This is a genomic window from Pseudomonas danubii (assembly GCF_042980055.1).
Lineage (GTDB): Bacteria > Pseudomonadota > Gammaproteobacteria > Pseudomonadales > Pseudomonadaceae > Aquipseudomonas > Aquipseudomonas danubii.
Genome location: NZ_CP116502.1, coordinates 992564 through 1049016, shown reverse-complemented (window position 1 = coordinate 1049016; position 56453 = coordinate 992564). Strand labels below are relative to the sequence as shown.

Here is a 56453-nt window from a genome sequence, read left to right as displayed (position 1 = left end):
GGCTTTCGAACTGTGCCGAGCCGCCGCTGCCGCCGGTCTCCAGGCTCTCCTGGACCACGTAGTAGTGGATGCCGACGATCAGGTACTCGCGGTTCTGGTCCTGGCGGCTGAAGCCGGTGAGGTTGAACAGGTTGCCCACCCCCAGGCCACGGGCATTGCCGCTCAGTTCGATGCGCTCGTGCAGGCTTTGCAGGGCTTCGATGCGGGTCTGCGCGTAGTGCTCGCCGTCGCTGCTCTGCACGTAGGTGCCGGGGTAGTCGTAGAGCGGGTAGTCGCCGGCGCTGTGGGGGCGCGGCATGGCCGAGCGCACGTCGATCCGTGCGCTGGGGCGCTGGAAGTCGTAGTCGTTGAGCTCAAGGGAGCCGGGCTGGACTTCCTGGGCCAGGTGCCAGTCGAAGATGTGGTCGCGCTCGCGCTGTTGCTCGTCCCGGGGGTAGTAGGGCACCGAGGCGTAGCCGGGCACGCTGCTGTGGGCACCGTAGGCGTCAGCCAGCACCAGCACGTGGCGGTCCTTCTCGTGGCGGAAGAAGTAGTAGATGCCTTCCTGTTCCATCAGCCGGCTGACGAAGTCGAAGCTGGTCTCGCGGTACTGCACGCAGTATTCCCATTCCCGATAGGGACGGCTCAGGGCGTCTTCGAAATCGGAAAAGCCCAGGTCGCGAAACACCTGCTTGATGATCTGCGGGATGCTCAGGTTCTGGAAAATTCGGCAGTCGGAGGTGCGGCTGAGCAGCCACAGCCAGGGGCGCAGGGTCACCTGGTAGCTGGCGAACTGGCCGCTGTCGACGTTCTGGCTGCAGCGGGCCACGATGCCGTGGAAATAGCGCTGGCTGCCGTCGTCCAACTGCACGCTCAGGCCCATGGGTTTGCCCAGCAACTGGTTGAGGTCGATGTTGGCGTCGCTGGAAGTCAGCTGCAGCTGGTAATCGAACAAGCGCCCCAGCTCTTCGCCGCCGCCCATGCTGTTGAGCAGCAGGACGTCCGGTCCCAGTGGGCAATTGACCTGTGCCAGTCGTGTGGATTGCTGAAATAGCATCGTCAGTCTCGTTGAATGCGTGGTGTGCCTGAACACGGCGTCCGGCGCGCTCCCTGTAGCCGCTGCCGAAGGCTGCGACAAGGCCCGAAGGGCCTTCTCTGGCCCTCAAGGCAATGCCGCCCAGCTCGTTCGCAGCCTGCGGCAGCGGCTACAGGGAACCCGGGGTCAGGCCGGCTCGCTGAAGTCGTAGTGCAATTCGTTGTCCCGCTGGCGAATGCGCACCCCGGCCAGCGCGCGGCCTTCGAGCATGCGGGTGAGGAACTCGCGGCTCATGTCCGGCAGCAGGCTGTTGGTCAGGATGGCGTCGATCATGCGGCCACCACTCTCGGTCTCGGTGCAACGGGAAACGATCAGGTCGATGACCTCGTCGTCGAAATCGAAATCCACCTTGTGGGTGCTTTCCACGCGCTTCTTGATCCGTCCCAGTTGCAGGCGGGTGATCGCCTTGAGCATGTCGTCGCTCAGTGGGTAGTAGGGGATGGTCACCAGGCGCCCCAGCAGCGCCGGCGGGAAGATCTCCAGCAATGGCTGGCGCAGGGCCTTGGCGATCTCTTCCGGCTCGGGCAGGGTCTGCGGGTTCTTGCAGACGTTGGCGATCAGCTCGGTGCCGGCGTTGGTGGTGAGCAGGATCAGGGTGTTCTTGAAGTCGATCATGCGGCCTTCGCCGTCTTCCATGACGCCCTTGTCGAACACCTGGAAGAAGATCTCGTGCACGTCCGGGTGAGCCTTTTCCACTTCGTCCAGCAGCACCACGCTGTAGGGCTTGCGCCGCACCGCTTCGGTGAGCACGCCGCCTTCGCCGTAGCCGACGTAGCCCGGCGGGGCACCCTTGAGGGTGGACACGGTGTGGGCTTCCTGGAACTCGCTCATGTTGATGGTGATGACGTTCTGCTCACCGCCGTACATGGCTTCGGCCAGGGCCAGGGCGGTTTCGGTCTTGCCCACCCCGGAGGTGCCCGCCAGCATGAATACGCCAATCGGCTTGTTGGGGTTGTCGAGGCCGGCGCGGGAGGTCTGGATGCGCTTGGCGATCATCTGCAGGGCGTGGTCCTGGCCGATGATGCGTTTCTTCAGGTGCTGGTCGAGGTTGAGCACGGTTTCCAGTTCGTTGCGGGCCATGCGGCCCACGGGAATCCCGGTCCAGTCGGCGACCACCGAGGCCACCGCCTGGTAATCCACGGTCGGCAGGATCAACGGGGTTTCACCTTGCAGGACCGTCAGGCGCTGTTGCAGGTCCAGCAGCTTTTCCCGCAGGCCGTGGCTTGCGTCGCCAACGTCGCTGTCCACCAGGCCGACGTTTTCCCGCAGTTGGGCGCGGGTCGCCAGCAGTTCGTCCACCAGGGTCTTCTCTTGCGTCCAGCGGCTTTCCAGCTCGGCCAGGCGCTCGCGCTCGGCGGCCAGGAGGTTTTCGCTGTTGACCTGGCGGTTGCCGATGGCCACGCCGATCGCCTGTTCCCGGGCGATGATCTGCAGCTCGGTTTCCAGGGCCTCGATGCGCCGGCGGCTATCGTCCACCTCGGCCGGCACGGCGTGCAGGCTGATGGCGACGCGGGCACACGCGGTGTCCAGCAGGCTGACGGATTTGTCCGGCAACTGGCGCGCTGGGATGTAGCGATGGGACAGCTTGACCGAGGCTTCCAGGGCTTCGTCGAGGATCTGCACCTGATGGTGCTGCTCCATGGTCGAGGCCACGCCGCGCATCATCAGCAGCGCCTTGTCTTCCGACGGCTCGGCCACTTGCACCACCTGGAAGCGCCGGGTCAGGGCCGGGTCTTTCTCGATGTGCTTCTTGTACTCGGCCCAGGTGGTGGCGGCCACGGTGCGCAGGGTGCCGCGGGCCAGGGCCGGTTTCAGCAGGTTGGCCGCATCGCCGGTGCCGGCGGCGCCACCGGCGCCCACCAGGGTGTGGGCTTCGTCGATGAACAGGATGATCGGCTTGGGCGAGGCCTGGACGTCTTCGATGACCTGGCGCAGGCGCTGTTCGAACTCGCCCTTCATGCTGGCACCGGCCTGCAGCAGGCCGACATCCAGGCTGCGCAGTTCGACGTCCTTGAGCGCTGGCGGCACGTCGCCGGCGACGATGCGCAGGGCGAAACCTTCCACCACCGCGGTCTTGCCGACCCCGGCTTCGCCGGTGAGGATCGGGTTGTTCTGGCGGCGACGCATGAGGATGTCCACCAGTTGGCGAATCTCTTCGTCACGGCCGACGATGGGGTCGAGCTTGCCGCTGCGGGCCTGCTCGGTGAGGTCGACGGTGAAGCGCTTGAGGGCTTCCTGCTTGCCCAGGGCGCTGGGTGCCATGGCGCCGCTGGCTTCGCCCGGCACCGCGCCGGCAGTGAAACCGTCGCTGGCGCTCAGGGCGTTTTCCGGCGAGTCGCCGATGTACTCGTCAAAGCGCTCGCACAGGGCCTCGATCTTGATCTTGTCGAACTCCCGGGACAGCCCCAGCAGCGCGTGGCGCAGGCTTGGCGTCTTGAGGATGCCGATCACCAGGTAGCCGGTGCGCACCTGGCTTTCGCCGAACATCAGGCTGCCGTAGACCCAGCCGCGTTCCACCGCTTCCTCGACGTGGGACGACAGGTCGGTGATCGAGGTCGAGCCCCGGGGCAGGCGATCCAGGGCTTCGGTCAGGTCCTTGGCCAGGCGCGCCGGCTCCAGGTTGAACTGGCGGATGATGCGGTGCAGGTCCGAGTCCGCAAGTTGCAGCAACTGGTGCAGCCAGTGGGCCAGTTCCACATAGGGATTGCCCCGCAACTTGCAGAAGACTGTGGCGGCTTCGATGGCTTTGTAGGCAACGCTGTTGAGTTTGCCGAACAGCGCCGCGCGACTGATTTCACCCATGCTCTGTGCTCCTTGGTGTACGTGAGGTAGTGGCCAGGTCGGCGTAGTGCCGGGCCAGTATTAGATCCTTGGCATCACTGCCGGGTTGACCGAGCCAGGTGTTGAAACCCAGGCGCTGGCGGCCGTTGAGTTGCAGCTTGGGCACTTCGTCCTTGAGCAGGACCAGGTTCAGGTCCCAGTCCAGCTCGAAGCCCAGGTATTCGGCGACCCAGGCCACCAGTTCCTTGAACGGCTGGCCGTCGGGCAGCATCCCCTGGTAGTCCTCCAACTTCAGCGGACCCAGGCGAATGCGGAATTTGTGCTGGCGGTCCCAGACGTGGCTGCCCAGGCAGAAGTCCACCCCCAGCTGATGGGACTGCACCCCGACCCGGCTGCGCTCCGGCAGCTCCAGCCACTGGCCGACGTATTCCTCGATCGCCACCGGCAGGCCGAAATATTCGCTGATGATGGCGCGCAGGCCGTCCGGGTAGCGGGTCTGGGCCGCCAGGTGGCCGCTGTAGTGCAGCTTGGCGGTGTCGGGGATCAGCCCCTGCTTGAGCAGGCTGGGCATGCCCCGGCCACTCAGGGCCGCCAGGCGCGCGGACCAGTAGTCGTCCTCCGGGCGGTCGTGGCTCACCGTCGGCCGGGCTTCGGCCCAGGCCCGGTAGAACAGGCTCAGCAGGCGATGGTGGAACACATCGAGAAAGCGCTTGCTGGTGCTGTCGGCGTTGTTGCGCTGGCGTTCGCGCACGTACTCGGTGATGTGCAGTGGCAGGGGGCCGTTGGGGCCGCCGAGGCCGAAGAAGAACTGCTCCAGGCGCGTGGCCGCGCCGTCGCTGCCCGGTGTGACCGAAGCCAGGGTCGAGGGGGCGAAGGTGCAATCGGCCTGCTGGCCCAGGCGCAGCGGATCGTCCGCCAGGCGCAGGGAGTGACCGAAGCGCGGCAGTTGCGGCGACAGGCATTCGATACGCCGCAGGGCCTGGAAGAAGTCGTACTCCCAGGGCTCGGCGTGCATCGCCGTCAGCGTATTCAAAGAGTCGGACGACGTCCGGGCTTGGCTTTCCATCGCATGATCTCGCCGCGTTCGGTGGTACGGATCACCGTCTCGGTAAAACTGTTGATCGACACGTAACGTGCCAGGAAGCGCTCGAAGACCGCGCCGAGCAGGAACACCCCGGTGCCGCGAAACGCGTTTTCGTCGAATTGCAGGGTGATCTCCAGGCCCCGGCCGAAGACGATCGGCCCGGGCATCGGCAGGCGCCGGGTCACCGCCTTGCTGCTGACGTCCCGCAGGCCCTCGATCTGCAATTGCAGGGCCGCATCGTTGCTGTCGCCATACAGCCGCAACAGCTCGCGCAGGGCCGCCGCGCCCTGGCCCTGTTCGCTCAGGGACAGGTAGTTCAGCGACAGCTGGCTGATCAGGCGCCAGGCCTTGCCATCATGGGCGTGGCTGGGGCGTGGTCGGCTGGGGCCGGCCAGGCAGCGGATGGCCTGCACCGGGGCGCTGTCGGCCAGGGTGAAGTCGGTCTTGGCGTTGCCGGTGTTCATGAACAGCGGCAGGTCGCGGTTGGTGCACAGGGCGCTGACCCCGAGCTGGCGCAAGTCATGGCGGTAGGGTGCCTGCTGGCTGTCCACCAGGCTGACGAAAGACTCACTGCCGATGTAAGTGGAGCGCGGGCCGTTGCGGCGCTGGTCGCTGGACAGCACCCGGGGTTCGCGGCGGACGATGTAGTAAGCCTGGTCGCGGCCGTAGCGGGACGGGTCACGCACCGCGTAGAACGGCAGGAATGGCTGCTCCGGCCCGGTGCCGTGGCCACTGATGGCGGTCAGCGAGTGCACTTCGAAATCCATGGGCCGGGTGCGGTCGGCGATCACATGGTGTTCGTTGACCCGGTCGGACAGGTGGATGCGGTCCAGGCGCTTGGGAAACAGGTTGATCGCCGGGGTGCAGAAGGGCACGAACTGGGCGGTGCCGACGCTGCCTTCCAGGCTCTGGTCGAAGCGCTCGAAGAGTACGATCAGCTCCAGCTCCTGGCCGGCGCAGCGTTGTACCGCACGGCCCAGCTGGGCGAACTCGACGAACAGGAAGCGGTTGGGCAGGGCGAAGTATTCCTGCAGCAGGCGATAGCCCTGGAAGGCCTGGGGCACTACTGGCAGGGCCGCGTCGCGGTCGTCGAAGCCACGGGAGCGCAGGGCGTCCAGTGGCAGGCGCTCGACCCAGTCGCTGCCCGGAGCTCGGGCGAACACCGCACAGGCGTTGCCCAGCAACTGTTCGTAGAGGCGGAACGGCAGCTCGTCGTTGCCGTTCAGGTACAGCGGCAACTGCTCCAGAGCCAGGCTGTTGAACGGCAGTTCGGCGCCGGTGCGCAGGGTCAGGCGCAGCCCGGCCTTGGCCTTGGGCTCGTTGGCGGCCAGGCGTCCGAGCACCGCTGCCGGGTTGCCGAAGTATTCGGCCTGGCTGACTTGCAGCGGCCACAGCGTCACCGCGTGAGCGGTGCGGTACTCGCAGCAGGTCTGGGTGTCGCGGCTCAGGGCGGCCCGCAGGCTGGTGTCGCGCTCCAGGGTGAAGCCGCTGCTCAGGGAGCCTTCATCGGGATCGGCCTGCAACTGCACCACGGTCATCGACGGGGTCGGCGCCAGGTAGTGCGGGTAGGCGATCTCCAGCAGGTTGTGGGTGAAGGTCGGGTACTCGGCATCGAGCTTCAACTGTACCCGGGCCGTCAGATAGGCGAAGCCTTCCAGCAGGCGCTCGACATAAGGGTCGGCGCAGTCCATGCCCGACAGGGTCAGGCGGCTGGCGATCTTCGGGTATTCCTTGGCGAACTCCGCGGCGCTTTCGCGCACGTGGTGCAGTTCCTGGTTGTACAGCTCCAACAGGCGCGGATTCATGAGCGCCTCCGGGAGTCGGCTTGCACCACCCGGACATGCCCGGATTCCAGGTCCATGTCGGTTTGCAGCAGCAGGCGCAGGGGCATCGGCTGGGCCCACAGATCGCCCTCGATCTCGAAGCTCAGGGCGTTGTGGTTCATCTCGCCGGGCGCGGTGCGCGCGCGAACCCGCAAGGTGCTGCGCAGGATGCGTGGTTCAAAGGTGGCGATGGCCTGGTGGATCAGGCTTTCCAGGGCCGGAATATCGATGCTCGACGCGCTGTACCCGGCCAGGGCCGGCAAGCCGTAGTTGACCACCGACGTACCGGCGGGGGTGTGCAGGGTGGCATCGGCTTCCAGCAGGGAAGTGGTGTTGAGCAGCCATGCCAGGTCGCGCAGTACCGAGGCCTTGAGCTGGCTCAGGGACAGCACGCGCTTGTCCGGGCTTTCTTTCAGGTTGCCGGGCTCATCGTCGGTCAGACGATCCAGCAAAGAGGGTTGCAAGCGATCGCGGGCGGCGATGTCGGTTACCAAAGGGTTCGCTCCAGGATCGGATTGCGCAGGCATGACGTCACGAAAAGGGGCACAGGCGCACACCCCTGTAGCCGCTGCCGCAGGCTGCGAACGAGGACAACGTCCTCGCAACCCGGGCCACGCATGCAGCATGGCCCGGATCTTTCGCCGCCGCGGCGCGACCGCAGCGGATCAGCGCTTGGTGTTCGAGCGGATGTTCCAGCCGTACTTGATCGGGCCGCCGTCCTTGGTGCCGTCGGCTTTCTGCGGCTGGTACTCGACCATCACCTGAGCGAAGTTCAGGGTGATGTTTTCGGTCAGGCGGTCATCGCTGCCCGAGCCGCCGGTGCTCAGGGACGTGATCAGCACTTCTTCCAGGTCGATGATCATGTACTCGACCTGGCTTTCGCCGCCGGCCTTGCGCACGGTCAGGCGCACCTTGTCGATGTGCTTGCCGCTGGAGCAATGCATCATCAGGTTCGGCGAGGCCTTGTCGACGTACTTGGTCAGCGACAGGTCCTGGATGTTCACCTTGCCCGCACCGCCGCCGCCACCCACGTGCATGTTGCCGGACTGGGACATGCCCCAGCTCCAGTTCAGCACGTCGATTTCGTCTTTGTGGGCTTTGTCCATGGACTCGCCCTTGATGTCACCGATCTTGATGAAAATATCAACAGCCATGTTTTCTCCCTGTGTGGCACTTGCCACGATGTTGATTCAGCGTCTGTCGCCGCTGCGCGAGGCCCTGGGGACCTTGCGCGGCTTGTGGCGGCGACAGATTTGAGTCGGTTATGGGTCAGGCGCCCTTGGCGGACGGCAGTTTGGATACCAGGCGCAACGACACGGTCAGCCCTTCGAGCTGGTAGTGCGGGCGCAGGAAGAACTTCGAGTTGTAGTAGCCCGGGTTGCCTTCGACTTCCTCGACCACCACTTCCGCCGCGGCCAGTGGGTGCTGGGCCTTGGTGGTTTCGGTGGAGTGCGCCGGATCACCGTCGACGTAGTTGAGGATCCAGTCCTGCAACCAGCGCTGCATCTCGTCCTTCTCTTTGAAGGAGCCGATCTTGTCGCGCACGATGCACTTCAGGTAATGGGCGAAGCGGCAGGTGGCGAACAGGTACGGCAGGCGCGCGGCCAGGTTGGCGTTGGCGGTGGCGTCCGGGTCGTCGTACTCGGCGGGCTTCTGCAGCGACTGGGCGCCGATGAAGGCAGCGAAGTCGGTGTTCTTCTTGTGCAGCAGCGGCATGAAGCCGTTCTTCGCCAGTTCCGCTTCACGGCGGTCGGAGATGGCGATCTCGGTCGGGCACTTCATGTCCACGCCACCGTCGTCGGTGGGGAAGGTGTGGGCCGGGAGGTTTTCCACCTCGCCACCCGATTCCACGCCGCGAATCCGCGAGCACCAGCCGAAATGCTTGAACGAGCGGTTGATGTTCACCGCCATGGCGTAGGCGGCGTTGGCCCAGGTGTACTTGGAACTGTCGGCGCCGTCGGTGTTTTCTTCGAAGGCGAAGGCTTCCACCGGGTCGGTCTTGGCGCCGTACGGCAGGCGCGCCAGGAAGCGCGGCATGGTCAGGCCGATGTAGCGCGAGTCTTCCGACTCACGCAGCGAACGCCAGCCGGCGTATTCCGGGGTGGTGAAGATCTTGGTCAGATCGCGCGGGTTGGACAGTTCCTGCCACGAACCCATGCCCATCACGGTCGGCGAAGCCGCGGCGATGAACGGGGAGTGCATGGCGGCGCAGACTTTCGACAGCTCGCCCAAGAGCTCGACATCCGGTGGCGACTGGTCGAAGTAGTAGTCGCCCACCAGGCAGCCGTAAGGCTCGCCGCCGAACTGGCCGTATTCTTCTTCGTACATCTTCTTGAACAGCGGGCTCTGGTCCCAGGCCGTGCCCTTGAATTTCTTCAGGGTCTTGTGCAGCTCCGGCTTGGAGATGTTGAGCACGCGGATCTTCAGCTGCTCGTCGCTCTCGGTGTTGTTGACCAGGTAGTGCAGGCCACGCCAGGCGCTTTCCAGTTTCTGGAATTCCGGGTGATGGATCACCTGGTTGACCTGGGCGGTGAGCTTGGCGTCGATGGCGGCGATGATCGATTCGATCGACTTGATGGCGTCGTTGGACACCAGGTCGGTCTGCGCCAGGGCCTGTTCGGCCAGGGTCCGCACGGCGGTTTCCACGGCTTCGCGAGCGCGCTCGGTCTTGGGTTTGAATTCCTGCAGCAGCAGCGAAGCGAATTCGCTGGCCTGCTCGGTGGCGCCGGGTTGGGCCTGATTGTCACGCATCAATTCGGTCATGATCGTTGGTCCTGATTTACGCGTTCGGCTCGGAGTCCACAGGTTTTGGCGCACTCGCCAGGGCCTGGAGCAACGCCGGATCCTTGATGGCTTTCATGATGATTTCTTCAGCACCGGTCTTGCCGTCCATGTAGGTCAGCAGGTTGGCCAGTTGGGTACGGGCCTCCAGCAGCTGGTTCAGGGAGTCGACCTTGCGCGCCACCGCGGCGGGGCTGAAGTCGTCCATGCTCTCGAAGGTGATGTCCAGGCTCAGGTTGCCTTCGCCGGTCAGTTCGTTGGGCACGTGGAACGCGACCCGTGGCTGCATGGCCTTGAGGCGCGAGTCGAAGTTGTCGACGTCGATTTCCAGGAACTTGCGATCGGCCACCGCCGCCAGGGGCTCGACGGGCTTGCCGGCCAGGTCAGCCATCACGCCCATGACGAAGGGCAGCTGGACCTTTTTCTCGGCGCCGTAGAGTTCGACGTCGTACTCGATCTGCACCCGGGGCGCGCGGTTGCGCGCGATGAACTTTTGAGAACTTTGCTTCGCCACGTTGTGCTCCTGGTCGCTGTTGCGACGGTGTTGGCGTCGGTCGGTGATTGCCGCTGACGATACTGTTCGGCCGTACCGGGGTTAGTCGGATTCGGGGCCGCGCAGGTTTTCAAATTGGGACATGCCATCGGGGATCAGATTGCGCACGATGGCCGCGAAATCGGCGTTGACCAGATTCTTGGCTCGGTTGAGCAGCACCGGCAGCGGGCTCGAAGGCTCGTGACGGCTGTAGTAGGCCAGCAGCCGGTCGAGGCTGCGCAGCACGTCCTCACGGCTGTTGATCTCGCCGGAAATCCGCGTTGCGGCTGGCGCCACGGGCGCGTTGCCGGCCTCGTTCGCGGGGGCTTCGGCGGGCTCATCGGCGTGGCTTTCGCTGGTTTGCGGGGCGTGCTGGCCCAGCACCTGCAGCGCCAGGCGCAGGGGCTGCTTGAGGGCGCTGAGGTCAACGCCGCTGGCGGAACCCACTTGTTCGCTGACCTGCTTTTCGATGGATTCGGCCGCCGAGCGAGCGCTGCTCAAGGCGTGGCGAATGGCTTCCAGGTGCTCTGGGTCGCTGTCTTGCAGGGCCCCGGCCAAGTGATCGGAACCCAGGCTTTCGCCCGAGAAGTGCTGCAGGCCGGCGGCGTTCAGCGCCGCGCGCACGCTCACCGGGCCGAAGGTCCGGGAACGGGTGAGGATGGCTTCGCGCAACAGGCCGATAGTGGAGTCTGCTGCCAGGCCGGCCAGGGCATTGATCCGCACCGTGGGATCGTTGTCGTCGTCGGCGTCCAGGCGCGGGTGCAGCTCGGCCCAGTAATCACGGAGCAAACCGTTGATCAGGTCGAGGCTGGTGGCCAGGCCCGGCAGGCCTTCAAGGGCCAGGGTACTTTGCAGGAGGAAATGGGTGATGCGCAGGTCTTTGCTGCGGGCCAGCAAGTCCAGGCTCTGTTGCTGGACGCTGCGCCAGTCCGGCGGCTCGGCCGGCAGGATCGAGTCGCCCATGCTGCGCTCGGGCTGGCCTTGTGCGGCCCGCTCCAAGTGCAAGAATTCCGCGTCATATTCCAGGTCTTCGCCACAAGGCGAAGTTGCTGAAATAGCGGCGAGCAACATCGGTACATCCACCTGGTTCGATCTCCCTATCAGCCTGCAGGACAGTCAGGCAATTAATGCACTAGTTGTTTGTGAACTCGCGCACATTTCTTGGTTAACATGGACTCATTGATACTAGTGAGCCATCATCCGTGTTCAAGAAGTTGTACATTTTTGGTGTAGTAGTTGTGGCTTGTCAAGGTAAGCTATTCGCCCCGCATGACAGTGTTATGTCGACTTATTAGTTCCTTGACCGGCGAGTCAGATTGGGGCGGGACGAAAGGCTTTTGTCATCTGTGTAGTTTAAGTTGAGCGATCATGCTGTGAACGGTGCTGTTTAAAGGATTTTTTGCGGGTTTTTCATTTTTTACGGAACTTTTTCCCCGCCGCCGGTTCGCACGCGGAAGTACAGCAAGGAGGCGCAATGTCGCTGTGTTTGACTATCACTAGTTATCACAAGATTACCCCTGGCCAATGCCCTGAGAAACTAATGGATCAGGGAATGATGGCAATTGGCCGTAGTTCCGATAATGACTGGGTACTTCCTGATCCCGAGCGCTTAGTTTCAGCGCGACATTGTGTCATCCAATACAAGGATGGCCGTTATTATTTGACCGATAACAGTACTAATGGTGTGGAGTTAGTCCGTGCCGGTATTCGTATGCGCCGGGGTAGCAGTGAGCCATTGGAAGATGGCGAGGTTATTCGCATTGGCGATTATGAAATCAGTGCGCGGATCGATTTCAGTCTCAATCGTGCTCAGGTTGAGGCCTTTTCCGGGGACAGCTCCAACAGTTTCGAAGCGCTGATGGGGCGCCACTCGTCGCCTCCCACGCCGATCGAGCCGATTGCCATGGCGCCGGTGGCGCATTTTCAGGGGGCTTCGGCCCAGGACACTTTTCCTGACCTGTTCGATTTCCTGACTCCGAGCGCCACGCCTCCGGCCACTCAGCCCGATCATGTGCCCGCCGAGCAGCACGATTTTCGCCCACCGACCCCCACGACCGTGCCTCAGCCCGTAGCTGCGCCTCAGCCGGCTGCGCCCCAGGGCGCGGCGGTGATTCCGGAGGACTGGGACCTGTTCGGCGAAACACCGGCCCGACCGGCTCCGGTGGCGAGCGCAGCGCCGCCTGTTGCTCCGGACCCCTTTGCCAGCGTCGCTGAGTTCAGTGCAGTACCACCGCAGCCGCAGCCGCAGCCGCAGCCGCAGCCGCAACCGCAACCGATCGAGGTCGCAGCCGTGGTGCCCGTTGCCCCTGTCGCCCCTGCGGCTCCCGTTGCGCCAGCGCCAGCGGCCGAGCCGGAGCCACAAACCGACCTGTTGCAAGCCTTCCTGCGGGGCGCCGGGCTGGACCAGCTGCGCATCGACCCGCAGCAGGCCCAGGCGCAGATGGAAAGCCTGGGGCGCAGCTACCGCTTGATGGTGGAAGGCCTGATCGATGTGTTGCGTGCCCGCAGCAGCCTCAAGGGCGAGTTCCGCATGCAGCAGACCATGATCCGCCCGGTGGAAAACAACCCGCTGAAATTCGCCCCTAACGTGGACGAAGCCATGCTCCTGCTGCTGCGCCACAGCAACCAGGCGTTCATGGCCCCGGACCAGGCGGTGCAGGAAAGCTTCGACGATTTGCGGGCTCACCAGCTGGCCGTCATGGCCGGCGTGGAAGCCGCGATCAAGCACCTGCTGGGGCGCTTCGAACCCACTGAGCTGGAAGCCCGCATGGCCCGCCCCGGTGGCCTGGGCAACCTGTTCAGCGGTTCGCGGCAGGCGCAGAACTGGCAGCAGTTCACGGCGCTCTACAAGCAGATTTCCCAAGAGGCCCAGGACGATTTCCAGGACCTTTTCGGTCGTGAATTCAGTCGCGCCTACGAAGAGCATACCCACCGGCTGCGCCGTTCCTGAGCGCGCCTGGAACCCCCCGAACACACGGATACACGGACAGCTGACACGTCATTGAGGACGCAGGATGATTCAACGATTACTGACATTGGTCGCCATGCTGGTACTGGCGGCTTGTGCCAAGGACGCACCAACGCCCGCCGAGCCGGCCAAGGAAGAACCTGGCGCCACCACCGTGGAGCTGCGTTTCCAGGCCGTGGCCGGGCTCAACCCGGGTCCTGACGGCCAGAGCACGCCGGTGCGGGTGCGGATCTTCGAACTCAAGAACCCGGCCACCTTCATGCGCGCCGACTACTTCGCCCTGGCGGAGCGGGCCCCGGCCACCCTGGGCCCGGACCTCATCGACCAGGATGAAGTGCTGGTCAAGCCCGGCGACCAGTTCACCCTCAAGCGCACCCTGGACCCGGCCACCCGTCAGGTCGGCCTGTTGGTGGGCTATCGCGAAGTGGACCAGGCCCTGTGGCGAGTCGGGGTCAACACGGCGCAGCGCCTGAACAATCAGTATCAGATCGTCCTCGATGTCCGCGCGATCAGCGCCGAGCTCGTGGCCCCCCCATCCAGCCCTGCCCAATAGGCAATCGGAGCAACCATGTCCTGGAACAATCGCGTGGTCTGGTCGGAAGGCATGTTCATTGGAACCCAGCACTTCCAGCAGCATGACCGTTACCTGGAAAACCTCATCGATGCCCGCAGCCGTCCGCTGTCGGCAGGGGCCTGGGGATTCTCCGAGCTGCGTATCGATCAGGGCCTGCTGGCCCAGGGCAAGCTGGCCATTGTCAGCGCCCGCGGCCTGTTGCCCGATGGCACACCGTTCAACATTCCCCATGACGACCTGGCGCCCAGCCCGCTGAGCATCGACGACAGCCTGCGCGATGGCCTGGTTTACCTGGCGCTGCCGCTCAAGCGCGCCGGCGCCCGGGATACCGTGGACGAAGGCGAGGAGCTGGGCGCTGCCCGTTACCTGAGCCAGGTGCGCGAGGTGCGGGACGACAACGCCCCCTTTGAAAACCGTGCGCCGGTGGCGGTGGGCTCCCGGGCCTTGCGCCTGCTGACCGCGGCGGACGGCCTCAGCGACTACGCCGCCATCGGCGTGGTGCGGGTCAAGGAAAAGCGCGCCGACCGCGCCCTGGTGCTGGATGACAGCTACATCCCGCCGCTGCTGGATGTGGCCGCGTCCAAGCCCTTGAGCGCCTTTCGCAGCGAGCTGCTGGGCCTGCTGCACCAGCGAGGCGAAGCCCTGGCCGGACGGGTGGTGGCTTCGGGGGCCGGAGGCGCTTCGGAAATCGCCGACTTCATGCTGCTGCAACTGGTCAACCGCGCCCAGCCGCTGGTCAGCCACCTGAACCAGATCAGCCCGCTGCACCCCGAGCGCTTGTACAGCGAACTGGTGAGCCTGGCCGGCGAATTCTCGACCTTCTCCAACAGCGCTCGACGCCCTGCTGAGTACCCGCAGTACCAGCACGATGAGCTGGCCCTGAGCTTTGCCCCGGTGATGCAGGCCCTGCGCGAGGCCCTGTCGATGCTGATCGACAGCAAGGCGACGCCGATCCCGATCGTCGAGAAAGCCTATGGCGTGCACGTGGCCATGCTGGCGGACCGCACCTTGCTGGAGAGCGCCAGCTTCATCCTGGTGGTGCGCGCCGACGTACCCGGCGAGACCCTGCGCGGGCGCTTTGCCCAGCAGAGCAAAGTGGGCTCGGTGGAGCACATCCGCGATCTGGTCAACCTGCAGTTGCCGGGCATCGGCCTGCTGCCGCTGCCGGTGGCGCCACGGCAGTTGCCGTATCACGCCGGCTCCACCTACTACGAGCTCGACCGTGGCAGCGAGCACTGGAAGCAGCTGGTTCATTCCGGCGGCTTCGCGTTCCACGTCGCCGGGGAATTCCCGGGCTTGAACCTGGCCTTCTGGGCCATTCGAGGATAAGTCGCGATGCATCCTTTCGACGATTCGGCAGGGCAGCCGTCCCCGGCCAATGACCGCACCCAATTCATGCCGCGCCCCGGTGGCCGTGCTCCCGAGCCCGGGCGTCCGGCTCCGGCGCCAGCGCCGTCCCTGGCCATGCCGGCGGCGCCGCTGCCGGCCGGCCAGGCCCAGGGCCTGAACCCCCTGGAGAGTGCTGCCGGCCCGCTGCTGGCCTTGCTCACCCGGCTGCGCAACACCCTGGCCCATCCGGCGCCGGCCAGCCTGCGGGCGCAACTGCTGGCCTACCTGCGCCAGTTCGAGGAGCGGGCCGAGGCCGCCGGCGTGCCGCGCAACGATGTGCTGCTGGCCCGCTATGCGCTGTGCACCGCCCTGGATGAAGCAGTGCTCAGCACCCCCTGGGGCAGCACCAGCGACTGGGGCAAGCAGAGCCTGCTGATCACCGTGCACAACGAAGCCTGGGGCGGCGAGAAGGTCTTCCAGTTGCTGGAGCACTGCCTGCAAAGCCCCCGCGAGCGCCTGTACCTGCTGGAGCTGCTGTACCTGTGCATGTGCCTGGGTTTCGAAGGCCGCTACCGGGTGATGATCGACGGTCGCAGCCAGCTCGAAGCCCTGCGCGAGCGCACTGCGGCGATCATCCGCAGTGCCCGCGGCGAGCATGAGCGCGAGCTCTCGCCCCATTGGCGCGGGGTCAGCGTGGCCCGTGATCGCCTGGCCCAGTTCATGCCGCCCTGGGTCGGTATCGCCATCGGTGTGGCCCTGCTCCTGGCGCTGCTGTTCGGCCTGCGCCTGAAGCTGGCGGCGGACGCTGAGCCGGTGTTCAAGAACATCCATGCCCTGGGCGAGATCCCGGTGCAGACCCTGGACCGCCCAGTGATCCAGCCCAAGATTGTCGAGCGCCCGCGCCTGGCGGGCTTTCTTGCCGAGGACATCAAGGCCGGGCGGGTGGCGGTGGAAGACGCCGTCGACCGTTCGGTGGTGACCATTCGCGGCGACGAGCTGTTCGCCTCGGCCAGCGCCAGCATCCTCGATGACTACCAGCCGCTGATGCTGCGCATCGCCGACGCCGTGCGCAAGGTCAAGGGCCAGGTGCGGATCACCGGCCACAGCGACAACCGACCGATCGCCACCTTGCGCTTCCCGTCCAACTGGAAGCTGTCCCAGGCCCGCGCCGAATCGGTGTTGCAGATTCTCGCAGCGAAGACCGGGCAGCCGGAGCGCTTCAGCGCCGAAGGCCGCAGCGATACCGAGCCGTTGGCAACCAATGCCACCGCTGAAGGGCGGGCGCGCAATCGTCGGGTAGAAATCAGCGTATTGGCGGAGGGAGTCGAGTGAAGGCGTTTTTCAGTTTTGTGACGCGCTGGGTGATTCCACTGCTGGGGCTGATCGCCCTGAGCCTGATCATCTGGTTCATTGGCCCGTTGCTGGAGTTCCTGGTGCCGGAAGGGCGGCGTTGGGCGCTGATCATTTTCATTTTCGCGGTGTGGATCGGCTACCGGGTGTTTCGCATCATCCAGGCCCGCCGGCACGCGGCCAAAGTCCTGCAAAGCCTGGCCGCCGATACCCCGCCGGACCCGGACAGCGTGGCCACCGCCGAGGAACTGGCGGCCCTGCGCCAGCGCATGGACGAAGCCCTGGCGCTGTTGAAGAAGGCCAAGCTCGGCGGTGACGAGCGGCGCAACCTCTACGAGCTGCCGTGGTACGTGATCATCGGGCCACCGGGCTCGGGCAAGACCACCGCGCTGGTCAACTCCGGCCTGCATTTTCCCCTGGCCGCGCAGCTGGGCGCCGGTGCCGTGCGCGGCGTCGGCGGCACCCGCAACTGCGACTGGTGGTTCACCGATCAGGCCGTGCTGCTGGACACCGCCGGGCGCTACACCACCCAGGACAGCCATGCCGCGGTGGACAAGGCGGCCTGGCTGGGCTTTCTCGACCTGCTGAAAACCCAGCGTTCGCGGCGGCCCATCGATGGCGCCTTCGTCGCCATCAGCCTCTCCGACCTGCTGCTCAGCAGCGAAGCCGAGCGGGCGGCGCATGCTGCGGCGATTCGCCTGCGTATCCAGGAGCTGTACACCCAGCTGGGAGTGCGCTTCCCCATCTACCTGATGCTCACCAAGCTGGATCTGGTGCCGGGTTTCATGGAGTTCTTCGATTCCCTGAGCAAGGAAGAGCGGGCCCAGGTCTGGGGCATGACCTTCGCCCTGGATGACGGCAAGAGCGGCGACAGCCCCCTGGCCCAGTTGCCGGCGGAGCTGGCGGCCCTCGAGCAGCGCCTCAACGAACGCCTGGTGGAGCGCCTGCAACAGGAACGCGATCCGGCCCGGCGCGACCTGATCTACGGCTTCCCGCAGCAATTCGCGGCGCTCAAGGAGTCCTTGCAGGGCTTCCTCGAAGGCGTGTTCAAACCCAACGCCTTCGAAGAGCGCGTTCTGCTGCGTGGGGTGTATTTCACCAGCGGCACCCAGGAAGGCAGCCCCATCGACCGCCTGATCGGCGCCATGGCCCAGAGCATGAACCTGGACCGCCAGCACCTGGCGCGGCAGACCGGCACCGGGCGCAGCTACTTCATCGAGAAACTGTTCAGCGCCGTGGCCTTTGCCGAGCGCGGGCTGGTGGGGGTCAACCCCAAGGTCGAGCGGCGGCGTAAATGGATCGCTCGGGGCGCCCTGGCGGCCACCGTGGCCCTGGTGCTGGTGGTCAGTACCTTGTGGATCGTCAGCTATCGGGCCAACCAGGCCTATATCGCCCAGGTCGACCAGCGCGTCGGCCCAGTGCGTCAGGACGTGCAAAGCCTCAGCCCGGCCCAGCGCGATGTGCTGGCGGTGCTGCCGCTGCTCAACGCCACGCGCAACCTGGCCGGCGATGCCCCGGGCTGGGCCGAAGGCCTGGGTCTGTATCAGGGCGACATGCTCGAAGCCGAGGCCGCCAGCGTCTATCGCAAGCTGCTGGTGGCGGTGTTCGCCCCGCGCTTGATGACCCGCATCGAAGAGCAGCTGCACAGCGGCGGCAACTCGGACTTCCTCTACGAGGGCCTCAAGGCCTACCTGATGCTGGCGGACAGCGAGCACTACGATCCGGACTTCATCAAGGCCTGGATCACCCTGGACTGGGACCGCACCCTGGCCCGCGACCTGCCGCCCGAGCAGCGCCAGGCCCTGACCGGCCACCTGCAGGCGCTGTTCGAAAAACATCCACCCAATGCGCGCCTGGACCAGCGCCTGATCGACGACCTGCGCCGCCAGCTGCAACAGCTGCCGGTGGCCCAGCGGGTGTATGACCGGGTCAAGCGCGCCAAGCTGCCGGACGGTGTGCCGGACTTCCGCCTCAGCGAGGCCGGTGGCCGTGACGCGGCGCTGGTGTTCACCCGCAAGAGCGGCAAGCCGTTGAGCGAACCCCTGAGCGGGCTGTTCACCGCCAAGGGCTACCGCGAAGGCTTCCTCCTGGCCAGTCTCAACCAGGCCGGCACCCTGGCCGAAGAGCAGTGGGTACTGGGCCGCGATCAGGCCGACCAGCAGAACGTCGCCAGCCTTGCCGCCGACGTGCGTCGCCTGTACTTCCAGGACTACCTGCGCCAGTGGGACGCCTTGCTGGCGGACATCGACTTCGTGCCGATCACCAGCGTGGCCCAGGCCGCGGACGTGCTGCGGATTCTTTCCGGTCCCACCTCGCCGCTGAAGAAGCTGCTGGTGGCGGTGGCCAAGGAAACCGACCTGCAACAGGAAGAGCGCCTGTTGGCGGCCCAGGGCCAGAAGGTCGAGGGCGGTGTGGATCAACTCAAGCAGCGCCTGGGTTCCCTGCTGGGCCAGGAACAGGCGGGCAATCCGGCGGCCGTGGCCAGTAGCGAAGACCCGGTCAGTGCGCATTTTGCCGAGCTCAACAGCCTGGTGAGCAAGGGCGAAGGCGAGCCGGCGGCCATCGACGGCCTGCTGGCGGACATGAATGCCCTGTACGTGCAGGTCAGTGCCATGGTCGGGGCCAGCGGCGATGCCTTGCTGGGCGAGGCCAAGAACCAGGCCAGTGCCGCGGCGGCGCGGGTCAGCCTGACCGCCGAGCGCCAGCCGCCGGTGGTCCAGGGGCTGGTGAAATCGGTGGTCAGTTCCACCACCAACACCATGATGGGCGGGGTGCGCAACCAACTGAATGCGGCCTGGGTCAGCGAGGTGGTGAACGTTTATCGCCAGTCCCTGAGCGGGCGTTATCCGATGTCGCCGGGCAGCTCGCGGGACGCGACCCTGGAAGACTTCGGGCAGTTCTTCGGCACCGGCGGGGTGATGGACAACTACTTCCGCAAGTACCTGCAGCCTTACGTCAACACCTCGACCACCACCTGGAGCTGGCAGCCGGGCGCGGCGCAGAAGCTGGGCATTTCCCCCGGTGTGCTGCAAACCTTCCAGCGCGCCTCGAACATCCGCGATGCGTTCTTCCGCTCCAGTGGCGGGACCCAACCGGCGGTGCGTTTCGAACTCAAGCCGGTGGCCATGGACGCCAACATCAGCCAGTTCCTCCTCGACCTGGATGGCCAGCAACTGAGCTACGACCACGGCCCGAGCCGGCCGGTGGCCATGCAATGGCCGAACCCGGGGAGCATCGGCGTGGTGCGCCTGTCGATCATGCCGCCATCGGCCACTGGGCGCTCCGGGATCACCCTGGACGGCCCCTGGGCCTGGTTCCGTTTGCTGGAGCAATCGGACCTGACCGCCACCAATTCGCCGGACCGCTTCAACCTGCGGCTGCGGGTGGATGGCGCGAGCATTTCCTACGAGCTGCGGGCCAGCAGCGCCTTCAACCCGTTCAAGAGCCGGGTGCTCAGCGGCTTCAGCCTGCCGGAGCGGCTATGACGGTGGTCGGTCTGTACGGCAAGTTGGCCAGCCGCGGCGATTTTGTCAGCCGTGGCTTGCCGCAGAGTTTCATCGGCCCTTGGGACAGTTGGCTGGCGGCGGGGTTGCTGGCCAGCCAGAACGCCCTGGGCGAGCAGTGGCTGAACGCCTACCTGGTCAGCCCGCTGTGGCGTTTTGCCCTGGCCCCGGGAGTCTGTGGGCCCCAGGCGGCGGTGGGCGTGGTGATGCCGAGCATCGACCGGGTCGGGCGTTACTTCCCCCTGACCGTGGCCGCCTTGCTGGAGCCTGAAAGCGATGTGGCCTCCCTGGTGAGTGGCCCGGAGCTGTGGTTCGAACAGGTGGAAGAGCTGCTGCTGGCGACCCTGGACCAGGACGCCAGTTTCGAAGCCCTGGAGGACGGGTTGCAGGCCCTGGGAGCGCCGAGCCCGGCGACTCGCGCCGAATGCAGCCATTTCGCCGGCCTGCAGCGGTTTTATGTCAGCGATCCACAGTCCCGTGGCGCGATCCTCGCGACCCAGGGCAGTGAAGGGTCGAGCGCCTGGTGGGGCCGGGGTTCGCCGTCCATCAGCCCGATGCTCCTGCGTTGCCAGGGGCTGCCGCCGGCCAGCGATTTTGCGCAATTTTTGCTCGGACAAGAAGGTGCCGTCTAAATGGGTTCAGCGCCACAACTGTCCTACCAGTCCGCCAGCTACAGCCATGTCGGCATGGTGCGGAAAATCAATGAAGACGCCTGGCTCGAAGCCCCGGAAGCCGGCCTCTGGCTGGTGGCCGACGGCATGGGCGGGCACGCTGCCGGGGATTACGTCAGCAGCCTGATCGTCGATAGCCTGCGCGGGATTCCGGCAGTAGACAGCCTCGACCATTACGTCGCCGCGCTGCGTAATGGCCTGGCGGCGGTGAATGCCGCCGTGCGCGAGGAAACCGCCAATCGCGGGGTGACCATGATGGGCAGCACCGTGGTCCTGCTGGCGGTGCGCGGTGCTCGGGCGGTGTGCCTGTGGGCCGGCGACAGCCGCCTGTACCGGCTGCGGGACGAGCAGCTGGAAAGCATTTCCAGGGATCACAGCTACGTCCAGGACCTGCAGGACAGCGGCCTGCTCAGCGAAGCCGAGGCGCGGGTGCACCCCCGGGCCAATATCGTCACCCGGGCCATTGGCGTCGAAGCCCAGCTGGAGCTGTCCCAGGTCGACCTGCAGGTGGAGGACGGCGACACCTTCCTGCTGTGCAGCGACGGCTTGAACAAGACCGCCGAAGACTTCGAACTGCGCGATGTGCTCAGCCACAGCGAGCCCAACGACGTGGTGCGTAGCCTGATTCACCTGGGCCTGACCCGGGGCGCGCCGGACAACATCACCGCCATCGTGATCAAGGCCGCAGGACAGTGACCATGGATATTCTGATTCCCGGCTTTGACATCCAGGGCGAGATTGGCGAAGGCGCCATGGCCACCGTGTACCTGGCGACCCAGCGTTCGCTTGAGCGCAAGGTGGCGCTCAAGGTGATGGCCGCGGCGCTGGCCGCCGACCCGAGCTTCTGCGAGCGCTTTTTGCGCGAGGGCAAGACCCTGGCGCGCCTGTCCCATCCGCACACCGTGACCATCCACGACATCGGCAATGTCGGCGAGCTGTACTACATGGCCATGGAGTACCTGCCCAACGGCACCCTGAAAGAGCGCATTGCCGCCGGGCTGACCCCGGAGCAGGGCCTGGCCTACATCCGCCAGATCGCTTCGGCCCTGGGTTACGCCCACGCCCAGGGGCTGGTGCACCGTGATGTGAAGCCGGCCAACATCCTGTTCCGCGCCGACGGCACGGCGGTGCTTTCGGACTTCGGCATCGCCAAGTCCCTGGATGACCGCACCCAATTCACCCAGGCCGGTTTTGCCGTGGGCACGCCGAGCTACATGAGCCCGGAACAGGCCCGGGGCCAGGACATCGACGGGCGCGCCGACCTCTATGCCCTGGGCGTGGTGCTGTACGAGATTCTCGTCGGCGAGCTGCCGTATAACGGCACCGACGCCCTGTCCACGGCCCTGGCCCACCTCACCGAGCCGTTGCCGGAGCTGCCGCTGCACCACGGGCGCTACCAGCACATCCTGCGCAAGCTGCTGGCCAAGGACCCGGCGGAACGTTATCCGGACGCGGCAGCCTTGCTGACGGCCCTGGACAACCTGCCGCCGGAGGCGACCGAGGTCGAGGCGACGCTGATCCAGCCGTTGCCGCTGCCGCCTCAGGCTGCACCCCAGCCTGTACCTCAGGGCAACGACCTCGCCGGGTTGACCCCGGTGTCGATCGAGATTCCCCGGCAGGCGCCAGCGCCACAACCGGCGCCGCGCCGCGAGCCGCCCGAGGAGCCAGCGCCGCCGCCGCGCACCTCCAATCTGCCACCAGCCGGCAGTGGGGCTTCCGAACAGCACCGTGGCCCGGTGCTGGCCCTGGCCGGCGTCGCCGTGGCCGTCGCCCTGGCGGTGGCTGGCGCTGGTTATTGGTGGCTGTCCGGCGACAGCCCGGCGCCTGCGCCCAAGACCGCTTCGACGGTCAGCACCCCGCCTGCCGTGGTGGCGCCGCCGGTGGAGCAGCCACTGGCAGCGGATGTCGATGGCGGCCAGCGGCCGTTGCTGATGCCGGGCAAGAAGACCCTGTTCCAGCGGGTGCTGAGCAAGCCGGGGGCGAGCTTTTCCAGCGAGCCGGGCGCCACGCCGGACAAGTCGGTGCCGGCGTTCTCGGTGCTGTATGTGTACCAGCGCAAGAACCTCGACGGCCGCTCCTGGCTGCGCCTGGGCGCCGCCAGTGACGGGCGCAGCGCCGGCTGGCTGCCGGCCGAGCAGGTCAGCGACTGGAAGCAGAGCCTGGTGCTGAAATTTACCGAGCGTTCCGGTCGTGCACCGGTGATGTTCGTGCGTCAGGCCAGCGAACTGGAGCGTTTGCTGGCGGACCCGGCAGCGGCCAAGAACCTGCTGCTCAGGGCGCAGAAGAATCCCCAGGACGAGCAGCAGGTGCTGGCCCTGGAACCCAATGCCAGCGCAGTGCCCCAGGAGCAGTTCTACCTGCTGCCGATCTTCGACGCCAAAGAGAGCTTCGACGAGAACGGTCAGCCGGTGCAGTTGCTCAATGTCGCCTCGATCGACCCGGGCAACAGCCCGCAGAGCATCAGCGACAGCAGTGGCCAGCGCCTGCCGGCGAACAGCCCGCCGGCCGCCGCCGATGCCTTCCGCACGGCAGTGGTGCTGGTGGTGGACACCTCGGTGTCGATGCAGCCGTACATCGATCAGGTGCGCGACGTGGTCCACGAGCTGCAGAGCAAGATCGCCGAGCGTGGCGAGCTGGACAGTGTCAGCTTCGGCCTGGTGGGGTTTCGCAACAACACCAGCAAGACCCCGGGCCTGGAGTACGTGACCAAGACCCTGGTGACCCTGGATCAGGGCCGCGACCCGCAGCGCTTCCAGGAGCTGGTGAGCCAGGTCAAGGCCACCAGTGTCTCCAGCCACTCGTTCAACGAAGACGCCTTTGCCGGGGTGATGCAGGCAGTGGAAGGCATGGACTGGAAGGGCTACGGCGGTCGCCTGATCCTGCTGGTCAGTGATGCCGGGGCCCTGCGCAAGAACGATCCCTACAGCCGCACCCAGATGAACGAGGCGGAAGTGCGCCAGGCGGCTTTGGGCAAGCAGATCAAGATCTACGCCCTGCACCTGCGCACCGATGCCGGCAAGAAAAACCACGCCCAGGCGGAAACCCAGTACCGGGTGCTGACTGCCGACGCCAACCCGAAGATCGGCGACCTGTACATTCCGGTGCCCGGCGGCGATGTGCGCAAGTTCGGCGAGCAGGTCGACGAGATCGGCACGGTGTTCGCCGACCTGGTGCATCAGGTGCGCAGCAACCAGAACCAGGACGTCCCGCAGCTGGCGGCGGCGCCGAGCATCGCGCAGAAGTCGGCAGCCATCGGCTACGCCATGCACATGGATTTCCTCGGTCGCAAATCCGCGAGTCAGGCGCCGCAGCTGGTCAGCGCCTGGACCGCCGACCGCGACCTGACCAACCCGGCGCTGCCGGCCTTCCAGGTCTGCGTGATGCTCACCAAGCTGCAGCTCAACGACTTGCAGCAGTCGCTGAAGCTGATTGTCGATGCGGCACGCAAGACCCAGACCTCGCCCAAGGATTTCTTCCAGGAAATCGCCAGCGCCAGTGCCTACATGAGCCGCGACCCCTCGGCCCTGCGCAAGGGCGGCAACCTGGCCGACGGCGGCGTGCTGGGGGAATACCTGGAAGGGCTGCCGTACCGCAGCAAGTCGCTGAACATGACCCAGGACCTGTGGCTGTCCCTGAGCGTGGCCGAGCAGGAAGATTTCATCGACGAGCTGGATTCGAAGATCCGTCTCTACGAGACCTTCCACAACGACCTGGCCAACTGGGTGCGCTTCGGCGATGCCGAGCCGGGTGATGCCCTGTACCGCGTTCCGTTGTCGACCCTGCCGTGATGCTCGATCTGGCAGAGGTGCGCAAGAGTCGCGGCGAGGGTCGCCAGCGCTACAGCCTGGTGATCCCCAGGCTGCAATTGCGCGCGGGCGATCAACTGGCGGTGGTCGGCCCCAGCGGCTGCGGCAAGAGCACGCTGCTCGATCTGCTGGCGCTGGTGCTGGCTCCGGACTCGGCGGCGCGCTTTGAATTCGCGCCGGCCAATGACCCCATCGATATTGCCGGCATCTGGCGTGGCACCGGTCACAGCGCCCTGGCGCAGTTGCGCAGCCGGCACCTGGGTTATGTGCTGCAGACTGGCGGTCTGCTGGGGTTTCTTGATGTGCGCAGCAATATCAGCCTGCCCCGGCAGTTGCTGGGGCTGGCGGACGAGGGCATTCCACGGCGTTTGGCCGAACGCCTGGAAATCGCCGATCAACTGCACAAGAAACCCGCCGCCCTGTCGGTGGGCCAGCGTCAGCGGGTCAGTTGTGCCCGGGCCTTGGCCCATGGTCCGCAGGTGCTGCTGGCGGATGAGCCGACCGCGGCCCTGGACCCCTTGAACGCTCAGCGGGTGATGCAACTGTTGGTGCAACAGGCGCGGGATCAGCGGCTGTGCTGCGTGATCGCCACCCACGATGAGGTGCTGGCCCGGGCCAACGGCTTGCAGGTGCGGCGCATTGCCTGCCAGCGCGATGCCGACGGCGGGGTCACCGCGACGCTGGGGGAGGCCTGCTGATGCGTGCGTCCCTGACCGCTGCCCTGGCCTGGCAGGACTACCGCGCCGATACCTGGTTGTCGGCCTGTTCGGTGCTGGCCCTGGTGGCGGTGATTGCGCCGTTGCTGGTGCTGTTCGGGCTCAAGTTCGGGCTGGTGAGCAGCCTCACCGAGCGCCTGGAAAAAGACCCGGCGGTACGCGAGATCATTCCCCTGGGCGGTGGACGTTTCAGCGCCAGCTTCATTGCTGAACTGGGCCAGCGTCCGGACGTAGCCTTTGCCTTGCCGCGCACCCGGCAGATTGCCGCGACGGCGGACTTGTCCCGGGGCACGGGGGATATCGGAGTGACCGTGGAAATGTTGCCGACCGCTGTCTCGGACCCCTTGCTCGGGCGTTTGCCGGTGCCGCGGAACATGAGTGGCGTGCTCCTGAGTCGTACCGCCGCCGAGAAGCTTGGCGTACAGCCTGGTGATTGGCTGCAGGCGAGCTTCGGCCGGCAAGTGGCGGGGCGCAGCGAAGTGCAGCGGACCCGGGTCCAGGTGGAGGGCGTATTGCCCCTGGAAGCCTTTGCCCGGGATGCCCTGTTCGCCCCGCTGGCCTTGCTGGAGGCCGCCGAGGACTACCGCGACGGCCGTGCCGTGGCGGCCCTGGGCTGGCTCGGCGAAGCGCCGGCCGCGTCCGCGCAGCGGGTCTACCCGGCCTTTCGCCTGTATGCCCGCAGCCTGGATGACGTCGAACCCTTGCGCCGCTATTTCGCCGAGCGTGGCCTGTTGGTGGCGACCCAGGCCCAGACCATCGCCCAGGTGCAGTCCTTGAGTCGCAACCTGTCCATTGTCTTCTGGGTGATCGCCGGGCTGGCCCTGGCGGGCGCCTTTGCGGCGATCTTCGCCGGAGCCCTGGCGGCGGTGGAGCGCAAGCGCCGGGAGTTGTCGGTGCTGCGCCTGCTGGGATTCTCCACCGGTGCCCTGTTGTTGTTCGTGGTGGCCCAGGCGCTGTACAGCGCCGGTTTCGCTGCGTTGTTGAGTGGCGCTCTGTATGGCCTGGCCCAGGCCGGGCTGAATCATTTGTTCATGCAGGTGCCCGGCGAGTACGCCAGTCATCTGCTGCCGGCCCATTACGGGCTGGCCCTGTTGGCGACGCTGGGCGTCAGCACCCTGGCCGCCGCGCTGGGCGGCTGGCGGGTGTCGCGCATTGAAGCCTGTGAAGGAATTCGCGATGTATAAGTTGATCGGCCCCGTGTTGGCCATGACCCTGGCCGGCGCCGTGTGGGCGCAAGAGCCCGGCAACAAGATGGACAACCCCAAGCCCTTGCCGGACGACGTCAGTCTGCCGCTGCCCTGTGAAGGCGAGATGGTGTTCCGCTATGTCTACGTCCTGGCCCAGGGCACCCTGGACGACCGCGAGGTCAACCTCGGCTATCCCTTCAGCGAAGGTGAGAGCGGCTACCAGCAATCGTTCATCTCCGGTTATCGCCGGGACTACATCAATGGCCAGTTCACCCTCAAGGACCTGCCTGGCGCCTGGAGCAAGACCATTGCTCCGGCCTTGCCGAAAACCGGTGCCGGGGTGCCCCTCAAGCCGATGCTGTATTTCATCGGCAAGTACGAAGTCACCGCTCGCCAGTACGCCCAGGTGATGGCCCAGGCCCAGTCCCTGGCCAGCGGCGAGCCGGCCCCGGCCTGTGAAGCCTCGGAGGGCATGCAGGGGCGTTTGCCCAAGGTCAAGCTGTCGCGCTTCGAGGCCGAGCGTTTCGCGGCGGTGTACAGCGCCTGGCTGATGAAGCATCACCGTGACTTGCTGCCGGTCAGCGGCCGCGGCAGTTCCTCCGAAGACGGCGGCCTGGGCTTCGTGCGCCTGCCCACCGAAGTGGAGTGGGAATACGCCGCCCGTGGCGGTCAGGCGGTGAGTCGCCAGGAGTTGGAAGGGCGGCTGTTTCCACGGCGCCTGGAGGGCAGCGAGAGCGATGGCCCGCTGGCGGACTGGGCGGTGTTCAATCAGGTGGCCGGCGGCACGGGCCAGGCGGCGCGGCTGATGCCGATCGGCACCAAGCTGCCCAACCCCATCGGCCTGTTCGACGTGATCGGCAATGCCGCCGAGATGGTCCAGGAGTCGTTCCAGCTGGTGCGCGCCGGACGGCGCCAGGGCACCTATGGTGGCTTCGTGGTCAAGGGCGGCAATTACCTGGAAGGCGAGGGCACGCTGTTTACCGGCATGCGCCGCGAGTACCCGCTGTTTGGCGCCGACGGCACCGAGCAGAGCAATGAAACCACGGGTTTTCGGGTGGCCATCGGCGCCTTGTCGGCCCCGCGTTCGCGCTACAAGGAGCTGTTCGCCCAGTGGCAGAAGGAAGGCCGCCTGGCGTCCCTGACCGACGCCATCGATGACGCCCAGGACCCCACCAAGCGCCTGGACGCCATCATCGCCGCCAGTGTCGACCCGCGTCTGCAGGCGGAGCTGGGGCTGGTCAACGAAGAGCTCAAGCGCAACGTCTCGCTGATCGCCCAGCAGCGCGAGGAAGCGGCGGGCAACCTGATCCAGTCGTCGGCCCTGGTGGCCGAGACCATCAATAACTACAACATCCGCCTGACCAACCTGAAGAAGAGCCAGCAGCAGGCCATCGATGCCAAGGACGAACCCAGCGCCAAGCTGTTCGCCGAAGCCATCGACAACGGCCGCAGCGCACTGGACGGGGCGGTGGCGATCTACATCGACAACCTGGCCACGGGCACCCGTTACACCGACGCGGTGATCCAGGCGCAATTTCAACGGATCAAGGAAGAACTCAATCGCAAGCCGGTGCTCGGCAAGAGCCTGGTGACGCGCGCTACGTTATTCGTCCGCCATGTCGGGAATTATCGCCAGCAACGGCGAGCCGACCCGGCGACGATTTTGAAGGAACTGCTCGCATCGACCGGTCAGAAGTCATGACCGGCCGCTGTCTGTCGAGCCTGGAGGAGCTCGGACGACCTGGCGTCGTACCGAGTTGGTCAAACTTAATCGAGATCACGAACATGCTTTTTTCCCGCAACCCATTTGCTTCAACATCCAAGCGTCACCTGCTGTTGGTTGCCGCCGGGTTCAGCACCGTATTGACCGGTTGCGCGACCTCTCCGGTGTCCAAGGTCGCCTCCACCACCAAGGTCGAGTACTACCCGAGCTGCTACGAGCCGGTGCAGCACCTGCGCGCCACTGATTCGGACATGACCAAATCGGTGGTCACCGGTGCCGCCCTGGGCGCTGCTGGCGGTGCCTTGCTCGGCGCCCTGACCGGCGACGGCGACAACCGTGGTCGCAACGCCGCCATCGGTGCGGCCGGTGGTGCCCTGGCCGGTGGTGCCGCCGGTTACTACACCGAGCGCCAGAAGCAGATCGCCGATGACAATCAGCGCATCGCTTCCTACGCCGCTGACGTCAACAAGAGTGCTGCCGACATCGACCGCAGCACCGCCTACGCCCGTGCTTCGCAGACCTGCTACCAGCGTGCCTTCGACAGCCTGATCACTGCCCGCAAGGCCAACAGCATCAATGATGTGGAAGGGCGCAAACGCCTGGCGGAGATCGTCAGCGGCCTGAAAGAGTCCAATGACCTGATCGCCGCGGTGAACGGCCGGGCCAGCGAAGACCTGAGCAAGTACAACCAGGCCTACGAGCAGGACCTGCAGCAAGTGGGCGTGCAACGTACCGACGTGGTGAAAGTCGCCACCGCCGACACCACCCCGGTGACCACCACCGGTGGTAAGAAGAAGCAGCAGAAGGTCAAGCAACCCAAGCTGCCGACTGTACCGACTGAAGCGGTGAGCACCGAGAAGTCGATCCAGCAGGCCAAGACCAAGCAGGCCGAGAGCAACAAGGTCGCTACCACTGGCCAGACCCAGGTCAACAGCATGTGCAAGAGCCCGGACCTGGGTGATTGGGCACCGGTGCCTTGCCCTAACGTGTGAGTCAGTGATTGTCTGACAAGATGTAGCGATAAGCGTTGAACGCCAGTCGATCTCCGAGTAATCGAGCAGATCGGCTGGCGCTCTTCGAGTTACAGGTTAAACTGCGGCGGCCATCCAATAATTCCACTGAGGCGCCGTGCATGAAATTTCGTTTTCTTCTCTGGGTGCTTGGCCTGTTGATGGGCAAAGCCAGCCGCAACAATCCTGCTTTTCAGCAACAGTTGGGTGACAAGGAACTGGTGTTCCAGTTGCAGACGCTCGACGGCAAGGTTGCTCGACACTTCTTCGTCAAAGACCAGCGCGTGACCAGCCGTTCGGGGTTCTATCCGGAGCCGGCGTTCGCCATTGCCTTCAAGGATGCCGCTTATGGCTTCGCCACGATGCAGGCGAAGAACAAGCAGTTGGCGTTCATGACCGGTATTCAGGACAAGTCGATCCAGATCAAGGGCAATCCGGCGCTGGTGATCTGGTTCCAGGGCTTGACCAAGTATTTGAAACCGAAGAAGGCCAAGCCCAAGGCTTGAGGGTGGAGCTTCGCCGGCTAGCCGACTCCTGCAAGCGCCCTGTAGGAGTCGGCCTGCCGGCAAATGGGGGTCAGGCCTGGCTGAACTGCGAAGCCAGTTCCCGCAGCAACACTTCCGCTTCCAGCACCTTGCTCACCACGTCTTCGGCCTTGTCGCGGCTCAGGCCTAGGCGCTCGAACAGTGCGTCGGGAATTTCCTCGTGGGGGCCGGAACCGATGCCACGGCTGCGCAGCAGGCGCACCGCTAGGCACACCAGATTCGGGTACTCGGCGTAGGCGCCGTCGTAGCTCGGGTCGTGCTGGAAGCGCAGGGCGGTGGACAGCTCGTCCGGCATGTCCCAGTAACGCATCAGCCAGGAACCGATCTGTTCGCGGCTGATGCCCAGCAGGTGCTGCTCGACATAGCTGTGGCACAGGTGCGGGTTGACCTCCAGGTGCCGGCAGATCAGCGAAAAGTGCGGTGGGAACACGTGGGCCAGCAGCAGGTAGCCGAAGTTGTGCAGCAGGCCGGCGAGGTAGGTCAGGCCGGCTTCCGGGCGCTGTGCGCGGGGCATGGCGCGGGTCAGGCCTTCGATCACCGCTGCGGTGTAGATCGATTGCTGCCAGTAGGGCGTGGCGTGCTGCGGCTGGTCCTTGGGCAGGCTCAGGGTCTTGCCCAGGGCCAGGCCCAGGGCGAGGTTGATCACCAGGTCAAAGCCCAGCACGCGGACGATGGCGTCCTCCACCGAGCGGATCTTGCCCGGCGACGCGTAGTAGGGCGAGGCGGCCCAGCTGACCACTTGCGCGGCCAGGGCCGGGTCGGTCTCCACCACGCCGGTGATGTCGTCGATGGTGGCGTTGGGGTCGACCCGCAGCTTGATGATCTTCTGCGCGGTTTCCGCCAGCGGTGGGATCTCGATGGTGGCTTCCAGGCGTTGCTGGATACGCCGCGCGGTGAACGCCTGCATGGCCTGGGTGATTTCCTCGCGGTCGTCATCCGGGCGATCGAGGTTGGGGCGGATGCTGCTCAGGGGTTCGCCGAAATGCCCGGCGCTGGCCTTGTTGAGCATGCTCTTGAAGGCTTCGCTGGTGATTTCCAGAAGCACGCCCGGCTCGCCCGAATAGATCAACAGGCTGGGTTCGCGCAGCAGGCTTTCTTCGTACAGGCAGGGGGAACTGGTGAGTGCCGGCAGGCCGGGCAGCAGGCTCAGGCTGTGTTTGCCGAGCATGCGCTCCAGGCGTTCGGTGGACACCGCGGTGAGACGGCGGCCGGTGAGTTCGGTGAGGCGGTTGAGGTCCAGTAGCTGGCTCTGCGGAAACAGCACCATCAGCGCGCCGACGGCATCGTCAAGGAGCACGGCCTGGACCTTGCGCGCAGCCGGCAGGCCCGGCTGGTCGAGCACTTCGTTGTAGCTGATGGCCAGCTTGCCGAGCAGCAACCGGATAACAGACGGAGCGTGTGGGGTTGCAGTGGCGAGGGCAACTTCTGTCATGGCCTGGTATCCGTTTTTCTACAATTTGACGAGTATAACCAGCTTGGTTATGCCCATGGTCCATTAACTGAGCGTTGGTTCACACTTGGCCGTATTGCTGGCCGTGGCGCAGCCAGCGTTCCAGCAGCGGGCTCACATGGTCCGGCCAACGCTCCAGCAAGGCCTGCGCGGCGTCGCGCACGGCCGGTAGCAGGTCAGCGTCACGCATCAGGTCGGCGACCTTGAATTGCAGCAGGCCGGTCTGGCGGGTGCCGAGCATTTCCCCGGGGCCGCGCAGTTCCAGATCCTTTTCGGCGATGACGAAACCGTCGTTGGTCTCGCGCATGATGCCCAGGCGCTGTCGTCCGATTTGTGAAAGCGGCGGATGGTAGAGCAGCACGCAGTGGCTGGCGGCGCTGCCGCGCCCGACCCGGCCGCGCAGCTGGTGCAACTGAGCCAGGCCCAGGCGTTCCGGGTTCTCGATGATCATCAGGCTGGCATTGGGCACATCGACCCCGACCTCGATCACGGTGGTGGCCACCAGCAGTTGCAGGTTGCCGGCCTTGAACTCGGCCATCACCGCGGCTTTCTCCGCCGGTTTCATGCGGCCGTGAATCAGCCCCACGCGCAGTTCGCCCAGGGCGCTGGAGAGGTCTTCGAAGGTGGTTTCGGCCGCCTGGCAGGTGAGCTCTTCGGACTCTTCGATCAGGGTGCAGACCCAATAGGCCTGGCGCCCTTCGGCGCAGGCCGCGCGCACCCGCTCGATCACTTCGACGCGGCGGCTGTCGGTCACCAGCACGGTGTTGACCGGGGTCCGGCCGGGCGGCAGTTCGTCGAGGATCGAGGTATCCAGGTCGGCGTAGGCGCTCATGGCCAGGGTTCGCGGAATCGGTGTGGCGGTCATGATCAGCTGGTGCGGACAGAGGCGGCCCCCCACGCCTTTCTGGCGCAGGGCCAGGCGCTGCTGGACGCCGAAGCGGTGCTGTTCGTCGATGATCACCAGGGCCAGGTTCTTGAACTGCACTTCATCCTGGAACAGGGCATGTGTGCCCACCACCATCGGCGCGCCGCCGGCAATCTGTTCCAGGGCCGCAGCGCGGTTCTTGCCCTTGAGCTTGCCCGCCAGCCAGGCGACTTCCAGGCCCAGGGGCTCGAGCCAGCGCTTGAAGGTAATGAAGTGCTGCTCGGCGAGGATTTCCGTCGGCGCCATCAGCGCCACCTGGTAACCGGCTTCCAGGGCCTGCAGGGCGGCGAGGGCGGCGACCACGGTCTTGCCGGCCCCTACGTCGCCCTGGATCAGGCGCAACATGGGCTCCGGCTGGCTCAGGTCGTAGGCGATTTCGTTGCCCACGCGCTGTTGCGCGCCGGTGGGGGCGAAGCCGAGGTTCTTCAGGTACTTGGCCGGCAGCTTCTTGGCCAGGGGCAGCACCGGGGCGCGCTGGGAGCGCAGGCTGTCGCGCAGGCGTTGCTGGGACAGCTGATGGGTCAGCAGCTCTTCGAACGCCAGGCGGTGCTGGGCCCAGTGGTGACCCAGGGCCAGTTCGTCGACATCGGCGTCCGCCGGCGGGTGATGCAGGTAGCGGATCGCATCGTCCAGGGGCGCCAGTTGATAGTCGCGGGCCAGTTCTTCGGGCAGCCAGTCGGGCAGGCTACGCGGGCCCAGCAGCGCCAGGCTCTTCTGGCAGAGCAGGCGCAGGCGCTGTTGGGTCAGGCCTTCGGTCAGGGGGTAGATCGGCGTCAGGGTCTGATCCACCGGCGGCGGCTCGTCACCACTGATGGCGCGGTATTCGGGGTGGTAGATCTCCAGTCCCGAGGCCCCGGGTCGGGCTTCGCCGTAGCAGCGCACGCGGGTGCCGCGTTTCAGGCCGTCTTTCTGGGCATTGCTGAAATGGTAGAAGCGCAGGCTCAGGCCGCCGGTGCCGTCTTGCAGGCGCACCAGCAGGCTGCGGCGCTTGCCCATGACCACATCGGCGCCGCTGACGGTACCTTCGATCACCGCATCCTGGCCGGGGCGCAGAGCGCCGATCGGCACCACTCGGGTACGGTCCTGATAGCGCAGGGGCAGGTGGAACAGCACGTCCTGAAGGTTCTCCAGGCCGACCTTGGCCAGCTTCTCGGCCATGGCTTCGCCGACGCCCTTGAGTGCCGTGACCGGCACTTTCGACAGCTCAGTCATTGCGCTTGCTTAGCTCGCGGCGGGCGGCTTGGCCACCGAGCACAGGCGGATCGAGTCGGCGAGGATCTCGATGGCCTTGGGCCGCGGGAAGCTGGCGCGCCAGGCGATGGCTACGGTGCGGAACGGCACCGGTGGAGTCAGGGGGCGGACTTCGATCACGCCGGGAGCGTAGTGATGGCTGTCCACCGCCGACAGCGGCAGGATCGAGATGCCCAGGCCGGAGGCGACCATGTGGCGGATGGTTTCCAGGGAGCTGGATTCCACGGTGGTGTGCTTGGCGCCGTCGTTGCCCTTGGTCAGGGTCGGGCAGGCTTCCAGTACCTGATCGCGGAAGCAGTGGCCTTCGCCCAGCAGCAACAGGCTCTTGTCGTTGAGCAGGCTGGCGTCGATGGTTTCCTTCTTGGTCCAGGAATGGCCGCTGGGCATCAGCACATAGAAGGGTTCGTCGTACAGCGGCAGGGTCAGGACATCGGCCTCGTTGAACGGCAGGGCGATGATGATGGCGTCCAGCTCGCCGTTGCGCAGTTTGTCGCGCAGGACGTGGGTGAAGTTCTCTTCGATATACAGCGGCATCTGCGGAGCGACCCGGTGCAGCTGGGGAATCAGGTGCGGGAACAGGTAAGGGCCGACGGTGTAGATGGCGCCCACCTTCAGCGGTGCGGTCAGCTGGTTCTTGCCGGCCTGGGCCAGTTCGCGGATGCCTTGGGCCTGTTCCAGGACCTTCTGCGCCTGGGCAACGATGGTTTCGCCTACCGGCGTCAGGCGTACCGCGCTCTTGCTGCGCTCGAAAATCAGCACACCGAGTTCGTCTTCAAGCTTCTTCACGCCTACCGAAAGGGTCGGCTGGCTGACATGGCAACGCTCGGCGGCGTGGCCGAAGTGCTGCTCTTGGGCGAGGGTAACGATGTAGCGCAATTCTGTGAGAGTCATAGCGGGCGTCCATGAGGTTGCGGCCAAGCATAACGGCTGCAATCGATAGACGCACGTTATCAGACAGAGGGTGGAGTGCGACACCCGCCAATGTCTGCTTCAGGCTGCACAAGCGACAAGGGCACCCTGAGGTGCCCTTGCGTTGTATCAGCGGCGGCCGCGGCTTCTGTCGATCTCGTAGTTGTACGAGGCGGTGATTTCCACGCTGCCGTTGGTGAGCATGTCGGCCGGTGGCTTGGGCAGTGGCTGGGCCCGCCGGATCATGTCCAGGGTGGCCCGGTCCAGATCAGCGTTGCCCGAGCGTCCCACCAGCTCGTAGGACAGCACCTTGCCTTCGGCATCCACCACGAAGCGCAAGGAGTTGGTGCCTTCCTTGCCGCGCCGCTGGGCTTCGCCCGGGTAGCGCTTGTACTTCGCCAGGTGGGCCTGCAATTCACCCTGCCAGTTGGCCTTGGCGGCGGCCTGGGCCGGTGATGGGCCTGGGGTCGCTGGAGCGGGCTGCTTGGACGGCGACGGGGTTACCGGAGCGTCGCTGGGCTTTTCCTCGGAAGGTTTCTCCTTGGGCGGCTCGGGCTTGACCACCGGTTTTGGCGGCTGCGGCTTGGGCTTCTGCTTGGCCGGCTTGGGCACCGAAATAGTCGGCTTCGGTGCTTCGGCGAGCTTGGGCAGCGGCAGTTCTTCCACGGGCGCCGGCGGTTGCGGCGGGGTCACCACTTTCGGTGGTGCCGGGGGAGGCGGCACAGGGGCAGGCGCCAGTTCGACCACCATGGCTTGTGGTGGAATGGGCATCGGCTGTGGCTTGGACCAGTTGAGGGCGAGCAGGATCGCCACCGCATGGACGCCCAGCACCACCGCCAGGCTACCGCTGTAACGCGTCAGTCTTTGGCGCGTCGTGATCATTTCTTAGCTGCCGTCTCAAGTCCGACCAGGCCGACTTTCAGGTAGCCGGCGGCCCGCAGGGTGTCCATCACGCTCATCAGGTCGCCGTAGTCCACGCCCTTGTCAGCCTGGAAGAAGATCGTGGTGTCCTTCTTGCCCTGGGTCCGGGCGTCGAGGATGGCCCCGAGGGTTTCGGCCTTGACCTCATCTTCACCCAGGAACAGGCGCTGATCGGCCTTGACGCTGAGGAACACCGGTTTCTCGGGGCGCGGCGCCGGCTTGGCGCTGGAGGCAGGAAGATCGACCTTGATGTCCACGGTGGCCAGAGGGGCGGCCACCATGAAGATGATCAGCAGCACCAGCATCACGTCGATGAACGGCGTAACGTTGATTTCGTGGTTTTCGGCCAGGTCGTCGCCTGCGCCTTCTTTCAAATGCAAGCCCATGGCTGATTACCCCACTTTCACCATGTGCGGTTGTGCGGAGCGCTCGGTCGGCTGGTGATCCAGGTCACGGCTGACCAGCAGCAGGACTTCTGCCGAGGCGTCTGCCACCTGGGCCCGATAGCCGGTGATGGAGCGAGCGAAGACGTTGTAGATCACCACCGCGGGAATCGCTGCAACCAGGCCCAGGGCGGTGGCCAGCAGGGCTTCGGCGATACCCGGGGCGACCACGGCGAGGTTGGTGGTCTGGGTTTTGGCGATGCCGATGAAGCTGTTCATGATGCCCCAAACGGTGCCGAACAGACCGACGAACGGTGCGGTAGAACCGATGGTGGCGAGTACCCCGGTGCCGCTGCTCATGTTGCGGCCGCAGGCGGCTACCAGACGCTCCAGGCGGAAGCTGACCCGTTCCTTGATGCCTTCTTTCTCACGGCTGTTGGTCGACAGGCGCATTTCTTCCAGGGCGTCGTGCACCAGCAGGTGGGCGAGGGTGCCCTCCTTGGCGGCCGTGGCGCTGGCTTCTTTGAGGGTGGTGGCTTTTTTCAGGGCGGCGATTTCGCTGCGCAGGCGGCGCTTGGCGCCCAGCAGTTCGAAGCCTTTGGCGATCCAGATGGTCCAGGTGATGATCGAGGCGATGGCCAGCCCGATCATTACCAGTTTCACGATGATGTCGGCGTTCTGGTACATGCCCCACGGCGACAGGTCGTGGGCCATGCCCAGGCTGTTGTCGGCTTCGAGGACTTCGGGAGCGTTTTCACCAAGCACTGGCTGGCCTTCGACCTGAGCCGGTTCGCCAGCTGCTGGGGCGGCGGCGGGAGTTGCCGGGTTGGCAGCCGGAAGCTCGGCGGCCGGGGCAGTCGCGGTCGGTGCGGCGGCGGTGGCCGGTGCGTGTTGGTCGGCGAAGGCTGCGGTCGGTGCCAGCAGCAGGCTGCACAGCAGCGCTGCAACCGCGCTCACGGCGCGCAGCGGGCTTGGGCGTTTGGTTGGCGAGGCGGAGAGTGGATTGCTTGTCATGCTGGCCGGACCTGAGAAGAGGAAAGGGTGAATGTCCTTCTAGGCCTCGCTGGGCCGAGAACAAATGGGCGGTTATTATTGCAATTAATTCTTGTTAACAAAAGTAATACAGTAACTATTTTTCCTCGATTTCTAGCCGTTCATCCAAAGTCGAGGCTAGTCTTGGCCTTTCTGAAAGGAGTTTTCTGATGTCCTCCCCCTCTGTTTTGATCGCCGGTTGCGGTGATGTCGGGAGTCGCCTGGCGACTCAATTGCTGGCTGAACAATGGCAGGTTTATGGCTTGCGCCGCACGGTGTCGCGCCTGCCTCAGGGGGTGATTGGCGTTGCCGGTGATCTGTTCAGCGAGCAATGTCCGGCCCACTGGCCGCAAGCGTCCGTGGATTATCTGGTGTACTGCGCGGCGGCCACGGAGCATGACGAGGTCGGGTATCGTGCGGCTTATGTCGAGGGCTTGCAGCATGTCCTGAGCTGGCTCCAGCAGCATGGCCAGCAGCCCAAGCGCTTGTTGTTCGTGTCCAGCAGCAGTGTTTACGAGCAAAAGGGCGGCGAGTGGGTCGACGAGAACTCCCCGACCCTGGCGACCGGCTACTCGGGCCGTTTGATGCTGGAGGCGGAGCAGGTGGCCTTGAACAGTGGGATTCCTGCCAGTCGGGTGCGTCTGACCGGTATCTATGGGCCGGGCCGTGAATGGTTGCTGACTCAGGTGCGTCGCGGCTATCGGGTGACGATTGATCCGCCGTTGTATGGCAATCGCATTCATGCCGACGACGCGGCGGGGTTGCTGGCGTTTTTGCTCAAGGCTGACCAGGGTGGTGCTGTCCTGGACGACTGCTATATAGGCGTGGATGACGCGCCTGCGCCTCTGGCGGAAGTGGTTGGCTGGCTGCGTGAACGCCTGGGCGTTACTGAGTGGTCCGATGATGCCAGCGTTCGGCGCACGGGCAGCAAGCGTTGCAGCAATGCCCGAGCCCGGGCCTTGGGCTGGGTGCCGCGTTACTCGAGTTATCGCGAGGGGTATGCGGAGATTCTTCAGGGCCAAGCTTGAACCGGGCTGTAGCCGCTACCGTTGGCAGCGGCTACAGGAGGGTCATTGTTTTTCCAGCAGCCATTGCTGACTGCCCGGTGTCAGCGAGGGCACTTCATCCGCCAGTGCGGTATTCACCGCCTGGAAAATTTCCAGCTGCTGATCCTTGCGGACGAAGATCCAGGAGTTGCCCTGGCCATTGAGCTGCAGCCAGATGCTGTCGTTGCCACCGCTCATGGAGGCGCAGTCACCGGCCAGGCACAGGGCATAGCGATCGGCGCCTGGCAGGCCTTGCACGGCGCCGTTGGCCTGGAACTGTACTTCGTTGCCCAGCCCCGGACCGCTGACGATTTTCCATTTGCCACCCAGATAGGCCGAGTACAAGGCACGCTCGAAGTTGGCGCCCAGTGGTGCGCCCTCAGGTGCCGGGTCTTTGGGCGTGGCAAACACTTGTTCGGGCTCGTTGTCGTTGGCCACTTGCAGCAATTGCTTGCCGTTGCGTTTGAGTTCGGTGGCGGCGCTGCCATAGAACTCGACCTTTGTGGTGTTTGAGCCGTCGCCGATGATCTTGCCTTCGATGGTCTCGAAGCCATTGGTGTAGCGGGCCTGGCCGGCTTTGGTGTTGAGCTCCCATTCCAGGTTCGGGCCGTAAGCCTGGAGGGCTTCACGCAAAGGGCCGCCCTTGGAGGCTGCGTCGATCGCTACCTGATTGATCCAGATGCCGCCCACATCGTTTTTGGCGGGGTCGCTGGCACAACCGCCGAGCAATAAGGCGAGCAGCGAAACAGCTAGCGCTTGGCGCATGACGAAATCCTTTCAGAACGAAAACGGCGCAGCCTGAACAGCTGCGCCGCGGGTGTTACTCGATGACCAGAATGGCATCCATTTCAACCTGTGCGCCCTTGGGCAGGGCGGCCACGCCGATGGCGGCGCGGGCTGGGTAAGGCTGTTGGAAGTACTTGCCCATGATCTCGTTGACCTTGGCGAAGTGGCTCAGGTCGGTGAGGAAGATGTTCAGTTTGACGATGTCCTTGAACGAACCGCCAGCGGCCTCGGCTACCGACTTGAGGTTCTCGAAGACCTGGACGGTCTGGGCTTCGAAGCCCTCCACCAGTTCCATGGTTTTTGGATCGAGGGGAATCTGGCCCGACATGTAGACAGTGTTGCCCGCCTTGATGGCCTGGGAGTAGGTACCGATGGCGGCCGGGGCCTTGTCGCTGGTGATAACGGTCTTGGTCATGAATGACTCCTTGTAATGGACGGGCTACGCGCGCATGCGGGTGATGCGGATGACCCCGGTCAGGGCGCGCAGTTTCTTGATCACGCGAGCCAGGTGCACGCGGTCGTGCACGCTGACCACCAGTTGGACCACGCTGATGCGACCATCGCGTTCGTCCATGCTGATTTTCTCGATGTTGCCGTCGGCGGCATTGACGCTGCTGGCCAGCAGCGCGATCAGGCCGCGCTGGTGTTCCAGCTCGACGCGCAGTTCGACGTTGAATTCGCCGGTGACATCCTTGGCCCAGGACAGCTGGATGCATTTTTCCGGGTTGTGACGGATTTCGCTGATATTGCGGCAGTTGTCCAGGTGCACCACCATCCCCTTGCCGGCGGACAGGTGGCCGACGATCGGGTCGCCAGGGATCGGCGTGCAGCATTTGGCGTAGCTCAGCACCAGGCCTTCGGTGCCGCGGATCGCCAGCGGGCCTTCCGGGCTCGGCAGTTGTTCGCCTTCGCCCAGCAGGCGGCGGGCGACCACATAGGCCATGCGATTGCCCAGGCCGATGTCTTCCAACAGGTCTTCGATCAGCTCCAGGCGGTATTCCTGAAGAATCGCCTGGATACGTTCCGCCGGGATTTTTTCCAGGGAGCTGTCGAAGCCGTTGAGCACCTTGTTCAGCAGGCGTTCGCCAAGGCTGATGGACTCGGAGCGACGTTGCAGCTTGAGGGCGTGACGAATATGGGTGCGAGCCTTGCCGGTGACCACGAAGTTGAGCCAAGCCGGGTTCGGTCGTGCTCCCGGGGCGCTGACGATCTCCACGGTAGAGCCACTTTGCAGGGGTTCCGACAGCGGGGCCAGGCGGCGGTTGATCCGGCAGGCGATGCAGCTGTTGCCCACGTCGGTGTGCACCGCATAGGCAAAGTCCACCGCGGTGGAGCCTTTGGGCAGCTCCATGATCCGGCCTTTGGGCGTGAACACGTAGACCTCGTCCGGGAACAGGTCGATCTTCACGCTTTCGATGAATTCCAGGGAGTTGCCAGCGCGCTGCTGCATCTCCAGGACGCCCTTGACCCATTGGCGGGCGCGGGCGTGGGTGCTTTTCGGCTGTTCGTCGCCACTGGATTTGTACAGCCAGTGTGCGGCGATGCCGTTGTTGGCCATTTCTTCCATTTCCCGGGTACGAATCTGGATCTCGATTGGTACTCCGTGCATACCGAACAGCGTGGTATGCAGCGACTGATAGCCGTTGGCCTTGGGAATGGCGATGTAGTCCTTGAAGCGTCCCGGCAGTGGCTTGTACAAATTATGTACAGCGCCGAGCACGCGGTAGCAGGTGTCTACTTTGTCGACGATGATGCGGAACGCATAGACGTCCATGATCTCGTTGAAGGCCCGGCGTTTGCCGCGCATCTTCTTGTAGATACCGTACAGGTGCTTCTGGCGACCGCTGACCTCGCCCTGAATGCCATCGATGGCCAGGCAGTGGCTGAGGGACTCTTCGATCTTGTTGACGATTTCCTTGCGGTTGCCCCGGGCGCGCTTGACCGCCTGGTAGATCCGCGCGGAGCGCATCGGGTGCATCGCCTTGAAGCCAAGGTCTTCGAATTCGATACGGATGCTGTGCATGCCCAAGCGGTTGGCTATTGGGGCATAGATCTCCAGGGTTTCCTTGGCGATCCGCCGGCGTTTTTCGCCGGACAGCACTTCCAGGGTGCGCATGTTGTGCAGGCGGTCGGCCAACTTGACCAGGATCACGCGAATGTCGCGAGCCATGGCCATGGCCATCTTCTGGAAGTTTTCCGCCTGGGCTTCGGCCTTGGTCTCGAAGTTCATCTGGGTCAGTTTGCTGACCCCGTCCACGAGTTCGGCCACGGTTTCACCAAACTGCGCACTGAGCGCTTCCTTGGCAATTCCGGTGTCTTCGATCACGTCATGCAGCATCGCGGCCATCAGGCTCTGATGGTCCATGTGCATGTCGGCAAGAATGTTCGCTACCGCGAGTGGGTGCGTGACGTACGCCTCGCCGCTGCGACGGCGTTGACCGTCATGGGCTTGTTCGGCGTAGAAATACGCTCGGCGGACCAGATTGACCTGGTCCGTGCCGAGATAGGTCGATAAGCGATCGGCGAGGGCGTCTATGCTCGGCATGATATCTCCTGCCGTAAGCTGTGATCCCGCGCCGTGCTACGTCGACCAGGCATAGGCTCAGACGGCCTCGTTGGACTCGTCCTCGAAAGCAGCAAAAAGCGGTTCATCTTCAACGATTTCGGCTTCGGCGATAGCTGCGTAGTCGATCAGGCCTTCAGCGATTTCGCGAAGGGCGACAACGGTAGGCTTGTCGTTTTCCCATGCTACTTTCGGCTCTTTGCCGCCGGTTGCCAGTTGACGGGCACGCTTGGTAGAGAGCATGACCAGCTCAAAGCGGTTATCCACGTGTTCTAGACAGTCTTCAACGGTTACGCGGGCCATGGTCTTCCTCGTAGCAAATGCAATATGCGCGCTGCCCGGATGGGCGAGCGGACTCAACAGTTTAAAAAATCACCAGCGTTTAGGGAAGCGCTGATTTTTTGACCAAGCTCTTCAACGCGCTGCAAGTGCCAATGTAAAGCGCTTGCAGCGGTTTTGGGAAGTGCTGTTTAACCAAGCAATTCGGCGAGCAGTTTGCCAAAGCGCTGCTGCTGACGTTTCTGTTGCAGCTGATTGGAGCGGAAAATCGCTTTCAGATCTTCCAGCGCGTGGGCGAAGTCGTCGTTGATGATCAGGTAGTCATAGTCGACGTAGTGGCTCATTTCGCTGACGGCTTCACGCATCCGCCCTTCGATGATTTCGTCGCTGTCCTGCCCGCGGTTGGTCAGGCGCTGGTGCAGGGCCTGCAGTGACGGCGGCAGAATGAAGATCGAGCGTGCCTGAGGCATGAGCTTGCGCACCTGCTCGGCGCCCTGCCAGTCGATTTCCAGGATCAGGTCGTGGCCTTCGTCCAGGGTCTGCTGCAGGTGGCTTTGTGAGGTGCCATAAAGGTTGCCGAAGACTTCGGCGCGCTCGAGAAAGTCGCCGTGCTCGATCATCTTCACGAACTCGCTGCGTTCGACGAAGTGATAGTTCACGCCATTCACTTCACCTGGGCGCATGGCGCGGGTGGTGTGGGAGACGGAGACGCGGATCTCCTGGTTGGCGTCGGTCAGGGCCTTGACCAGGCTGCTTTTGCCCGCGCCCGACGGGGCGGAAATGATGTACAGGGTGCCGGTGCTGTGGGTCATGTCAGTTGCCTTACTCAATGTTCTGCACTTGTTCGCGCATCTGCTCGATCAACACCTTGAGGTTGACCGCAGCCTGGGTGCTGCGCGGGTCGAAGGCCTTGGAGCCCAGTGTGTTGGCTTCGCGATTGAGCTCCTGCATCAGGAAGTCCAGGCGCCGACCGGCAGCGCCGCCGGACTTGAGCACGCGGCGTACTTCGATGATGTGGGTGCTCAGGCGGTCCAGTTCTTCAGCGACATCGCTCTTCTGCGCCAACAGGACCATTTCCTGCTCGAGACGGGTAGGGTCCAGTTCGGCCTGCATGTCGGCGAAGCGGTCGAGGACTTTCTGGCGCTGGGTCGCGAGCATCTGCGGGACCAGCTCACGTAAGGTCGCCACGTCTTCTTCAATGGAGGACAGGCGTTCATTGATCAGCCGGGCCAGTTCGGCGCCTTCACGCTCGCGGCCATTCTTCAGGTCTTTCAGGCCCTGGTTGAACAGGGCCAGGGCATCGCTGTTCAAGGCTTGCGGGTCGGTGGCGTCGGCCACCAGCACGCCGGGCCAGGCCAGGACTTCCAGTGGATTCAGAGCTGCCGGCTGCTTGATCAGGCTGGCGACGGTTTCAGCGGCAGCCACCAGTTGTGCCGCACGTTCACGGTCGACTTGCAGCGGCTTGCCGGTGGTCTCTTCAGTGAAGCGCAGGGTGCATTCGACCTTGCCCCGGGACAGGCCCTGGCGCAAGGCTTCGCGGACTGCGCTTTCGAGGTCGCGAAAGGCTTCCGGCAAACGCAGGTGCGGCTCCAGGTAGCGGCTGTTGACCGAGCGCAATTCCCAGCTCAGGGTGCCCTGAGTGCCGGCCCGTTCGACTCGGGCGAAGGCGGTCATGCTGTGCACCATGGAGGTACCTCCGATTCAGCGCCGGCACCAATCCCAGGAGGATTGAGCGGGCCTGATAGTGATGAATTGAAGCCGACAGGCTGCGAAGGCGCAGGATTGTAGCGCAGTGCGGCCGGAGGCCCCAATCCCTGGTGCTGACAATGGGCTGCAGGTCATCGCTACAGGACCGATCTGACGCGTAAATATGCCTTTGGCCGTTTTAGGCGTGCCCTGGCGCGGTTGCGGGCTTTATAATGCCCGGCAGTTTTCCGTCCTCGTACAGGTGTTCCCCTATGAAACGTCCAAGTGGTCGCGCTGCCGATCAGCTCCGCTCGATCCGCATCACCCGCAACTACACCAAACACGCCGAGGGATCTGTACTGGTCGAGTTCGGTGATACCAAGGTGATTTGCACTGTCAGTGTCGAGAATGGCGTGCCGCGCTTCCTCAAGGGGCAGGGTCAAGGCTGGTTGACGGCCGAATATGGCATGCTGCCGCGGTCCACCGGCGAGCGTAACCAGCGTGAAGCCAGCCGTGGCAAGCAAGGCGGCCGCACCCTGGAAATCCAGCGCCTGATCGGTCGCTCCCTGCGCGCCGCCCTGGACATGTCCAAGCTGGGCGACATCACCCTGTATGTCGATTGCGATGTGATCCAGGCCGACGGCGGCACCCGTACCGCGTCAATCACGGGCGCCATGGTGGCCCTGGTAGATGCTTTGAAAGTGATCAAGAAGCGTGGCGGCCTCAAGGGTGGTGATCCACTCAAGCAAATGATTGCTGCTGTGTCTGTGGGCATGTATCAGGGCGAACCGGTCCTGGACCTGGACTATCTGGAAGATTCGGCTGCCGAGACCGACCTCAACGTAGTAATGACCAGCACCGGTGGCTTCATCGAGGTGCAGGGCACTGCTGAGGGCGCGCCATTCCAGCCTGCTGAACTGAATGCAATGCTGGCCCTGGCTCAGCAAGGTATGACCGAAATCTTCCAGCTGCAGCAGGCGGCACTCGCCGATTGATGAGCGCCAGTCTTCAGCAAGGAGAGCATCATGAGTGATGAGCAGCTACCTCAGCCCACCCCGAGCCATGAAGTTCGGCAATGGGCAATGTTTTGTCACTTGTCCGCCTTGCTGGGGATCTGGGTTCCATTCGGCACATTGATCGGGCCGCTGATTCTTTGGCAGATGAAGCGCGAGACCGACCCCTTCATCGATGCACAGGGTAAGGAAGCGCTGAACTTTCAGCTGACTGTCGCTATCGCTTCGGCAGTCTGTTTCCTGCTGATGATCGTGATAATCGGGTTCTTTATGTTCGGCCTGCTGGCGATTGGTGCCCTGGTGTTGACCATCATCGGCGGAGTCAAGGCTGGAGAGGGAGTGCCATATCGGTACCCTTTCACCTGGCGCCTGATCAAATAGAGCGAGCACAAAAAAGCCGACTGTGATGTCGGCTTTTTTGTGGCTGTGAACGGACGCTTAGATGGTCAGTGTCCAGTCATAGTCCACGATCAGCGGCGCATGCTGCGAAAAACGCGGCTGACGCGGCAAGCGTGCGCTGCGGACAAAACGGCGCAGGCCGGGAGTCAGCAACTGATAGTCGAAGCGCGAGCCCAGGTTGAGCATCTCGGCCTGTTCGTTGTCCGGCCACCAGCTGTACTGGTCGCCTTCGCGACTGACTTCGCGCAGGGCGTCGACGTAGCCCATGTTGCCTATAATCTCGTCCATCCAGGCGCGCTCAGGTGCCAGGAAGCCCGGAGATTGCTGGCCGTCACGCCAGTTCTTGATATCCAGCTTCTGTTGCGCCACGTACAGCGAGCCACAATAAATGTACTCGCGACGTTTGCGCCGCTGCTTATCCAGATAACGGGCGAAGTCATCCATTAACTTGAACTTCTGGTTCAAGTCTTCATCGCCGTTCTGCCCTGATGGAAGCAGCAAGGTCGCGATGCTGACCTTGTCGAAATCGGCTTGCAGGTAGCGCCCGTAACGATCGGCTGTCTCGAAGCCGAGGCCGCTGATGACCGCCTTCGGCTGCAACCGCGAATACAAAGCCACACCGCCTTGGGCAGGGACTTCAGCATCGCAGGCATAAAGGAAGTAGCCATCCAGTTGGAAGGCTGGGTCGTCCAGTTCAAAGGCAGAGGCGCGGGTGTCCTGCAGGCAGATGACGTCGGCATTCTGTGCCTGCAGCCAACTGAGCAAACCACGCTCCACTGCAGCCTGAATACCATTGACGTTCACACTGATGATCCGCATAAATGGCCCCAAAAATCACGTGCGTGTATGATACCCGAGCTCTACCTAATTAGCTAAATCCGTGGTATCTGGGGTTTTTTCATGCAGGCGTATCAGCGCGATTTCATTCGTTTTGCCATCGATCGCGGGGTTTTGCGCTTCGGTGAGTTCACCCTGAAGTCCGGGCGCACCAGCCCTTACTTCTTCAATGCCGGCCTGTTCAACAGCGGTTCGGCCCTGGCCCAGCTGGGGCGTTTCTATGCGGCGGCGATTGTCGACAGCGGCATTCCCTTCGATGTGCTGTTTGGCCCGGCTTATAAAGGCATTCCCTTGGCAGCAGCCACTGCAGTGGCTCTGGCTGAACATCATCAGCGCGATCTGCCTTGGTGCTTCAACCGCAAGGAAGCCAAGGCGCACGGTGAAGGCGGTAGCCTGGTAGGCGCGCCATTGACCGGCGATGTGCTGATCATCGACGACGTGATCACTGCGGGCACGGCAATTCGCGAGGTGATGCAGATCATCGAGTCCCAGGAAGGCGCCAAGGCGGCAGGTGTATTGATCGCACTGAACCGCGAGGAGCGTGGCAACGGTGAGTTGTCGGCGATCCAGGAAGTCGAGCGTGACTTCGGCATTCCAGTGGTGAGCATCGTTTCCCTGACCCAGGTCCTGCAGTTCCTGGCGGACGATCCGGCGCTCAAGCAACATCTGCCGGCAGTGCAAGCCTATCGCGCGCAGTACGGAATCTGACACTGTAGGAGCCGGCTTACCGGTGAAGAGACCTTTGAGTCCTGAGTTGCGCGTGTGAGCGCCTTCGCTGGCAAGCCTGCTCCTATACAAGCCAGCTCCTACAAAGATTGCGTAGATAAAAAAGCCCCCGCCCGAGATACCGGGCGGGGGCTTTTTTGTGGCTGGCGCTTAAGGGCGCTTGCGGTTGCTGATGAGGGTGCCGACACCGGTATCGGTGAAGATCTCCAGCAGAATCGCATTGGGTACGCGACCGTCGATGATCAGGGAGCTGCCGACGCCACCTTGTACCGCTTCCAGGGCGCAGCGGATTTTCGGCAGCATGCCGCCGTAGATAGTGCCATCGGCGATCAGCTCGTCCACCTGCTGGGTGCTCAGGCCGGTCAGGACCTTGCCGGACTTGTCCATCAGGCCAGCGATGTTGGTCAACAGCATCAGCTTTTCAGCTTTCAGTGCTTCAGCCACCTTCCCGGCGACCAGGTCGGCGTTGATGTTGTAGGACTCGCCGTTGGCGCCCACGCCAATCGGCGCGATCACCGGAATGAAATCGCCCTTGACCAGCAGGTTCAGCAGGTCGGTGTTGATCCCGACCACTTCGCCCACATGGCCGATATCGATGATTTCCGGCGTGGTCATTTCTGGTGTCTGGCGGGTCACTGTAAGCTTCTTCGCCCGGATCAGTTCGGCATCTTTACCGGTCAGGCCGATGGCGCTGCCGCCGTGACGGTTGATCAGGTTGACGATGTCCTTGTTGACCTGGCCGCCGAGGACCATCTCCACCACGTCCATGGTTTGCGCGTCGGTCACGCGCATGCCATCGACGAAGTGGCTTTCGATCGACAGGCGCTTGAGCAGATCACCGATTTGCGGGCCACCGCCGTGCACCACCACCGGGTTGATCCCGACAGCCTTCATCAGCACGATGTCGCGGGCGAAGCCGGTTTTCAGCTCCTCGCTCTCCATAGCGTTGCCGCCGTACTTGATCACCAGGGTCTTGCCGACATAGCGGCGAATGTAAGGCAGCGCTTCGGATAGGACCTTGGCGGTATTGGCGGCGGCATCGCGTTCGATGGTCATTCAGGGCTCCGGTGCTTCAAACAGTCAAAACGGTAGTTGGAGGTCAGGTGCAACACGTTTCAGCTGGACGTGGAACACGTCCTTAATCCGCTGCAGCTCGGCTTCGTCATCAGCCTCGAAGCGCAGCACCAGCACAGGGGTGGTATTGGAGGCGCGAACCAGGCCCCAGCCCTTGGCATAGTCGACTCGCACCCCGTCAATGGTGGTCAGGTCAGCGCCTGCGCCCCATTGCGCGTCGTGCAAGGCATCAATGATGCTGAATTTGCTCTCTTCGGTCACATGGATATTGATTTCCGGCGTAGAAATATCGTTCGGGAAGGTCGCAAACAGCTCTTCTGCGGTAGATGTTTCCTTGCTGAGAATCTCCAGCAACCGTGCGGCGCTGTAAATGCCGTCGTCGAAGCCGAACCAGCGTTCCTTGAAGAACACGTGGCCGCTCATCTCGCCGGCCAGCAGGGCGCCGGTCTGCTTCATTTTCTTTTTGATCAACGAGTGACCGGTCTTCCACATTAGCGGGCGACCACCATATTCCTTGATCAGCGGAATCAGGCGTCGAGTGCATTTGACGTCGAAGATGATCTCCGCGTCCGGGTTGCGCGCCACTACATCTTTGGCGAACAGCATCAGCAGTCGATCGGGGAAAACGATGCTGCCGGTGTTGGTCACCACGCCGACGCGATCGCCGTCACCGTCGAAGGCCAGGCCCAGGTCGGCGCCGGTTTCCTTGACCTTGGCGATCAGGTCTTCAAGGTTCTCGGGTTTGCCCGGGTCCGGGTGATGATTGGGGAAGTTGCCGTCTACCTCGCAGAACAACGGAATGACTTCGCAGTTCAAGGCCTCGATCAGTTGCGGGGCAATGACCCCGGCGGCGCCGTTGCCGCAATCCACCACGACTTTCAGGCGGCGAGCCAGCTTCACGTCTCGGGCGATCTCTTCGGCGTAGCGCGGCAGGATGTCGACCTTGGTGATGCTGCCCTGGGCACTGCTCAGGTTGTTGGTCTTGAGGCGCTGGTGCAGGGTTTGGATCTGTTCGTTGGCCAGGGTGTCGCCGGCGATGACGATCTTGAAACCGTTGTAGTCCGAAGGGTTGTGGCTGCCGGTGAGCATCACCCCGGACTTGCCGGCCAGGACGTTGGCGGCGTAGTACAGGGCAGGGGTCGGCACCAGGCCGACATCGCTGACGTGGCAGCCGCTGTCGTGCAGGCCCTGAATCAGTTGCTCCACCAGCTCCGGGCCGGACAGGCGGCCGTCCCTGCCTACGCAGACGTTGGGTTCGCCCTGAGCCAGGCTCTGGGAGCCAACGGCGCGGCCGATCCAGTAGGCGGTCTCTGCGGTCAGGGTTTGCGGTACAACACCGCGGATGTCATAGGCGCGGAAGATGCTCTCGGGAAATGTCGGGGCGACTTTGGCTGCGTTGCTCATCACTGAGGGTGCTCCATTTGAAGAGGGGGCAGTACGGCCGGGGAAATGACGGGCCGGCGGGCTCAAACTGAAGGGTATGACGGCGTTTTCAGCATAGAGTTCGTACTGTGTAAGTGCCATCTGGAGGGCGCTTGCCGCTCCGCGGACGCTCAAGGGCCTGATTTGGCGGGCCCGAGGGGGCATGCAGAAACCGGTGGTCATTTATCCTTAAATGTCTTGCAGTCACCCTGGGGCCGGACCAAGTGCCTGGCCCGAGGGCGCGCAATCAGTGACTGCCGGAGTGGCCGAAACCGCCTGCGCCGCGCTGGCTTTCATCAAAAGCCTCAACCACTTCGAAGTGCGCCTGCACTACCGGCACCAGCACCAGTTGGGCGATACGCTCGCCGACGGCGATATTGAAGGCAGTCTGGCCGCGGTTCCAGCAGGAAACCATCAGTTCGCCCTGGTAGTCCGAGTCGATCAGGCCGACCAGATTGCCCAGTACGATGCCGTGTTTGTGGCCCAGGCCGGAGCGCGGCAGGATCAGCGCCGCCAGGCCCGGATCGCCAATATAGACCGACAGCCCTGTCGGGATCAGCAGCGTCTGGCCTGGCTCCAGGATGGTGTCTTCCTTGAGCATGGCGCGCAGGTCGAGGCCGGCGGAGCCCGGCGTGGCGTACTGCGGCAGAGGGAATTCGTTGCCGATGCGTGGGTCGAGGATCTTGGCTTGTAGAGCGTGCATTGAAGTTAAACCTGGTTCAGCCGTTCGGCGATAAAAGAGATCAGTTGGCGGGCAATCTTGCCCTTGCTGGTCTGGGCGAAGAGAGTTGCGTGCAACTCCCGGTCAATCACGCTGCAGGCGTTTTCCTCGCTGTTGAAGCCAATGCTCGGGTTGGCTACGTCGTTGGCGACGATCAGGTCGAGGTTCTTGTCCTTCAATTTGCGTGCAGCGTAGTCGAGCAGATTTTCGGTTTCGGCGGCGAAACCGACACTGAATGGCCGATCCGGCCGCGTAGCGATGGTGGCCAGGATATCTGGGTTGCGCACCATCTGTAGTAGCAGGCCGTCACCTTTCGTAGGGTCTTTCTTTAATTTCTGTGGGGCGACGACTTCCGGGCGGTAGTCCGCGACCGCCGCGGAGGCGATGAAAACGTCGCACGGAATGGCCGCCTCGCAGGCCGCGAGCATGTCGCGAGCGCTGACTACGTCGATCCGAGTGACTCTGTCGGGGGTCGGCAGGTGCACCGGTCCGGTGATCAGGGTGACCCGGGCGCCGGCCTCGACGGCTGCCTCGGCCAGGGCGAAGCCCATTTTTCCTGAGCTATGGTTGGTGATGTAGCGCACCGGATCGATGTTTTCCTGAGTCGGCCCGGCGGTGATCAGCAAGTGTTTGCCGGTCAGTGCCAGGTGCTGGAAGCAGTCGGCGGCGCACAGCGCCAGATCGTTGGCTTCCAGCATGCGGCCCAGGCCGACGTCGCCACAGGCCTGGCTGCCGGAGGCTGGGCCGAAGACTCGCAGGCCACGACTTTGCAGCAATTGGGTGTTGGCCTGGGTGGCCGGGTCGCGCCACATGGCCTGGTTCATCGCTGGAGCGATGGCGACGATGGCGTCTGTGGCCAGGACCAGGGTGGTCAGCAGGTCATCGGCGATGCCCTGGGCCAGGCGGGCGATCAGGTCGGCCGTGGCGGGGGCGATCAGCACCAGATCGGCCCATTTGGCCAGTTCGATGTGACCCATGGCGGCTTCGGCGGCCGGGTCCAGCAGGTCGAGATGGACCGGGTGCCCGGAGAGGGCCTGCATGGTCAGCGGGGTGATGAACTCACTGCCGCCCCGGGTCATGACCACACGCACTTCGGCGCCTTGGTCGAGGAGTCGGCGAACCAGCTCCGCGCTCTTATAGGCGGCAATGCCGCCGCCGACGCCGAGCACGATGCGTTTCCGATACAGCCGCTGCATAGGCCTGTTTTTCCGTTAAGTGATTGCTGCGTGGCATGCCCCCTCCCCAGGTGAAATACCACGCAAAAAAGAGGGGGCTAAGATAGCACAGCGCCCGCTGCCGAACAGCGGCGCCATGCACAGGGAGGTGTGATGAGTATTCGTGATTGGCCTGCGGCGGAGCGCCCGCGGGAACGGCTTTTGGAGCAGGGCGCCATCAGCCTTTCCGACGCCGAATTACTGGCTATTTTCCTGCGCACCGGGGTGGCTGGAAAAAGTGCGGTCGACTTGGCGCGGCACCTGTTGCATCGCTTCGGCAGCTTGCGCAGTCTGCTGGAAGCCGATCAGCTGACCTTCACCCGCCAGTTGGGATTGGGGCCGGCCAAGTACGCACTGTTGCAAGCGGTGTTGGAGATGGCGCGTCGGCATCTGGCAGAAAAACTCCACCGCCAGTCAGCCCTGGAAAGTCCGCTGGTGGTGCGCGATTACCTGAAGTCGATGTTGCGACATGAGCCCCACGAGGTGTTTGGCTGTCTGTTTCTCGACACCAAGCATCGGGTCCTGGCCTTTGAGGTGCTGTTCCAGGGTTCGATCGACAGCACCACGGTGTACCCGCGACAAGTGCTCAAGCGCACCCTGGCGCATAACGCGGCAGCGGTAATTCTCTGTCACAACCACCCATCGGGCATCTCTGAGCCCAGCCCGGCCGATCGGGTGGTGACCCGGCGTTTGCAAGAAGCCCTGGAGTTGATCGATGTACGGGTGCTGGATCACTTCATCGTCGGAGAGGGCGATCCGTTGTCCATGGCCGAATATGGCTGGATCTGAAGGCGGCCAGCCTCAAGGTCGGCACTGACCCTGAAGCTGGCCGGTGTGTCACTTGACGCTGACCTTCGAGTAATCCTGGCGGCCGAAGGGGCTCACTTGATAGCCCTCGACCTGTTTGCGGGTCAGGGCGAAAGCGGTCGGGTGAGCCAGAGGGAGCCACAGCGCTTGCTGCTGGATCTGAGTCTGGGCCTGCTGGTACAGCTTGCTGCGCACACCCTGTTCGCTGGTGGTCTTGCCGGCGGTAATCAGCTTGTCCAGGTTCTGATCGCAGTAGCGGGCGAAGTTGGTGCCGGATTTGACTGCTGCGCAGGTGAACTGTGGTGTGAGGAAGTTATCCGGGTCGCCGTTGTCGCCTGCCCAGCCCATGAACAGCAGGTCATGTTCGCCGGCCTTGGCCCGGCGGATCAGCTCGCCCCATTCGATCACGCGGATTTCTGCCTGGATTCCCACTTGGGCCAGGTCCGCCTGCAGCAGTTGGGCGCCCAGGCTCGGGTTGGGGTTGAGCAGGCTGCCGGAAGGGCGGGTCCAGATTGTGGTCTCGAAGCCGTTTTTAAGGCCTGCCTTGGCCAGCAGCTGACGAGCCTTTTCCGGGTCGTGGGTGTAGCCCGGCAGCTCTTTGGCGTAGCTCCAGGTATTGGCCGGGTAGGGGCCATTGGCGGCCTCGGCGGTGCCTTCGAACACGGTCTTGAGGTAATGGGCCTTGTCGAAGGCCAGATTGATCGCCTGGCGCACTTCGGGTTTGTCCAGGGGCGGATGCTGGCTGTTGATCGCAACGAAGGCCGTCATGAAGGCTGCCGTTTTCTCGATTTTCAGCGTTGGATCATCACTGGCGGCCTGGACATCCAGGGGCTTGGGTGACAGGGCGATCTGGCACTCATTGCGCCGCAGTTTCTGCAGGCGCACGTTGGCGTCCGGAGTGATGGCGAAAATCAGGGAGTCCACCGCCGGTTTGCCAGCAAAGTAGTCGCGGTTGGCCTTGTAGCGGATCGAGGCGTCTTTCTGGAAGCGCCCGAAAATGAACGGGCCGCTGCCGATGGGCTGGCTGTTGAGCTTCTCCGGGGTGCCGGCCTTGAGTAACTGATCGGCGTACTCCGCGGAGTAGATCGAGGCAAAGCCCATGCTCAGTGTGGGGAGAAAGGTCGAGTCGGCGTGATCCAGGGTAAAGCGCACAGTCAGCGGGTCCAGGGCGTCGATCTTCTTGATCAGGCTGGGTAACTGCAGGGATTGGGCGTGTGGGAAGCCGCTCTGGGCGATCTTGTGCCATGGGTGGGCTGGGTCGAGCATGCGCTCGAAGCTGAACTTGACGTCTTCGGCGGTCAGCTCGCGGCTGGGATTGAAGTAGTCGGTACGGTGAAACTTGACCTTGGGATGCAGCTTGAAGACATAGCTCAGGCCATCCGCGGAGACTTCCCAGCTATCGGCCAGGCTGGGGACCACCTTGCCGCTGACGGCGTCGAATTCCACCAAGCGGTTCATCAGCACGTCGGCGGACGCGTTGGTGGTGGTCAGCGAGTTGTACTGCACCACGTCGAAGCCCTCCGGGCTGGCTTCGGTGCAGACGCTCAACGCGGCGGCCTGGGCCAATGGGCTCAGAAGAGGGGCGAGCAGGAGCGGGAGGGCGGCAAGACGCATGGTCGGGTTCCTTGTGCAGATCGAAAGCCCATCTGCGAGTGCAGTCTGGAAATGCCTTACCCTAGTGGCCTCTTTGTAAAATGACTATCCCTTTTGTATTCGACATTGAAACCTGGGACGCGGTCAGGGCTGGAGTCGTGATTTTGTGTAGGGATGCCTGTGTTCAGCAGCAGATTTTTTCCCGGGGTTTCGAGAGAAATATATTCTGCGACGAGCGGTAGATTTCTGCGGTAGCCTTTGCCGCAGGCGTCCGGCGCAAGAAAATCAGGACTTTTCATCATCCTGCACACAGCGGCTGTTGTTGCTATGGGGTCTTTCTGGTATAAAGCAGCGCTCTTTTCTAGGGGCCCGGTTCCTTCGCTTGTAGGTGTAGCCGGTAAGACCCTAAAGAAACGCGGCGCCTGGCGCCAAATGACTGAGAGATTAAGCGGCCAACCCATGCCGGGTTGGGCATGTGGTTTTAGAGGGCTGAGGCATGTCTAGAGTCTGTCAAGTTACCGGTAAGGGTCCGGTGACTGGGAATAACATTTCCCACGCAAACAACAAAACCCGTCGTCGTTTCCTGCCGAACCTGCAGCATCACCGCTTCTGGGTTGAGTCCGAGAAACGCTTTGTGCGTCTGCGCGTATCTGCCAAAGGCATGCGTATCATCGACAAGCGCGGCATTGATGTCGTGCTGGCCGAAATCCGTCGCGATGGCGGCAAGGTTTAAGGGAGCTAATCATGCGTGAATTGATTCGTTTGATCTCGAGCGCCGGTACTGGTCACTTCTACACTACCGACAAGAACAAGCGTACTACTCCGGACAAAATCGAGATCAAGAAATATGATCCGGTTGTTCGTAAGCACGTGATCTACAAGGAAGGCAAAATCAAGTAATTGATTTTTCTTCTGACAAAAAAACCCGCCTTCAAGCGGGTTTTTTTGTGCCTGGGATTCAGGCCTTCTGTTCGAAGGCCACGTAGACCTTGCGGCAGGGCTCCAGCACTTCCCAGGTGCCTTTGAAGCCGGCCGGGATCACAAAGCGGTCGCCAGAGCGCAGGGTCTTGGCGTTGCCGTCGTTGTCTCGCAGCACCGACACGCCCTGGAGAATCTCGCAGTATTCGTGCTCGGTGAAGTTCACCGTCCATTGGCCCACCGCGCCTTCCCAGATCCCGGCATTGAGTTGCCCGCACGGGCTGCCGTAGTGGTTGAACACCGCCTGCTCGGGATCGCCCTTGAGGACTTTTTCCGGAGCGGGGCGGTAGCGTTCGCCCTCGGTGTTGGCCTGGCTGAAGTCGACGACGTTGTGGATGCTCATTCTTGTATTCCCCCGTGATTGCGGCGCGAGTGGCTATGAAGGCCAGAGTCTATGTTTATTAAAATGCACATAGCAATGCTGTTTGCCCGGGCTTTGTCAAATATATTGAAAGTACAGGGGTCGCTGGTTTAGGGTGGCGGGTGCCTTTGGCCGAAAACAGGCTGGCCGGGCAGAATTCTTCATGAGTGCCGGCGTAGTTCGCATGGCGCTTGTATTCAAATAAGAGGAGGACACTCGTATGACCACCCTGACTCGTGCCGATTGGGAACAACGTGCCCGCGACCTGAAAATCGAAGGCCGCGCCTACATCAATGGTGAATACACCGCAGCTGTTTCCAATGACACCTTCGAGTGCATCAGCCCGGTAGACGGCCGTGTGCTGGCAACCATTGCCAGCTGTGACGCCGCCGATGCCCAGCGTGCCGTGGACAATGCCCGCGCCACCTTCAACTCTGGCGTCTGGTCGCGCCTGGCGCCGGCCAAGCGCAAGTCCGTCATGATTCGTTTTGCCGGCCTGCTCAAGCAACACGCCCAGGAGCTTGCGCTCCTGGAAACCCTGGACATGGGCAAGCCCATCACCGACTCCCTGGAAATCGACGTGCCCGGCGCGGCGCAAGCGCTGAGCTGGAGCGGCGAGGCCATCGACAAGATCTACGACGAAGTCGCGGCCACCCCCCACGACCAACTGGGTCTGGTAACCCGTGAGCCCGTGGGCGTAGTCGCGGCCATCGTGCCGTGGAACTTCCCGCTGATGATGGCTTGCTGGAAACTGGGGCCGGCGCTGTCCACCGGTAACTCGGTGATCCTCAAACCTTCGGAAAAATCCCCGCTGACCGCAATCCGCATCGCGGCCCTGGCGGTGGAAGCCGGAATTCCGGCTGGCGTGTTCAACGTGCTGCCCGGCTACGGCCACACCGTTGGCAAGGCCCTGGCCCTGCACATGGACGTGGACACCCTGGTGTTCACCGGCTCCACCAAGATCGCCAAGCAACTGCTGGTGTACTCCGGTGAGTCCAACATGAAGCGCGTCTGGCTGGAAGCTGGTGGCAAAAGCCCGAACATCGTGTTCGCCGATGCCCCGGACCTGCAGGCCGCCGCCGAATCCGCTGCCAGCGCCATTGCCTTCAACCAGGGCGAAGTCTGCACCGCCGGTTCCCGTCTGCTGGTGGAGCGCTCCATCAAGGACAAATTCCTGCCGCTGGTGATCGAGGCCCTGAAAGCCTGGAAACCGGGCAACCCACTGGACCCGGCCACCAACGTCGGCGCCTTGGTGGACACCCAGCAGATGAATACCGTGCTGTCCTACATCGAGGCCGGTCACGCCGATGGCGCCAAGTTGGTGGCCGGTGGCAAGCGCACCCTGCAGGAGACAGGTGGTACCTACGTCGAACCGACGATTTTCGACGGCGTCACTAACGCGATGAAGATTGCCCAGGAAGAGATCTTCGGCCCAGTGCTGTCAGTGATTGCGTTCGACAGCGTGGAAGAGGCGATCCAGATTGCCAACGACACTCCGTACGGGTTGGCGGCGGCGGTCTGGACTGCAAACATCTCCAAGGCGCACCTGACGGCCAAGGCGTTGCGTGCCGGCAGCGTCTGGGTCAACCAGTACGACGGTGGCGACATGACCGCGCCGTTCGGCGGCTTCAAGCAGTCGGGCAATGGTCGGGACAAGTCGCTGCACGCGTTCGACAAGTACACCGAGCTGAAAGCGACCTGGATCAAGCTCTGAGTCTTCGGGTTTGAGGCGATGGCGTCCGCAAGGGCGCTTGCGCCGGCAAGCGCCACGTCGCATGGGCGCTTCTATCCGCAGCCATTGATCCGCAGCGCAGCCGGACTTCCCGAGAGGGGAGTCCGGCTGTGTTGTCTGTGGCTTGCAGAATAATCATCCACAGGAGTGTGGAAATGCCTTGGGCGACCTATTTCGCCGTTTTATCCGCTGTCTTGAGTGTCGGCCTGGCCTTGGGCATGACCATGCCGCTGGTGTCCTTGCGCCTGGAAAGCTGGGGCTACGGACCCTTTGCCATCGGCGTGGTAGCGGCGATGCCGGCCATTGGCGTGCTGCTGGGCGCGAAGATTTCCAGTCGGCTGGCGGCCCGCTTCGGTACCGCCAACCTGATGCGCCTGTGCCTGTGGGCGGGTGCGCTCTCTATTGGACTGCTGGCGCTGTTGCCCAGCTATCCGGTGTGGCTGGCGTTGCGCCTGATTCTGGGCGTAGTGCTGACCATCATCTTCATTCTGGGGGAAAGCTGGATCAATCAGCTGGTGGTGGAGCAGTGGCGGGGGCGGCTGGTGGCGTTGTATGGCAGCGGCTATGCCCTGAGTCAGCTGGCCGGCCCCTTGCTGCTGGGCGTCCTGGGGACCACGCAGGACTACGGCTTCTGGGTCTCGGTGGGATTGCTGGTGGCAGCGCCCTTGCTGCTGTTGGGGCGTAGCGGAGCGCCGAGCACCGAGTCTTGCAATGTCACCCTGATCGACCTCTGGCGCTTCTGTCAGACGCTGCCGGCGATTGGTTGGGCGGTGGCCTTGTTCGCGACTTTCGAGGCTCTGATCCTGACCCTGCTTCCGGTTTATTGCTTGAGCCAGGGCTTCACCGAGGACGTGGCCCTGGCCATGGTCAGCACCGTAGTGGTGGGC

Annotated in this window: 49 protein-coding genes and 1 pseudogene (2 of these 50 running past the window's edge); 22 read left to right on the top strand and 28 right to left on the bottom strand. The window is 63.8% G+C overall.

All coding sequences use genetic code 11. The annotated features are described in order from the left end of the window. The 9 genes from PFZ56_RS04980 to tssA form a co-directional block, all read right to left on the bottom strand. On the bottom strand, positions 1-1036 hold the 5' portion of the coding sequence (locus tag PFZ56_RS04980; RefSeq protein WP_110652897.1) for a type VI secretion system tip protein VgrG. The gene continues 908 nt to the left of window position 1, outside the view; only the first 1036 of its 1944 coding nucleotides appear in the window; its start codon is at positions 1034-1036; its stop codon lies beyond the left edge, outside the window. A gap of 165 nt (positions 1037-1201) precedes the next feature. Further along, positions 1202-3877 carry a type VI secretion system ATPase TssH gene (tssH, locus tag PFZ56_RS04975; protein WP_170001422.1) on the bottom strand — a complete coding sequence of 892 codons (2676 nt, stop codon included), beginning with the start codon at positions 3875-3877 and terminating at the stop codon, positions 1202-1204. Then, entirely contained in the window at positions 3870-4922 is a 1053-nt protein-coding gene (gene tssG, locus PFZ56_RS04970; RefSeq protein ID WP_110594214.1) for a type VI secretion system baseplate subunit TssG, read from the bottom strand. Before tssG ends, tssH begins: the two co-directional genes overlap by 8 nt. Beyond that, positions 4886-6745 (bottom strand): type VI secretion system baseplate subunit TssF, encoded by a 1860-nt coding sequence (gene tssF / locus PFZ56_RS04965; protein WP_110594215.1) that lies wholly within the window; start codon positions 6743-6745, stop codon positions 4886-4888. The genes tssG and tssF overlap by 37 nt, the downstream gene beginning before the upstream one ends. Further along, positions 6742-7257: a type VI secretion system baseplate subunit TssE gene (gene tssE / locus PFZ56_RS04960; RefSeq protein ID WP_102862292.1), complete on the bottom strand. Its 516-nt coding sequence runs from the start codon at positions 7255-7257 to the stop codon at positions 6742-6744. Before tssE ends, tssF begins: the two co-directional genes overlap by 4 nt. Positions 7258-7428: 171 nt before the next feature. Continuing rightward, the gene (locus PFZ56_RS04955; protein ID WP_011064257.1) at positions 7429-7917 is read right to left on the bottom strand and encodes a type VI secretion system tube protein Hcp; all 489 of its coding nucleotides are present in this window, start codon (positions 7915-7917) and stop codon (positions 7429-7431) included. Between the two features lie 115 nt (positions 7918-8032). Continuing rightward, complete coding sequence (gene tssC, locus PFZ56_RS04950; protein ID WP_102862291.1) at positions 8033-9526, bottom strand: type VI secretion system contractile sheath large subunit; 1494 nt, start codon at positions 9524-9526, stop codon at positions 8033-8035. 16 nt (positions 9527-9542) lie between these two features. Continuing rightward, positions 9543-10058, bottom strand: coding sequence for a type VI secretion system contractile sheath small subunit (tssB, locus tag PFZ56_RS04945; RefSeq protein ID WP_102881305.1), 516 nt, complete (start codon positions 10056-10058; stop codon positions 9543-9545). 81 nt (positions 10059-10139) lie between these two features. Next, on the bottom strand, positions 10140-11159 hold the full coding sequence (gene tssA / locus PFZ56_RS04940; RefSeq protein ID WP_170001423.1) for a type VI secretion system protein TssA: 1020 nt from the start codon (positions 11157-11159) through the stop codon (positions 10140-10142). A gap of 391 nt (positions 11160-11550) precedes the next feature. Here tssA and tagH point away from each other — a divergent pair, with 391 nt between their 5' ends. From tagH to PFZ56_RS04875, 13 genes are all read left to right on the top strand, one after another. Further along, complete coding sequence (gene tagH, locus PFZ56_RS04935; protein WP_170001424.1) at positions 11551-13026, top strand: type VI secretion system-associated FHA domain protein TagH; 1476 nt, start codon at positions 11551-11553, stop codon at positions 13024-13026. Positions 13027-13090: 64 nt separating this feature from the next. Beyond that, positions 13091-13597: a type VI secretion system lipoprotein TssJ gene (tssJ, locus tag PFZ56_RS04930; RefSeq protein WP_110594217.1), complete on the top strand. Its 507-nt coding sequence runs from the start codon at positions 13091-13093 to the stop codon at positions 13595-13597. Between the two features lie 15 nt (positions 13598-13612). After that, entirely contained in the window at positions 13613-14947 is a 1335-nt protein-coding gene (tssK, locus tag PFZ56_RS04925; protein WP_102862287.1) for a type VI secretion system baseplate subunit TssK, read from the top strand. Positions 14948-14953: 6 nt separating this feature from the next. Then, positions 14954-16279 carry a DotU family type VI secretion system protein gene (locus PFZ56_RS04920; protein ID WP_102862286.1) on the top strand — a complete coding sequence of 442 codons (1326 nt, stop codon included), beginning with the start codon at positions 14954-14956 and terminating at the stop codon, positions 16277-16279. Then, the gene (gene tssM, locus PFZ56_RS04915; RefSeq protein WP_170001425.1) at positions 16276-19782 is read left to right on the top strand and encodes a type VI secretion system membrane subunit TssM; all 3507 of its coding nucleotides are present in this window, start codon (positions 16276-16278) and stop codon (positions 19780-19782) included. The genes PFZ56_RS04920 and tssM overlap by 4 nt, the downstream gene beginning before the upstream one ends. Continuing rightward, complete coding sequence (gene tagF, locus PFZ56_RS04910) at positions 19779-20432, top strand: type VI secretion system-associated protein TagF (protein WP_102881300.1); 654 nt, start codon at positions 19779-19781, stop codon at positions 20430-20432. The genes tssM and tagF overlap by 4 nt, the downstream gene beginning before the upstream one ends. Continuing rightward, a complete protein-coding gene (locus PFZ56_RS04905; protein WP_170001426.1) occupies positions 20433-21167 on the top strand; it encodes a PP2C family serine/threonine-protein phosphatase in 735 nt (244 codons plus the stop codon). A 2-nt stretch (positions 21168-21169) separates the two neighbouring features. Continuing rightward, positions 21170-24259 carry a serine/threonine-protein kinase gene (locus PFZ56_RS04900; protein WP_394304589.1) on the top strand — a complete coding sequence of 1030 codons (3090 nt, stop codon included), beginning with the start codon at positions 21170-21172 and terminating at the stop codon, positions 24257-24259. Beyond that, positions 24259-24975, top strand: coding sequence for an ABC transporter ATP-binding protein (locus tag PFZ56_RS04895; RefSeq protein WP_102881298.1), 717 nt, complete (start codon positions 24259-24261; stop codon positions 24973-24975). The genes PFZ56_RS04900 and PFZ56_RS04895 overlap by 1 nt, the downstream gene beginning before the upstream one ends. After that, complete coding sequence (locus PFZ56_RS04890; protein ID WP_110594220.1) at positions 24975-26177, top strand: ABC transporter permease; 1203 nt, start codon at positions 24975-24977, stop codon at positions 26175-26177. The genes PFZ56_RS04895 and PFZ56_RS04890 overlap by 1 nt, the downstream gene beginning before the upstream one ends. Positions 26178-26199: 22 nt before the next feature. Then, positions 26200-27882 carry a formylglycine-generating enzyme family protein gene (locus PFZ56_RS04885; protein WP_372342486.1) on the top strand — a complete coding sequence of 561 codons (1683 nt, stop codon included), beginning with the start codon at positions 26200-26202 and terminating at the stop codon, positions 27880-27882. An 83-nt stretch (positions 27883-27965) separates the two neighbouring features. Beyond that, positions 27966-28895 (top strand): type VI secretion system-associated lipoprotein TagQ, encoded by a 930-nt coding sequence (gene tagQ / locus PFZ56_RS04880; RefSeq protein WP_102881296.1) that lies wholly within the window; start codon positions 27966-27968, stop codon positions 28893-28895. A gap of 140 nt (positions 28896-29035) precedes the next feature. Then, positions 29036-29419 carry a helicase gene (locus tag PFZ56_RS04875; RefSeq protein ID WP_102862277.1) on the top strand — a complete coding sequence of 128 codons (384 nt, stop codon included), beginning with the start codon at positions 29036-29038 and terminating at the stop codon, positions 29417-29419. Positions 29420-29489: 70 nt separating this feature from the next. Here the strand turns inward: PFZ56_RS04875 and PFZ56_RS04870 are convergent, their stop codons facing one another. The 6 genes from PFZ56_RS04870 to exbB form a co-directional block, all read right to left on the bottom strand. After that, positions 29490-30890: an aminoacyl-tRNA deacylase and HDOD domain-containing protein gene (locus PFZ56_RS04870; RefSeq protein ID WP_102881295.1), complete on the bottom strand. Its 1401-nt coding sequence runs from the start codon at positions 30888-30890 to the stop codon at positions 29490-29492. Between the two features lie 79 nt (positions 30891-30969). Next, a complete protein-coding gene (gene recG, locus PFZ56_RS04865) occupies positions 30970-33045 on the bottom strand; it encodes an ATP-dependent DNA helicase RecG (protein ID WP_170002913.1) in 2076 nt (691 codons plus the stop codon). A gap of 9 nt (positions 33046-33054) precedes the next feature. After that, on the bottom strand, positions 33055-33975 hold the full coding sequence (locus PFZ56_RS04860; RefSeq protein WP_102881293.1) for a hydrogen peroxide-inducible genes activator: 921 nt from the start codon (positions 33973-33975) through the stop codon (positions 33055-33057). A 147-nt stretch (positions 33976-34122) separates the two neighbouring features. After that, complete coding sequence (locus PFZ56_RS04855) at positions 34123-34875, bottom strand: energy transducer TonB (protein WP_102862273.1); 753 nt, start codon at positions 34873-34875, stop codon at positions 34123-34125. Then, entirely contained in the window at positions 34872-35300 is a 429-nt protein-coding gene (exbD, locus tag PFZ56_RS04850; protein WP_102862272.1) for a TonB system transport protein ExbD, read from the bottom strand. The genes PFZ56_RS04855 and exbD overlap by 4 nt, the downstream gene beginning before the upstream one ends. Before the next feature lie 6 nt (positions 35301-35306). Then, complete coding sequence (gene exbB, locus PFZ56_RS04845) at positions 35307-36311, bottom strand: tonB-system energizer ExbB (RefSeq protein ID WP_110594224.1); 1005 nt, start codon at positions 36309-36311, stop codon at positions 35307-35309. A 188-nt stretch (positions 36312-36499) separates the two neighbouring features. On the opposite strand from exbB, the gene PFZ56_RS04840 reads away from it, so the two are divergent. After that, positions 36500-37357: an SDR family oxidoreductase gene (locus tag PFZ56_RS04840; RefSeq protein ID WP_170002915.1), complete on the top strand. Its 858-nt coding sequence runs from the start codon at positions 36500-36502 to the stop codon at positions 37355-37357. 42 nt (positions 37358-37399) lie between these two features. Here the strand turns inward: PFZ56_RS04840 and PFZ56_RS04835 are convergent, their stop codons facing one another. The 6 genes from PFZ56_RS04835 to PFZ56_RS04810 all read right to left on the bottom strand — a co-directional run bounded on the left by PFZ56_RS04835 (position 37400) and on the right by PFZ56_RS04810 (position 42689). Next, positions 37400-38140: a hypothetical protein gene (locus PFZ56_RS04835; RefSeq protein ID WP_102862269.1), complete on the bottom strand. Its 741-nt coding sequence runs from the start codon at positions 38138-38140 to the stop codon at positions 37400-37402. 55 nt (positions 38141-38195) lie between these two features. Further along, on the bottom strand, positions 38196-38576 hold the full coding sequence (locus tag PFZ56_RS04830) for a RidA family protein (RefSeq protein ID WP_007921133.1): 381 nt from the start codon (positions 38574-38576) through the stop codon (positions 38196-38198). Between the two features lie 24 nt (positions 38577-38600). After that, complete coding sequence (spoT, locus tag PFZ56_RS04825) at positions 38601-40706, bottom strand: bifunctional GTP diphosphokinase/guanosine-3',5'-bis pyrophosphate 3'-pyrophosphohydrolase (RefSeq protein WP_110594226.1); 2106 nt, start codon at positions 40704-40706, stop codon at positions 38601-38603. Between the two features lie 57 nt (positions 40707-40763). Beyond that, positions 40764-41027 (bottom strand): DNA-directed RNA polymerase subunit omega, encoded by a 264-nt coding sequence (gene rpoZ, locus PFZ56_RS04820; protein ID WP_007921129.1) that lies wholly within the window; start codon positions 41025-41027, stop codon positions 40764-40766. A gap of 167 nt (positions 41028-41194) precedes the next feature. Beyond that, positions 41195-41815, bottom strand: a complete 621-nt coding sequence (gene gmk, locus PFZ56_RS04815) for a guanylate kinase (protein ID WP_102881289.1) — start codon at positions 41813-41815, stop codon at positions 41195-41197. A gap of 10 nt (positions 41816-41825) precedes the next feature. Beyond that, positions 41826-42689, bottom strand: a complete 864-nt coding sequence (locus tag PFZ56_RS04810) for a YicC/YloC family endoribonuclease (protein ID WP_102862266.1) — start codon at positions 42687-42689, stop codon at positions 41826-41828. Between the two features lie 272 nt (positions 42690-42961). Here PFZ56_RS04810 and rph point away from each other — a divergent pair, with 272 nt between their 5' ends. Together rph and PFZ56_RS04800 are read left to right on the top strand one after the other, a co-directional pair. Continuing rightward, positions 42962-43684 carry a ribonuclease PH gene (gene rph, locus PFZ56_RS04805; RefSeq protein ID WP_022641842.1) on the top strand — a complete coding sequence of 241 codons (723 nt, stop codon included), beginning with the start codon at positions 42962-42964 and terminating at the stop codon, positions 43682-43684. Between the two features lie 30 nt (positions 43685-43714). Next, the gene (locus tag PFZ56_RS04800; RefSeq protein WP_102862265.1) at positions 43715-44083 is read left to right on the top strand and encodes a DUF4870 domain-containing protein; all 369 of its coding nucleotides are present in this window, start codon (positions 43715-43717) and stop codon (positions 44081-44083) included. A 57-nt stretch (positions 44084-44140) separates the two neighbouring features. On the opposite strand, the gene PFZ56_RS04795 is transcribed toward PFZ56_RS04800, so the two are convergent. Next, positions 44141-44920: an exodeoxyribonuclease III gene (locus PFZ56_RS04795; RefSeq protein WP_102862264.1), complete on the bottom strand. Its 780-nt coding sequence runs from the start codon at positions 44918-44920 to the stop codon at positions 44141-44143. Positions 44921-45001: 81 nt separating this feature from the next. Here PFZ56_RS04795 and pyrE point away from each other — a divergent pair, with 81 nt between their 5' ends. Beyond that, entirely contained in the window at positions 45002-45646 is a 645-nt protein-coding gene (gene pyrE, locus PFZ56_RS04790) for an orotate phosphoribosyltransferase (protein WP_102862263.1), read from the top strand. Positions 45647-45814: 168 nt separating this feature from the next. On the opposite strand, the gene argB is transcribed toward pyrE, so the two are convergent. From argB to coaBC, 4 genes and pseudogenes are all read right to left on the bottom strand, one after another. Further along, the gene (argB, locus tag PFZ56_RS04785) at positions 45815-46720 is read right to left on the bottom strand and encodes an acetylglutamate kinase (RefSeq protein WP_011064225.1); all 906 of its coding nucleotides are present in this window, start codon (positions 46718-46720) and stop codon (positions 45815-45817) included. A gap of 24 nt (positions 46721-46744) precedes the next feature. Further along, positions 46745-48145, bottom strand: a pseudogene (locus PFZ56_RS04780) (phosphomannomutase/phosphoglucomutase); the annotation flags it as partial. A gap of 262 nt (positions 48146-48407) precedes the next feature. Beyond that, complete coding sequence (gene dut, locus PFZ56_RS04775; protein WP_102862261.1) at positions 48408-48863, bottom strand: dUTP diphosphatase; 456 nt, start codon at positions 48861-48863, stop codon at positions 48408-48410. 5 nt (positions 48864-48868) lie between these two features. After that, on the bottom strand, positions 48869-50077 hold the full coding sequence (gene coaBC, locus PFZ56_RS04770) for a bifunctional phosphopantothenoylcysteine decarboxylase/phosphopantothenate--cysteine ligase CoaBC (protein ID WP_102862260.1): 1209 nt from the start codon (positions 50075-50077) through the stop codon (positions 48869-48871). Positions 50078-50209: 132 nt separating this feature from the next. Between coaBC and radC the strand changes: the two genes are divergently transcribed. After that, positions 50210-50884, top strand: a complete 675-nt coding sequence (radC, locus tag PFZ56_RS04765; RefSeq protein ID WP_102881287.1) for a DNA repair protein RadC — start codon at positions 50210-50212, stop codon at positions 50882-50884. Between the two features lie 48 nt (positions 50885-50932). On the opposite strand, the gene PFZ56_RS04760 is transcribed toward radC, so the two are convergent. Continuing rightward, the gene (locus tag PFZ56_RS04760) at positions 50933-52516 is read right to left on the bottom strand and encodes an ABC transporter substrate-binding protein (RefSeq protein ID WP_110652908.1); all 1584 of its coding nucleotides are present in this window, start codon (positions 52514-52516) and stop codon (positions 50933-50935) included. 475 nt (positions 52517-52991) lie between these two features. On the opposite strand from PFZ56_RS04760, the gene rpmB reads away from it, so the two are divergent. Both rpmB and rpmG read left to right on the top strand, forming a co-directional pair. Further along, complete coding sequence (gene rpmB, locus PFZ56_RS04755; protein WP_011064219.1) at positions 52992-53228, top strand: 50S ribosomal protein L28; 237 nt, start codon at positions 52992-52994, stop codon at positions 53226-53228. Positions 53229-53239: 11 nt separating this feature from the next. Beyond that, entirely contained in the window at positions 53240-53395 is a 156-nt protein-coding gene (gene rpmG, locus PFZ56_RS04750; protein WP_003177274.1) for a 50S ribosomal protein L33, read from the top strand. Between the two features lie 58 nt (positions 53396-53453). Here rpmG and PFZ56_RS04745 read toward each other — a convergent pair whose 3' ends face one another. Beyond that, positions 53454-53816: a cupin domain-containing protein gene (locus PFZ56_RS04745; RefSeq protein ID WP_102881285.1), complete on the bottom strand. Its 363-nt coding sequence runs from the start codon at positions 53814-53816 to the stop codon at positions 53454-53456. 238 nt (positions 53817-54054) lie between these two features. On the opposite strand from PFZ56_RS04745, the gene PFZ56_RS04740 reads away from it, so the two are divergent. Together PFZ56_RS04740 and PFZ56_RS04735 are read left to right on the top strand one after the other, a co-directional pair. Next, positions 54055-55548, top strand: coding sequence for an aldehyde dehydrogenase (locus PFZ56_RS04740; protein WP_102881284.1), 1494 nt, complete (start codon positions 54055-54057; stop codon positions 55546-55548). Between the two features lie 173 nt (positions 55549-55721). After that, positions 55722-56453: the 5' portion of an MFS transporter gene (locus PFZ56_RS04735; RefSeq protein ID WP_170002917.1), read on the top strand. Its footprint extends 417 nt past the window's final position; only the first 732 of its 1149 coding nucleotides appear in the window; the start codon lies at positions 55722-55724; its stop codon lies beyond the right edge, outside the window.

Bases quoted from the DNA above. Each gene is read 5' to 3' on its own strand.
- PFZ56_RS04890 (WP_110594220.1), top strand. From the start codon at position 24,975: ATGCGTGCGTCCCTGACCGCTGCCCTGGCCTGGCAGGACTACCGCGCC.
- PFZ56_RS04905 (WP_170001426.1), top strand. From the start codon at position 20,433: ATGGGTTCAGCGCCACAACTGTCCTACCAGTCCGCCAGCTACAGCCAT.
- PFZ56_RS04870 (WP_102881295.1), bottom strand. From the start codon at position 30,890: ATGACAGAAGTTGCCCTCGCCACTGCAACCCCACACGCTCCGTCTGTT.
- PFZ56_RS04900 (WP_394304589.1), top strand. From the start codon at position 21,170: ATGGATATTCTGATTCCCGGCTTTGACATCCAGGGCGAGATTGGCGAA.
- PFZ56_RS04895 (WP_102881298.1), top strand. From the start codon at position 24,259: ATGCTCGATCTGGCAGAGGTGCGCAAGAGTCGCGGCGAGGGTCGCCAG.
- tssH (WP_170001422.1), bottom strand. From the start codon at position 3,877: ATGGGTGAAATCAGTCGCGCGGCGCTGTTCGGCAAACTCAACAGCGTT.
- gmk (WP_102881289.1), bottom strand. From the start codon at position 41,815: ATGACCCACAGCACCGGCACCCTGTACATCATTTCCGCCCCGTCGGGC.
- PFZ56_RS04760 (WP_110652908.1), bottom strand. From the start codon at position 52,516: ATGCGTCTTGCCGCCCTCCCGCTCCTGCTCGCCCCTCTTCTGAGCCCA.
- PFZ56_RS04860 (WP_102881293.1), bottom strand. From the start codon at position 33,975: ATGACTCTCACAGAATTGCGCTACATCGTTACCCTCGCCCAAGAGCAG.
- PFZ56_RS04920 (WP_102862286.1), top strand. From the start codon at position 14,954: ATGCATCCTTTCGACGATTCGGCAGGGCAGCCGTCCCCGGCCAATGAC.
- PFZ56_RS04810 (WP_102862266.1), bottom strand. From the start codon at position 42,689: ATGGTGCACAGCATGACCGCCTTCGCCCGAGTCGAACGGGCCGGCACT.
- tssJ (WP_110594217.1), top strand. From the start codon at position 13,091: ATGATTCAACGATTACTGACATTGGTCGCCATGCTGGTACTGGCGGCT.
- pyrE (WP_102862263.1), top strand. From the start codon at position 45,002: ATGCAGGCGTATCAGCGCGATTTCATTCGTTTTGCCATCGATCGCGGG.
- PFZ56_RS04955 (WP_011064257.1), bottom strand. From the start codon at position 7,917: ATGGCTGTTGATATTTTCATCAAGATCGGTGACATCAAGGGCGAGTCC.
- tssG (WP_110594214.1), bottom strand. From the start codon at position 4,922: ATGGAAAGCCAAGCCCGGACGTCGTCCGACTCTTTGAATACGCTGACG.
- PFZ56_RS04795 (WP_102862264.1), bottom strand. From the start codon at position 44,920: ATGCGGATCATCAGTGTGAACGTCAATGGTATTCAGGCTGCAGTGGAG.
- rph (WP_022641842.1), top strand. From the start codon at position 42,962: ATGAAACGTCCAAGTGGTCGCGCTGCCGATCAGCTCCGCTCGATCCGC.
- PFZ56_RS04800 (WP_102862265.1), top strand. From the start codon at position 43,715: ATGAGTGATGAGCAGCTACCTCAGCCCACCCCGAGCCATGAAGTTCGG.
- tagF (WP_102881300.1), top strand. From the start codon at position 19,779: ATGACGGTGGTCGGTCTGTACGGCAAGTTGGCCAGCCGCGGCGATTTT.
- PFZ56_RS04840 (WP_170002915.1), top strand. From the start codon at position 36,500: ATGTCCTCCCCCTCTGTTTTGATCGCCGGTTGCGGTGATGTCGGGAGT.
- PFZ56_RS04745 (WP_102881285.1), bottom strand. From the start codon at position 53,816: ATGAGCATCCACAACGTCGTCGACTTCAGCCAGGCCAACACCGAGGGC.
- coaBC (WP_102862260.1), bottom strand. From the start codon at position 50,077: ATGCAGCGGCTGTATCGGAAACGCATCGTGCTCGGCGTCGGCGGCGGC.
- PFZ56_RS04875 (WP_102862277.1), top strand. From the start codon at position 29,036: ATGAAATTTCGTTTTCTTCTCTGGGTGCTTGGCCTGTTGATGGGCAAA.
- tagH (WP_170001424.1), top strand. From the start codon at position 11,551: ATGTCGCTGTGTTTGACTATCACTAGTTATCACAAGATTACCCCTGGC.
- rpmG (WP_003177274.1), top strand. From the start codon at position 53,240: ATGCGTGAATTGATTCGTTTGATCTCGAGCGCCGGTACTGGTCACTTC.
- exbB (WP_110594224.1), bottom strand. From the start codon at position 36,311: ATGACAAGCAATCCACTCTCCGCCTCGCCAACCAAACGCCCAAGCCCG.
- PFZ56_RS04740 (WP_102881284.1), top strand. From the start codon at position 54,055: ATGACCACCCTGACTCGTGCCGATTGGGAACAACGTGCCCGCGACCTG.
- tssC (WP_102862291.1), bottom strand. From the start codon at position 9,526: ATGACCGAATTGATGCGTGACAATCAGGCCCAACCCGGCGCCACCGAG.
- tssK (WP_102862287.1), top strand. From the start codon at position 13,613: ATGTCCTGGAACAATCGCGTGGTCTGGTCGGAAGGCATGTTCATTGGA.
- PFZ56_RS04855 (WP_102862273.1), bottom strand. From the start codon at position 34,875: ATGATCACGACGCGCCAAAGACTGACGCGTTACAGCGGTAGCCTGGCG.
- dut (WP_102862261.1), bottom strand. From the start codon at position 48,863: ATGCACGCTCTACAAGCCAAGATCCTCGACCCACGCATCGGCAACGAA.
- spoT (WP_110594226.1), bottom strand. From the start codon at position 40,706: ATGCCGAGCATAGACGCCCTCGCCGATCGCTTATCGACCTATCTCGGC.
- PFZ56_RS04830 (WP_007921133.1), bottom strand. From the start codon at position 38,576: ATGACCAAGACCGTTATCACCAGCGACAAGGCCCCGGCCGCCATCGGT.
- tssF (WP_110594215.1), bottom strand. From the start codon at position 6,745: ATGAATCCGCGCCTGTTGGAGCTGTACAACCAGGAACTGCACCACGTG.
- recG (WP_170002913.1), bottom strand. From the start codon at position 33,045: ATGACTGAGCTGTCGAAAGTGCCGGTCACGGCACTCAAGGGCGTCGGC.
- exbD (WP_102862272.1), bottom strand. From the start codon at position 35,300: ATGGGCTTGCATTTGAAAGAAGGCGCAGGCGACGACCTGGCCGAAAAC.
- rpmB (WP_011064219.1), top strand. From the start codon at position 52,992: ATGTCTAGAGTCTGTCAAGTTACCGGTAAGGGTCCGGTGACTGGGAAT.
- argB (WP_011064225.1), bottom strand. From the start codon at position 46,720: ATGACCATCGAACGCGATGCCGCCGCCAATACCGCCAAGGTCCTATCC.
- PFZ56_RS04835 (WP_102862269.1), bottom strand. From the start codon at position 38,140: ATGCGCCAAGCGCTAGCTGTTTCGCTGCTCGCCTTATTGCTCGGCGGT.
- PFZ56_RS04885 (WP_372342486.1), top strand. From the start codon at position 26,200: ATGACCCTGGCCGGCGCCGTGTGGGCGCAAGAGCCCGGCAACAAGATG.
- radC (WP_102881287.1), top strand. From the start codon at position 50,210: ATGAGTATTCGTGATTGGCCTGCGGCGGAGCGCCCGCGGGAACGGCTT.
- rpoZ (WP_007921129.1), bottom strand. From the start codon at position 41,027: ATGGCCCGCGTAACCGTTGAAGACTGTCTAGAACACGTGGATAACCGC.
- tagQ (WP_102881296.1), top strand. From the start codon at position 27,966: ATGCTTTTTTCCCGCAACCCATTTGCTTCAACATCCAAGCGTCACCTG.